Here is a 56470-nt window from a genome sequence, read left to right on the forward strand (position 1 = left end):
GGCAGGAGGTGGACGGCAGGAGGAAGCCAAGATGCGATTTCAACAGATCAAGGACCTGATGCTTTACCTCGAGCAACTGCATCAGCAGCAGGGGCGCAGTTACGGGCGCCTGATCCCCCAGGTGGATGGGGAGCGCAGCCGGATGTTGCTGGCCTATCTGCAAGGGCGGGAGGACGCGGCGGCGGCCCACCTGCACGACTATCGGGAGCAGATGGGGAGCGGGGTCAAGGAGACCTGGCTGGATCAGGGATTTGGCGTGGATCTGCTGGCCGATTGCCAGCGTCTGGCACTGCCCGCCGCTGCCCAGCCCGACGAGATAGTGACCCTGGTGTCGCGGCAGGAGGAGACACTCGTTGGGGAGCTGGGGCGCCTGGCCCGGGAGTGCCCCACGCCGGATACGGCCGCGCTGCTAGCCTCCCTGGCGTCCATGGCGCAATCCCGGTTGACCCGGCTGGTGCACGGGGCCCATCGGCTCGACGACCTCTAGGGCGCCATGGCAGAGGCCCGCTCAGGGCCTCTTGCTCCTTTGCTGGGGTAGACTCAGCCCTCTTGCCGGGCCGCGCCGTAGAGGGCGGCCCCTATGATGCCGGCCTGGTTGAGGTTGGCCGCCGCCACCAGGGGGGCCCGGGTCTCTATCCGGTCGATGAACTTGTCGAGCTTGGCGGCGCTGCCGCCTCCCAGGATGAAGAGATCGGGGGAGAAGAGGAACTCGAGGCGGGCCAGGTACTTGTTGAAGCGCTTGCCCCAGCGGTTCCAGGAGAGATCCTCGCGCTTGCGCACCGCATCCGAGCAGTAGTGCTCGGCGACCATGCCTTCCAAGATGAGATGGCCCAGCTCGGTGTTTGGCAGCAGCTGGCCGTTGACGAACACCGCAGTGCCTATGCCGGTGCCGACGGTGATGAGGATGATGACCCCCTTGCGATCCCGGCCCGTGCCGAAGCGCATCTCGGCCAGCCCGGCCGCATCGGCGTCGTTGAGCACGTGGCAGGGCAGGCCGGTCACGTCGGCGAACAGGTGGGCGGCGTCTGTCTCGATCCAGCTCTTGTCGATGTTGGAGGCATTCTTGGCGATGCCGTTGTGGATGGTGGCGGGGAAGCCGCACCCTATGGGCCCCTTCCACTGGAAATGCTCGACCAGCGCCTTGAGGGTGTGCGCCACGGCGGCCGGGGTGGCCGGTTGCGGCGTGGCAATGCGGTGGCGCTCGCCAATCAGTTCGCCAGTCTCGGTGTCCACCAGGCAGCCCTTGATCCCGGAGCCGCCAATATCTACTCCCAACATCTGCATCCGAATCTTCCTTTTATTGTGCCTATGGTCAATGGTCGGCAGAGCATGAAAAAAGTGCTGTCATCCGGCAAGGGCCAGATCACTTATGCGTGATCCGGCAGGCCTTTTTCGATGCAGCGGATCAGCAAACGGGTCTTCTTGTTCTCTTTCTCCTGGCGCGCTGCCAGGGTCGCCAGCGCCCACTCGATGTGCTCGGCCACCATGGGCTCGGCGCCTGGAAGCGCCTGCAGCAGGGCCGCCATGGCATCGCTGCTGGCCGGGCCGTTGCCCAGCGCCACCGCCAGGTTGCGGCGCCAGCGTTGATAGCCGATGCGGCGAATGGGGCTGCCTTCGGTGTGCTTCAAAAATGCCGCCTCCGACCACTGCCACAGGTCGAGCAGGGGTGGGCGGTGCAGATTGGGGCGGGGGCTGAAGTCGGGCTCTGGGCTCGCATCCGCATAGCGATTCCAGGGGCAGATGAGCTGGCAGTCGTCACAGCCATAGATGCGGTTGCCCATCAGCGGCCTGAACTCTTCCGGGATGGGGCCGTCGTTCTCTATGGTGAGATAGGAGATGCAGCGCCGCCCATCCACTACATAGGGGGCTATGATGGCGCCGGTGGGGCAGATGTTGATGCAGGCCACGCACTTGCCGCACTGCTCTTTTTCCACCGGGGCATCGACGGGCAGCGGCAGGCTGACCAGCAGCTCCCCGAGAAAGAAGAAGGAGCCGGCCGACTCATTGAGCAGCAGCGAGTGCTTGCCCACCCAGCCGAGCCCAGCCTTGGCCGCCAGGGGGCGCTCCAGTATGGGGGCCGAATCGACGAAGGGGCGCCACTCCCCCGGGGTTTCCTGCGTGGATGGCAACAGCGCCTGGCAGCGCTGCTCGATACGCTCCCCCAGCTGCTTGAGCCGGTTGCGCAGCACCTTGTGGTAGTCGCGCCCCAGGGCATAGCGGCTGATGTAGCCCAGGGTGGGGTCCTTCAGCGTGGCGGCAAAGCCCGCCTCGAAGGGGAGATAGTTCATCCGCACCGACAGCACCCGCAGGGTGCCCGGCAGCAGCTCCTGGGGCCGGGCCCGCATCATGCCGTGGCGCGCCATGTAGTCCATGGTGCCGTGATGGCCGGCATCCAGCCAGGCCTGCAATCTGGGCTCCTCGAGGGCGAGATCCGTGTCCGTGATGCCGACCTGGTCAAATCCTAGCTCCCGTGCCCAGAGCTTGATATCGTGGGCCAGTTGCGCGAGTTCGGCGGCCGTCATTGTGTCTCACCTGCCTGCTGGCAGCGGCATGGCGCCCGCGGCACTGAGGGTGACGAGGGCCGTGCGCCGTCATGGCACGCCATATGCCAGGCCAGGAGTCGGGCCAGTGGATGATGAAGGTGGGGAGCCGTCATGGTACAGGTTATCGAGGACGCTATCGGCAAAAAACAAGGCATCAGTCTAGCACAGCCCCTGTGGCGGGCCGAACAGATCCGCAAGATGGAGCAGTGCTGGGCCGAGCGTGAGGGGCAAGCCCTCTACGCCCTGATGGAGCGGGCCGGCGCCGCCCTGTGCAGCTATGCCCGCCATCACTGGCCCCAGAGTCACCACTGGTGGATCTTCGTCGGCCCGGGCAACAACGGGGGGGATGGCTATGTGCTGGCCCGCCTCGCCCGCCGACTCGGTCTAGAGCCCCTGGTGATAGCCGCCCGGGCGCCTGGGCTGCTCAGAGGGGACGCCAGGCGGGCCGCCGACGAGTGGCTGGCGGCGGGAGGAGAGGTGATGATGGCCGATGTGCTCGAGGGGGCGCCGCTCCCTCCACCGGATCTGGTGATAGATGCACTGCTCGGCACCGGTGTCCAGCTCCCCCTCTCCTCGCCAATGACAAAGATCGTCGCAACAATCAATGACTTGAATGCCCCGGTTCTGGCGGTGGATCTCCCCTCCGGGCTCAATGCCGACACCGGCCGCGCCATGGGGGCCCTGGTGCACGCCACCCGCACCCTCAGCTTCATCGGCATCAAGCAGGGCATGCTCACCGCCGACGGGGTGGACGGCGTCGGCCAGCTCGACTGGGATCCCCTCGGGGTGGTGCCTGAGGCCGACCAGGTGCCCGCCGCCGAGCGCCTGGATTATCCCCGTATAAAGAACCTGCTGACTTCCCGTTCCCGCTCGGCCCACAAGGGCAAGCACGGCAAGGTGCTGCTGGTGGGGGGCAACCTGGGGATGCAGGGGGCCATACTGCTGGCGGGGCAGGCCTGCCTGCGGGCGGGGGCGGGTCTGGTGCGACTGTGCCAGCACCCGGACTCTCCCCCCGCCAGCCTGGTGCAGCCCGAGCTGATGGGATGCCCGGCCGGGAGTGACGAGGGGTGGGCCACGGTGCGAGTTCTGGGGCCCGGGCTCGGTCAGGATGAGTGGGGAAGGGCCCAGTTCGAACACTACCTCAGCGCCAGTCTGCCCCTGGTATTGGACGCCGATGGATTGAATTGGCTGGCGCAGGCACCCCGTCATCAGGATAATTGGGTGCTCACGCCCCACCCGGGGGAGGCGGCCCGCCTGCTGGGGTGCGCCGTCGCCGAGATCGAGGCGGATCGTTTCGCCGCCGTTTCCCGGCTGCAGCAGCGATACGGCGGCGTGGTGCTGCTCAAGGGGGCGGGCTCGCTCATCTGCGATGGCCAGTGCATCAGCCTCTGCGATGAAGGCAATCCCGGCATGGCCAGTGGCGGCATGGGGGATCTGTTATCTGGTATAATCGCCGCCCTCCTGGCCCAGGGCTGGTCTGCCGGCATGGCCGCGCGACTGGGGGCCGTGATCCACGCAGAGGCCGCCGATCTGGCCGCCGCCGAGGGTGAGCGGGGCATGTTGGCATCGGATCTGCTGCCCTGGATCCGCCGTCTGGTCAATCCGACACCGTAACAAGTAACAAGAAGAACATGGCAAAAACCTTGATGATGACACTGCCGGACGAGGCAGCAACTGTGGCACTGGGTGGCCGTCTGGCGCAGGCGTGCCAGCAGGCCACTACCGTATTTCTGCACGGCGCCCTCGGGGCCGGCAAGACCACCCTGACCCGCGGCTGGGTGCAAGGGCTTGGCCATCAAGGCAAGGTCAAGAGTCCTACCTATACACTGGTGGAGCCCTATGAACTGGCCGACTGGCAGGTCTATCACTTCGATCTCTATCGACTGGCGGATCCGGAAGAGCTGGAATTCATGGGCATTCGGGACTATTTCGGCGCCGACACCCTCTGTCTGGTGGAGTGGCCGGAGAAAGGGGAGGGCTGGCTGCCATCCCCCGATCTCGAGATTACCCTGACGTATGTGAACGAGCAGCGCGAGGCCCTGATTGCGGCCCGCACTGCTATTGGCGAAGCCATTCTGGAACGGTTGTCATCTCAGTGCGCTTGATCCTTGTTATTGCCCTCTCCCTGATGGCCTTACCCTCCTGGGCGAATCAGCTCAAGAGTGTGCGGGTCTGGCCATCGCCGGATAACACCCGGGTGGTGCTCGACATGAGCAGCGCCCCCAATTTCAACTACTTCACCCTGAGCGGCCCGAGTCGCCTGGTGATCGATCTCAAGGGGGCGAGCAACGCCGCCAACCTGGCTCGCATCGAGAACAAGAGCGAGCTGGTGCGCAAGATCCGCGAGAGCACGCCCCTTGAGAAGGGCAGTATGCGTCTGGTGCTGGATCTCAGCTCAGCCATCAAGCCGGTGGTGTTCCCGCTGGCACCGGCCGGCCCCTATGGCCATCGCCTGGTGATCGATCTGCCCTATGAAGAGAAGGGTGGCGCCACGGCGCAGCCCGCTCCCGTCGGCGGTCAGGGCAAGGCCATCGTCATCGCCATCGACCCTGGTCACGGCGGTGAAGATCCCGGCTCCATAGGCCCGCGCCGCACCTACGAGAAAAGGGTGACCCTGTCGGTGTCCCAGAAGCTGGCGGCGCTGATCGACCGCGAGCCGGGCATGCGTGCCGTGATGACCCGTCGTGGTGACTACTTCGTCGACCTCAACAAGCGCTCCGAAATCGCCCGCAAGGCCAAGGCGGATCTGCTGGTGTCCGTGCATGCGGACAGCTTCCACAACTCCACGCCGCGCGGCGCCTCGGTCTGGGTGCTGTCGACCAATCGCGCCAACCGCGAGATGGGTAGCTGGCTGGAGAAGCAGGAGAAGCAGGGGGAACTGCTGGGCGGTGTGGGCAAGGTATTGGCCGAATCCGACCCCAATCCCTATCTGGCGCAGACCTTCCTCGATCTCTCCATGGACAAGTCCAGGGCCGAGGGCTATGAGGTGAGTCGCCAGATACTGCGCTCCATGGGACGGGTTGCCCGGCTGCACAAGAAGGCACCGGAGCACGCCAGCCTGGCGGTGCTCAAGGCGCCGGACATTCCCTCCGTGCTGGTGGAAACCGGCTTCATCTCCAACCATGCGGAAGAGAAGCTGCTGGCCACTGCCAGCTACCAGGATCAGCTGGCCCGCGCCATCTTCGAGGGGATCCGCAGCTACTATCGCAGCCACCCGACCAAGGGCCCCATGATGACGGGCAAGGGGCAGCGAGTGGCCAGCGCCAGCCAGCCTGTGGCGAAAAAGGCGGCAGTTGCCCCCGCGCCCCGGCAGCAGGTGACCAACCGGATGCCAGCGACAGTGCCGAGCCGCAGCAGTGATGGCGGCGCCCCGGTCAGCAGCGTCGGCAGCGCCTCCGGTGCCGGGGTGATCAAACCCTACAAGGTGGCGGCCAAGGAGCCGAGCGTGCCGGTCGCAAGCGTGCAGAGCGACGACAAGTCCCAGATGATCCGCCACGTGGTCACCCGCGGTCAGAGCCTCTCCCGCCTCGCCGAGAAGCACGGCGTGAGCCAGGCGCGGCTGGTGGAGATCAACAAGCTCAAGTCACGGGATATCCAGATAGGGCAGGTGCTCTATATCCCGAAATAAATGGGCTGTTTTAGTGATTGTCCGGGTTGATAGCCCATCGAAAACACGGTTGTCATTGGGTTAACCCCCTCCCAGCCTCCCCTTCAAAGGGGGGGAGTCTTGTGCTCCCTCCCCTTGCGAAGAGGAGGGCTGGGTGAGGTTGATGTGTTCATCTTTTCCATGTTGGGCTTCGCTCAGCACCAACCTAGATCCCCAAGGTTAAAAAGCAGGAGTCAGCCATGCCGATCCGTATATTGCCTCCTATCCTGGCCAACCAGATTGCTGCCGGCGAGGTGGTGGAGCGGCCCTCCTCGGTGGTGAAGGAGCTGGTGGAAAACAGCCTGGATGCGGGGGCCGACCGGGTCGAGATCGACATCGACAAGGGGGGCTCCAAGCTCATCCGCATCCGTGACAACGGCAGCGGTGTCGCCAGGGACGAGCTGGTGCTGGCGCTGTCACGGCACGCGACCTCGAAGGTGGCGACCCTGGATGACCTGGAAGGGATCAACAGCCTCGGTTTTCGCGGCGAGGCGCTCGCCTCCATCAGCTCTGTCTCCCGTCTTACCTTCACCTCCCGCACCGCGGAGCAGTCCGAAGCCTGGCAGGCGCAGGCCGAAGGGCGCGAGATGAGCGTCACCGTCAAGCCGGCGGCCCATCCGGTGGGCACCACAGTGGAGGTGGTGGATCTCTTCTTCAACACCCCGGCGCGGCGCAAGTTCATGCGCAGCGAGAAGACAGAGTTTGCCCACATCGACGAGCTGGTACGCCGCATCGCGCTCTCCCGCTTCGACATCACCCTGATCCTGCACCACAACGGCAAGGTGGTGCGCCAGTACAAGGCCGCCAATACGGTGCCTGAGCAGGAGCGCCGCCTCGCCGCCGTCTGTGGCACCCCCTTCATGCACCACGCGCTGGCGGTGGAGAGCGAGCACAGCGACGTGCGCCTGTGGGGCTGGCTGGCACTGCCCGCGGGGGCCAGACCGCAAAACGATCTGCAATACACCTATGTGAACGGCCGCATGATGCGCGACAAGCTCATCAACCACGCCATCCGCCAGGCCTATGACGAGCTGCTGCCCGCCGGCAGCTTCGCCGCCTATGTGCTTTACATAGAGCTGGATCCCCGTCAGGTGGATGTGAACGTCCATCCCGCCAAGCACGAGGTGCGTTTCCATCAGGCGCGGCTCATTCACGACTTTATCTTCCAGGCGCTCTTTACCGCCCTGCGCCGGGAAGGGGCGGGGGCCAGCGAGCAGGACGAGCCGCTGGCCGAGAGCCTGGTCGAGCTGCCGACCAGCCCGCAGATAGAGTATCCAGGCCAGGCGCCGCGCCCCGAGTGGTATGGTGCCGAGCACAGCTATAGAGCCCCCGCCCAGACGCGGGATGGCGGCGCCGTGCGCGAAGGTGCAGGCCGCGCGGGTAACTACCAGCCCCCCGAGCCCCCCAGCCGGGAGGCGATGCGCGGCATGGGCGCCCTGCTCACCACACTGCCGGTGGTGGGGGAGGCGTCTCAGGCTGTTCCCGCCACCCCGGCCGGTCCGTCGCCCCAGGGGACTCGCGCCCTGACCCTGGTGGAGCAGGCCTATCTGCTGATCGAGCGGGAGGGACAACTGGCGCTGCTCTCCCTGGTGCGGGCCGAGCGGGTGCTGCTGCGCCACTGGCTGCTGGAGACCTGGGGCCAGGGGCTGGCGGCGCAACCCCTGCTGCTGCCGGTCTCCTTCAAGCTGCCAAAGAACCTGATTGCGCTGGCGGAGGAGCAGGAACGTTTGCTCAAACGCATGGGGCTGGAGTTGAAAAGCGGGGGGCGCGACACCATGATCCTGACTCGGGTGCCCGCCTTGCTGCGCCAGACCGATCTGGTGCGTCTCTTACCCGAATTGCTGCAATTGATCGAGAGCGGATCTGACAGTGATGCCGACCAGCAGGCTGAAGTACTATGCCAGTGGCTGGTGGAGCAGGGGATAAGCACCGAGAAAATATATGATTTTTCAACGGCCAGCCGGCTGCTGACGGAACTTGTGACCGATTTCAGTGACCAACTGGCAGACATTCGCATGGTCCGCCCTCTGTCGTTGGCGGCCGTGCTGGAGGGGTTTGCACGGGGCGATTGAGTCGCCGGGGCTGACCTCTTCAACTAATTGAACACTATTTGCATGGGGCGCCTCCCGACGGGGCGACCGTGCCAGAGGAACATGAAAGTGGCTGACTTGCCGACTGCAATTTTTCTGATGGGGCCGACGGCCTCCGGCAAGACGGATCTCGCCATCGCTCTGTGTCAGGCCCTGCCCTGCGACATCATCAGCGTGGACTCCGCGCTCATCTATCGCGGCATGGACATTGGCACCGCCAAGCCGACTGCCGCCGAGCTGGCCCAGGCCCCTCATCGCCTGATCGACATCCTGGATCCGGCCATGAGCTATTCGGCGGCGGATTTTTGCCGCGATGCCCTGCGCGAGATGAAAGAGATCGCCGACCGCGGTCGCATCCCGCTGCTGGTGGGGGGCACCATGCTCTACTTCAAGGCGCTGCTGGAGGGGCTCTCTCCGCTGCCCTCCGCCGATCCGGCCATTCGCGCCGAGATTGAGGCAGAGGCCGCTCGTCTCGGCTGGCAAGCCCTGCACGATGAGCTGGTGCGCATCGATCCTGTGGCCGGTGCCCGCATCCACCCCAACGACCCTCAGCGGCTCAGCCGGGCGCTCGAGGTTTATCGCATCAGCGGCAAGACCCTCACCGAGCTGACCCAGGTGCAGGGGGAAGGCTTGCCCTACCGGGTGCACCAGTTTGCCATCGCCCCCTCCGATCGCGCCGTGCTGCATCAGCGTATCGAGCTGCGTTTCGACAAGATGCTGCAGGGGGAGTTCGAACAGGAGGTCAGGGCGCTCTATGAGAGGGGTGATCTTCACCCGGATCTGCCAGCTATTCGTTGCGTTGGCTACCGCCAAATGTGGGACTACCTGGCAGGGGAAGTGGGATATGATGAGATGCGTTATCGTGGCATCGTGGCCACCCGTCAGCTGGCCAAGCGCCAGATGACCTGGTTGCGTGGCTGGCCCGACCTGACCTGGTTGGAATCTGGTGAGTCTGGCAATATGGCCAGGGTGGTCGCCCGAGCTGGTGCGGCTTGACACTCCCTGTATAATCAGGTTGTTATATTGATATCCGGTGTTTAAAAACAACAAACTATAAGGAAAAGAAAGATGGCTAAGGGGCAATCTCTCCAAGACCCGTTTTTGAATGCGCTGCGCCGTGAGCGGATTCCTGTTTCTATCTATTTGGTGAACGGCATCAAACTGCAGGGTCAGATCGAATCGTTTGACCAGTTTGTCATTTTGCTGAAGAACACCGTGAGCCAGATGGTCTACAAGCACGCCATTTCCACCGTGGTGCCAGCCCGTGCCGTCAACCATCACCAGCACGCCCCGGGCGCCGCCGGTGAAGAGCAGGGTGAAGCCGAGGCGTGATATCCCGCGGCGAGCCCACTCGCCAACTCAGAATCATCATGATACCTGTCAAGGAGCAAGCGCTTGTTTGACCGTTACGAAGCTGGTGAACAGGCCGTTCTGGTACATGTCAACTTCAGCGATGAGGGTGAGCGGGAGGATCTGGACGAGCTCAAGATGCTGGTGAGCTCGGCCGGGGTCAATGCGCTGGGGGTGATCACCACCAGTCGCAGCGCGCCCAGTGCCAAATATTTTGTCGGCAGCGGCAAGGCGGAAGAGATCGCGTCCCAGGTCCAGATGCTGGGTGCGGATGTGGTCATCTTCAACCATGCCCTGACTCCTGCCCAGGAACGCAATCTGGAGCGTCTGTTCCAGTGCCGTGTGGTGGACAGGACAGGCCTCATCCTCGATATCTTCGCCCAGCGCGCCCGTACCCACGAAGGCAAGTTGCAGGTCGAACTGGCCCAATTGCGCCATCTTTCTACTCGCCTGGTGCGAGGCTGGACCCACCTTGAACGTCAGAAGGGCGGCATAGGTCTGCGCGGCCCGGGTGAAACCCAGCTTGAAACCGACCGACGCCTGCTGCGAGAGCGCATCAAGGCGATTTTGCGCCGGCTCGACAAGGTGGCGAAGCAGCGGGAGCAGGGCCGTCGCGCCCGTAACCGCAACGAGGTGCCGACCGTGTCGCTGGTGGGCTACACCAACGCCGGAAAGTCCACTTTGTTCAACCAACTTACAGATGCCAGCGTGTATGCTGCCGACCAATTGTTCGCAACCCTGGATCCCACCCTGCGTAAATTGGTGATCCAGGATGTGGGTGATGTGATCCTGGCGGATACAGTTGGATTTATTCGGCACTTGCCCCATGATCTGGTCGCGGCCTTCAAGGCGACGCTGCAGGAGACCCGCGAAGCGGACCTGCTGCTGCATGTCGTGGACTGTGCCGATGAGCAGATGCAGGAGAATGTCGATTCGGTGCAGACCGTTTTGGCCGAGATCGAGGCGGACGACCGCCCCCAGCTGATGATCTGCAACAAGATTGACAAGCTGGCGGATCGTCCGGCCGGTCTGGAGCGGGATGACGAAGGGCGCCCGCAGCGGGTCTGGCTGTCGGCCCAGACAGGTGAAGGCAGTGAATACCTGTTCCAGGCCCTGACCGAACTGCTGGCCGGATCCATGGTCCATCACACCCTGCAGTTGCCGCCCTCGGCCGCGAGATTGCGCAGTGCGCTCTATCGGCTGAAAGGCATCGAGCAGGAAGGTTTCAGCGAGGAGGGGGATTTTGTCCTGGAGGTACGCTTGCAGCTTGCCGACTGGAACCGCCTCATGAAACAAGAAGGTGAGAGTTTACAACGCTTTATCAGACACTGATCCGGCGATGAAGACAGACTTCGTCAAGGGTTGATGGTCCGATAGAGATGATATCCATCCGCATGTATTAATGGAGACGCTGATGGCTTGGAATGAGCCTGGTAACAACGGCAAAGACCGTGACCCTTGGGGGAACAACGGCAAGAATCAGGGACCCCCTGATCTGGATGAGATGCTGCGCAAGGTGAGCCGTCGTTTCGGTGGCCTGTTCGGTGGTGGCAAATCGGGTGGTGATGTGGGCAAGTTTGGCCTCTCCATCGCCTTGGTGGTGGCCGTGGTGGTGTGGGTCGTCAGCGGCTTCTACACCATTCGCGAAGCCGAGCGGGGCGTGGTGCTGCGTTTTGGGGAGTACTCCCATAACGTGGATCCGGGTCTGCGCTGGAAGCCGACCTTCATCGATCGGGTGATCCCGGTGGATGTGGAATCGGTGCGCTCCCTGCCTGCCTCCGGCTTCATGCTGACCCAGGACGAGAACGTGGTCCGGGTCGAGATGGACGTGCAGTACCGCGTGGTCGATCCCGAGCAGTATCTGTTCAGCGTCACCAATGCCGACGAGAGTCTGAGCCAGGCCACCGACAGCGCCCTGCGCTATGTGGTGGGTCACACCAAGATGGATGATGTCCTGACCACGGGTCGGGAAAAAGTCCGTCAGGAGACCTGGCAGGTGATCGATGGCATCATAGAGCCCTACCAGATGGGTCTGCAGATCGTCGACGTCAACTTCCTGCCGGCGCGTCCGCCGGAAGAGGTGAAAGACGCCTTCGATGACGCCATCTCCGCCCAGGAAGATGAGCAGCGCTTCATTCGTGAAGCGGAAGCCTATGCCCGTGAAGTCGAGCCCAAGGCCCGTGGTCAGGTCAAGCGTCTGGAACAGGAAGCCGAAGGCTACAAGTCCCAGATCGTGCTGAAGGCCAAGGGTGAAGTCGCGCGCTTCAACGAGCTGCTGCCCCAGTACCAGTCCGCCCCCGAGTTGACTCGTGAGCGTATCTACCTGGAAACCATGGAAGAGCTCTATCAGCAAGCCAACAAGGTGCTGGTCGACATGCCTGCTGGCAACAACAGCATGATCTACCTGCCGCTCGACAAGCTCTCCGGCAAGGCGAATGCCGTGCAACCGGCGCGTCCGGCAGGCACACCTGCGGTGGAGCCGGCCCAGCCGTCCAACGAAGGGGCCAATTCCACTCCGACCCCGCTGCGTGGCGGTGACCGTTTCAGCACAGGGAGAAACTAATAGATGAAGAAAATAGCTATTGGTGTCATCGCTGTGGCCGCCATGGTCTGCTTCTCTTCCGTCTTCATCGTCGATGAAGGTCAGAAGGGCATAGTCGTGCAGTTTGGCAAGGTGAAGCGGGTTGACTCCGGCGAGCCGCGTCTCTATGAGCCGGGCCTGCACTTCAAGGTGCCGCTCATCGATCAGGTGCGCAAGATGGATGCCCGCATCCAGACCCTGGAAGGCCAGGCGGATCGCTTCGTCACCTCAGAGAAGAAAGACCTCATCATCGACTCCTACGTGAAGTGGAAGATCGAGGACTTCTCCAAGTACTATCTGGCGACCGGCGGTGGCAACAAGATCCAGGCCGAAGACCTGCTCAAGCGCAAGATCAACAACGGTCTGCGTTCCGAGATCGGTAACCGTACCATCAAGGACATAGTCTCCGGTGAGCGCAGTACCGTGATGGAAGATGCCCTGATGAAGATGGCTCGCTCCTCCGAGCTCGGCATCAAGGTGGTGGATGTGCGCATCAAGCAGATCAACCTGCCGGTGGAAGTCTCCAGCTCCATCTATCAGCGGATGCGTGCCGAGCGGACTGCAGTAGCCCGTGAGCACCGCTCCCAGGGCCGCGAGCAGGCCGAGATCCTGCGTGCCGACATCGACCGCAAGGTCACCGTCATGATCGCCGACGCCGAGAGTAATGCGCGTCAGCTGCGTGGTGAAGGGGATGCCGAAGCCGCCAAGATCTATGCCGACAGCTACAAGAAGGACCCCGAGTTCTTCAGCTTCGTGCGTAGCATGGAGGCCTATCGCAAGAGCTTCGCCGGCGGCAACGACCTCATGGTCTTGAAGCCTGACAGCGAGTTCTTCCGCTACCTCAAGTCGCCTCACGGTGACAAGCAGTAAGCAGGCATAGCGCCATAACCCAAAGGGCCTGATGATTCAGGCCCTTTTGCTTGATGAGACAAGGGCCCAGAGGGCAGGAGGAGTCATGCTGACAGCCATCTTGATGGGAGTGGGGCTGTTGCTGCTGTTCGAGGGGCTGGGTCCCTTGCTGGCGCCGAGGGCCTGGCAACAGATGCTGAGACTGATGAGCGATCAGCCGCCGGAGCAGCTGCGTCGCATCGGCGGTTGTCTGGTGGTGGCGGGGGCCGTCATCCTCTGGGCGCTGTCCCATTGAGCAGTCAAGAGAGTGCTGACGCCTGAAAGCAAAGCGCAGACCATAAAAAAGAGGCCTATGGCCTCTTTTTTCTTGAATGCTGACACATTGGCTCAGGCGCTGCGCTGTACCGCCATCTGGGCCAGGGTCTCCAGCGCCTGCCTGTGCTGGGAGTCCGGCAGGATGGCGAGGGCGGCAATGGCCTTGTCGGCCTCTTCCCGGGCCCGCTCGCGGGAATACTCCAGGGCACCGGTGCTATCCAGGATGGCCAGGATGCGGTCGAGATGCTCCATGCCGTTGCGGTGCTCGATGGCGTCGCGGATGAGCTGACGCTCTTCCGGCGTGCCCACGGCCATGGCACGCAGCAGCGGCAGGGTGGGTTTGCCTTCGGCCAGGTCGTCGCCGACATTCTTGCCCATCTCATCGCTCTGGGAACAGTAATCCATGACGTCGTCGATGATCTGGAAGGCGGTGCCCAGGTACTTGCCGTAGTCGGTCATGGCCTGTTCGACGGGCTCGGGCTGATGGGTCAGCACGGCGGCGAGGCGGGTGGCGGCTTCAAACAGCTTGGCGGTCTTGCAGTAGATGACCGTCATGTAGCTCTCTTCCGTGGTGTCCGGATCGTTGCAGTTCATCAACTGCAGCACTTCCCCCTCGGCTATGGTGTTGGTGGCATCCGACAGGATTTCCATCACCCGCAAGTTGGAGAGCTCGCTCATCATCTGGAAGGAGCGGCTGTAGAGGTAGTCACCGACCAGCACGCTGGCGGCGTTGCCGAACAGCGCATTGGCGGTCTCCCGGCCGCGGCGCAGGTCGGATTCATCGACCACGTCGTCATGCAGCAGGGTAGAGGTATGAATGAATTCGATGATGGCGGCGAGCTTGAGATGGTCCTGACCTTGGTACCCCAGTGCGCGGGCGGCCATTACCGTCAGCATGGGGCGCATCCGTTTTCCGCCTGCACTGACAATGTAGAAACCCAGCTGGTTGATCAGGCTGACATCGGACTGGAGTCTGGCCAGGATCAGTTCATTGACCGCCGTCATGTCGGCGGCACAGAGCGCACGGATAGTCTGTTGGTCCATAAGTCTCGTAACGTGACGGCAGCAATTACTGCGTTTTTAGCAATGGCGGGGATTCTACACGATTTCACAATGGGTTACAGTTAAGCGTTTATTCACGGCGGCAGATATGCGCACAAAATAAACTTTTTGCTAAATTGGCCTTGCCTAGGCAAATCGTTCTGCGTAGAATGCCCGCCCATTGTTATAGGTTTTTGCGCGTGTCTGGCCTTGAGCAAAAGACACGCCTTTACGGAGTTAATCAAATGTACGCGGTATTCCAAAGCGGCGGAAAACAACACCGTGTGGCCGAAGGTCAAATCGTTCGTCTGGAAAAGCTGAACGTTGAGACTGGCGCTACCATCGACTTCAACGAAGTTCTGATGGTTGCTGCAGGCGACACTTTTAAAGTAGGTGCTCCTTTCGTTGAAGGTGGCAAGGTTGTAGCTGAAGTTGTGGCTCACGGCCGTGGCGAGAAAGTGACTATCGTCAAGTTCCGTCGTCGTAAGCACCATCGTAAGCAAGCGGGCCACCGTCAGTGGTTCACTGAAGTCAAAATCACTGGCATCAGCGCTTAATTAGAGGAGTCCGATAAATGGCACATAAAAAAGCTGGCGGTTCATCCCGCAACGGTCGCGATTCTGAAGCTAAACGCCTTGGCGTTAAGCGTTTCGGCGGCGAAACAGTTCTGGCAGGCAGCATCATCGTTCGTCAACGTGGTACCAAGTTCCACGCTGGCACCAACGTTGGCCTGGGCACGGATCACACCCTGTACGCGAAAGCGACTGGCAAGATCCTGTTCGAAGTTAAAGGTCCGCTGAATCGTAAGTACGTCAGCATCGTTGCTGAGTAATTACGGACCGCAAGGATCCGAAGCCCCGCCAACAGGCGGGGCTTTTGTTTTTCTGATGAGTTTGACGAAAAAACGGCACGCGGATGAGCCGGCGCAGACGGGCCTCATCGGCCAGTTGCGTCTCGCCCCAAGGGGCCTGTACCACTATAATTGCGTATCGGTTTTTCGAATTAAGGTGACGGTTACCTATGAAGTTTGTTGATGAAGTCCAGATTCGAGTCGATGCCGGTGACGGTGGTAACGGTTGTGTGAGCTTTCGCCGTGAAAAGTACATCCCGAACGGTGGTCCGGACGGCGGTGATGGTGGGGACGGCGGTGATGTCTATCTGATCGCCGACGAGAACCTGAACACCCTGATCGACTACCGTTTCGAACGTTTCCATGCCGCCGAGCGTGGCGAGAACGGCCAGAGCGCCAACTGTACCGGTCGTCGCGGCAAGGATCGCACCCTGCGCGTCCCGGTCGGTACCCGCGCCAGCGATGAAGATACCGGTGAACTGCTGGGGGATCTGACCACCCACGGCCAGAAGCTGCTGGTCGCCAAGGGCGGTTTCCACGGCCTTGGCAACACCCGTTTCAAGAGCTCGGTCAACCGCGCCCCCTATCAGAAGAGCAACGGCACCCCGGGGGAAGTACGCACCCTGAAGCTGGAACTGCTGCTGCTGGCGGACGTCGGCATGCTGGGTCTGCCCAACGCGGGCAAGTCCACCTTCATTCGCGCCGTCTCTGCCGCCCGCCCGAAAGTGGCCGACTATCCCTTCACTACCCTGGTGCCGAACCTGGGTGTGGTGCGTGGGGAGAACTCCCGCTCCTTCGTCATCGCCGATATCCCCGGTCTGATCGAGGGTGCTGCCGAAGGCGCTGGCCTCGGTATCCGCTTCCTCAAGCACCTGGAGCGTTGCCGTGTGCTGATCCACCTGGTGGATATCTGCCCGGTTGACGGTTCCGATCCCGCTGAGAATGCCGTGACCATAGTCCGGGAGCTGGAGAAGTACAGCCCCGAGCTGGCAGGCAAACCGCGTTGGCTGGTGTTCAACAAGATGGATCTGATCCTGGAAGAAGAAGCCCAGGAAGTGATGGACAGAGTCAAGGCCGCGCTGGCCTACGAAGGCCCTGTCTACCAGATCACCGCCATCAGCAAGGAAGGCACCAAGAAGGTCTGCTACGACATCCTGGATCTGCTGGACACCATGCCCCGTCAGCTGGAAGCCGATGCCAAGGCCGCCATCGAGAAGGTCGAGTTCAAGTGGGACGACTACCACAAGAACCAGCTGGCCCAGGCCGAGGCGGAAGCCCTGGCAGCTTCCAAGGCCTTCGATGAGGCGCTGGACGAGGACGACGACTGGGATGACGAAGACGACGACGGCGTCGAAGTGATCTACGTACGCGACTGAGACACTCTCTCGTGACAAGACCGGAGCCCCGACAGGCTCCGGTTTTTTTATGGGAGGATCGACGGGATCACCATATAGATATATTTCTCATGCCACTTATTGCCTGCCAACCGCAACTGATTATACTGCGCCCCTGAACGTAACCAATTTGAAACATTATGCTAACCTGTCAAACTGAATTGATATGCATGACTGTTTTGGTTTGTTCTTATGGATGGTTCGCCTGATAAAATATTTATGCTTGAAATAATCCATTAAAAGCTTGTTTGTGCAGTTTTTTGGGTTATTCTTGCGCCCGTTTGCCGGGCGAGGGCATGAATATGCAGGCTGCCTGGCTGAAGGAAAAGTCATATTTAAGGCTGTCTATCATGTTGGAAAAGACCCTGGAAGCACCGGCGATCCGTACTCGCCGCAACGTGCTGATGTTTTTGATCCCGTCGCTCATCGGGATCCTGCTGTTCATGACCCCCGTCATCTATGACGGCAATGTCACCATCCCCGTCGCCGTGCTGGCGAAGCTGGTACAGACGGTGTTTGCCGACTATCTGGTGGCCATGGTCAGCGCCATCATTACCACCACCATGCTGATGACGTTGATCGCCTGGTTGTTCAAGCCGGCGATCCTGGTGAGACGCCCCTTCCTCAACAGCCTGTTCAACGTCTCCCCCTTCTGGGCCTGCGTGCGGGTGCTGGGGGGCCTCTTCGTGCTGCTGACCTTCTTCGAGGCTGGCCCCGAGGTGCTGCGTTCCGGGGCGACCGGTGGCCTGGTGCTGCACGATCTGCTGCCGGTGCTGTTCTCCGTCTTCATCTTCGCCGGCTTGCTGCTGCCGCTGCTGCTGGACTTCGGTCTGCTGGAGTTTGTCGGCACCATGATGACCCGCATCATGCGCCCTGTGTTCCGCCTGCCGGGTCGCTCCGCCGTGGATTGCTTCGCCTCCTGGCTGGGGGATGGCAGCGTCGGCATCCTGCTCACCAGCAAGCAGTACGAGGGCAAGTTCTACACCCAGCGTGAGGCCGCCGTCATCGGCACCACCTTCTCGGCTGTCTCCATCACCTTCTGTCTGGTGGTGATCTCCCAGGTGAAGCTGGAGCACATGTTCGTCCCCTTCTACCTGACCGTCTGCCTGGCCGGCGTGGTGGCCGCCATAGTGGTGCCGCGCCTGCCCCCGCTCTCCTGGAAGAAGGATGTCTACAGCGACGGCACTCCCCTGTGCCGCAAGCAGGAGGCCATTCCCCATCAGCACAGCGTGCTGAGCTATGGCTATCAGCGTGCCCTGGCCAAGGCCGACAGCATGACGGATCTCGGCGCCGTGGCGCGGGAAGGGATTAAGAACGCCCTGGACATGGTGTTTGGCGTGTTGCCGGTGGTGATGGCGATCGGGACCTGCGCCCTGATGCTGGCCGAGCACACCCCCATCTTCAACTGGCTGGGTGCTCCCTTCGTGCCCTTGCTGGAGTTGCTGCAACTGCCAGAGGCCGAGGCGGCGTCCAAGACCATCATGGTCGGCTTCGCCGACATGTTTATCCCGGCTGTGCTGGCCTCGACCATAGAGAGCGACATCACCCGCTTCGTGATCGCCGCCATGTCGGTGACCCAGCTCATCTATATGTCGGAAGTGGGCGCCCTGCTGCTGGGCAGCAAGATCCCGGTCAAGCTGTGGGAGCTGTTCGTCATCTTCCTGCTGCGCACCCTGGTCACCCTGCCGGTCATCGCCGGCGTGGCGCACCTGCTGTTCTAAGGGGCTGCCTGGAGATGAAAAACGGTCAACCTGGGTTGACCGTTTTTTTATGGGCGTTTGGGGGATAGCGGCTAGCGCGGCTCCGCCAGCAGGGCCTGACAGGCTGCCTCGTCCAGCTGCTCGGGGGCGAGGAAGCGCAGGGCATAGTCCCGCCAGACACCGCTGTCGACGAAGAGCTCGAAGAGCGCCCCGTCTATGTGCCGCTCCTGCACCATGCGCAGCATTATGGTCAGCGACTGGGAGACCGTCTTGCCCGACTTGTAGGGGCGATCGCTTGCGGTCAGGGCCTCGAAGATGTCGGCGATGGCCATGATGCGGGCGGGGATGCTCATCTGCTCACCCAGCAGCTGACGCGGGTAGCCGGTGCCGTCCATCCGCTCGTGATGGCCCCCCGCGATCTCCGGCACCTTGCGCAGGTGACGGGGGAAGGGGAGCCGCTCCAGCATGCGGATGGTCTGGATGATGTGATCGTTGATCTTGTAGCGCTCCTCCTCGGTGAGGGTGCCACGAACGATGGCGAGGTTGTAATGCTCCCCCCGGTTGTAGAGATGGGTGGGGACCCTGACCTTGAAGCCCCAGGGATTGTGCCTGGCCAGATTGTCGTGGGCGGGGCGGGGAATGAGGTGGACCGGCTTGTCGGCCAGCAGCGGCTCGCGGCAGGGCAGCGGAGCCGCCTCCCCGGGATGGCGCCTGAGCTCCTCCGGGCTGACGCCGAGGCGATCATCCAGGGTGCGCAGCCAGGTGCGGCTGGCGATGGCATCGAGCCGCGCCAGTTTTTCCGGTGCCATCCACTCGCCTCCCAGGTTGCACTCGGCGACGAAGGCGAACTCCTGATCCAGCATCTGCCAGGTCGGGGCCACGGCCTCGAGGGCTGCCTGTTGCTCGGGGGCAGGTAATCGGGCCGCCAGCGCCTCTATATGGGCGTCGCGCTTGAGCACCTCGAAGCGGGTGCGGATCTCGTGGATCCTGTCGTAGATGGTCTCCAGCTTGGTGGCCTTGTCCACCACGAACTCAGGTGTGGTGACCTTGCCGCAGTCGTGCAGCCAGCTCGCGATATGGATGGCCTCCCACTCCTCGTCGTTGAGGGTGAAATCGCCAAAGGGGCCCTGGCGTTGGGCGCAGGCCGCCTCCGTCAGCATGCGGGTCAGCTCGGGCACCCGCTGGCAGTGGCCTCCGGTGTAGGGGCTCTTGGCGTCGATGGCGCCGGCGATGAGCTCGATAAAGGCCTCCAGCAACTGCTTTTGCTCCTCCAGCAGGCGCTGATTCTCGATGGCGGAGGCGGACATGCCCGCCAGCGCCTCTATGAGGCTGATGCGCGACGCCAGCTCCCGTGGCGCGCAGTCCGGCAGGATCAGCAACAGGCAGCCGATCAACTCCTGGCGGTGGTTGTAGAGGGGCTCGGCCAGCAGCTGGCGGGGGCCGGGGAAGGGGCCCCATTCGACGAGGTAGTGCGACCACTGTTCGGCATCGAGGGGCAGGCTGAGCCGCTCGGAATGATAGAGGCCGCCGAGCAGGGACTCCTGCCAGTGCACCCGCTCACAATCCAGGGGCTGCCGTTGCCAGATGGCCTGAACCGCCTTCATCTGCTTGTCCTGGGCCAGATAGAGGCAGCCGCCCTCCGCCTGGGCCGCCGCCACCGTCTCGTGCAGTATGCGGCTGAGCAGGGAATCGAAGCGGTGCTCCGCCGCCAGCGCCAGACCCATGCTCATGAAGTTGCCGAGGGTCAGTCGCATGCTGGACATGGCGCGGGCGAGATCGTCTATCTCGCGGATCGCCGAGTCTGGCCGCTCGCTCTCGCCGAAGTCGAAGTGCTGGATCCGCTCGGCCTCTTGCGTCAGTGCCAGCAAGGGGGCGGCGGTGCGCCTCGCCACCAGCCAGATGACGGGCAGCAGCAGCAGCAGACCGGCCAGGGCCCAGGCCAGGTTGCGCAGGGCATCGTGGCGGGCCGGTGCGGTGAGTACGTCCGCCGGTACCAGCAGGGCCAGGTAGAAGGGGGAGCCCTCGTCGAGGGAGGAGAGGTTGACCAGCCAGTCGCTGCCATCCTCGGCGGCCAGGGTCAGCTCGGTCGGCGCATGCAGCAGGGTGGGCCTGGATGCCATCTCCTGCTGCAGCTTGGCCAGTATGGGGTGCTTGAGCGCCGACAGCATGGGCAGGCGACTCAGCTGTTCGAAGCTGGGCAGCCGCTTGGGATCCGTCGCCAGCAGGGTACCGAACTCATCGAACAGCACCAGCTGGCAGTGGCTCGGCAGGGGCAGCTCGCCGATGAGGGAGGAGAGCCCCTCCACGCCTGCATCCAGCCCTATCACCGCCCGGCGATCGTCGCTCTCCACCGCCAGCGTCATGCCCGGCTCCTTGGTGGTGAAGAAGAGATAGGGGTGGGTCACTATGATGCCCGTGCCCCAGCGGGCCTCCTTGTACCAGCCGCGATCGCGGGGATCGAACTGGTAGTCCGGCATGGGCCGCCGCTCCAGGAGCCGCAGGCGCTGGTCGAAATAGAGGAACTCTCCCCGGCCCTGACTCAGGCTCTGCACCAGCAGGTGGCTTCCGGGAGGGGGGTTGTCCAGCAATCCTCTGGCCCGATCGGTCAGCTTGCGTACCAGGAAGAAGTCGCCGTTCTCGTAACCGGCATAGATGGCGCCATAACTGGCGCTGTTGGCCAGCACCTCGGCCAGCTGGGGCAGGTAGCCGAGGCGGGACTCCAGGCTGGTCATGGCGGCCAGCTGGCCACTGCGCAGCAGGCTCAGGGACATGCGCGCAGGGCGCTGGTTCAGCTTGATGGCGAGAGACAGCTGTTCCCTGTACTGCTGGAAGTTTTGCCGTTCGTGCTCCAGCCCCTGCTGCATGCCCTGCTGGAACTGCAGCATGATGAGGGCGCCCCCCAGCACGGAGAACAGCAGTATGAAGAGGGTGGCAATGTGCACGTAAAAGGGCTTGCTGCCGAGGCTTGCTTTTGTCATGGACCTATCCTTGTCCTACGGGCGCTCCCCGCGATGATCTGCCAACAGTGTGCTCGCAAGATGACAAAAAGCATAGGAGGTGGGGGCCAGAAGAGGAACCGATATCTTCCGGCGCTCCCCTTGTCGCGAGCTGCATGGCGCGGATCCCGGCAGCCTGGTCAGGTGATTCATTCAGATATCTCGTGCTACATTGCTCCACTGGTGAATCGCCTGTGAATCAATGGAGTGTCCCATGTCTGCCATCCCCTATTCAGTCCTGGATCTGGTGCCCGTCCCCGAAGGAAGCCAGCCAGCCGAGTCGTTTCGTCATTCGCAGGATCTGGCCCGCCATGCCGAGCGCTGGGGCTACCACCGCTACTGGCTGGCGGAGCACCACAACATGCCGGGGATCGCCAGCGCCGCCACCTCGGTCCTGATCGGGCATCTGGCCGGTGCCACCAGCACACTGCGGCTGGGGGCCGGCGGCATCATGCTGCCGAACCACTCCCCTCTGGTTATCGCCGAGCAGTTCGGCACGCTGGCCTCTCTCTACCCGGATCGCATCGATCTCGGTCTCGGTCGCGCGCCTGGCACGGATCAACGCACCATGCAGGCGCTGCGCCGCCAGCGCAGCGGCGAGGTGGATGACTTTCCGGCGGACGTGCGCGAGCTGATGGGCTACTTCGGTGACGAGGTCGGCGCCGTGCAGGCGGTGCCCGGTCAGGGGCTGCATCTGCCCATCTGGCTGCTGGGTTCCAGCCTCTACAGCGCGCAACTGGCGGCGGCAATGGGCTTGCCGTTCGGCTTTGCCTCTCACTTTGCTCCCGGCCTGCTGTTGCAGGCACTCGAGATCTACCGTACCCAGTTCCGCCCTTCCGCGCGCTGGCCAAAGCCTTATGCGGTGGTTTGCATCAATGTGATCGCTGCCGACACAACCCGGGAGGCCCGCTTCCTGTTCACCACGCTCCAGCAGCAGTTCCTGCGCCTCTATCGGGGTGATGCCGGCAAGCTGCCGCTGCCGGTGCAGAGTCTGGGAGAGGAGTGGTCGCCCCGGGAGCTGATGGCGATGGAGCAGACCCTGGCTCGATCCCTGGTGGGGGATCCGGATCAGGTGCGTCACGGCCTCAAGGCCCTGTTGGCCGAAACCGGGGCCGACGAGCTGATGTTCAACGGTCCCATCGTCGATCATCAGGCCAGGTTGCGCTCCTTCGAGATCGCCGCCGAGCTGATGCGGAGCCTGTGAAGGCCTGACCGGGCGCGCTGGTCTGTGCGCCCGGGCATAGGTATCAATCCAACAGCTAGTTACAACTGATTGATTTTAAAGAATAGTCAGGTGGATGTCGGCCCTATGTCGTGTCACCTCTGGCCTCACCGGCCCTATGCTGGCCCTGTCAGTCACCACAAGGAGTTCGAGATGATCGTCAGGAAGTTGAGATTGCAACGGGGTTGGTCCCAGGATCAGTTGGCGACCCTGACTGGCTTGAGTGTCCGCACCATACAGCGGATCGAGCAGGGCCAGCAACCTGGACTGGAATCCCTCAAGGCCCTGGCCTCCGTCTTTGAGCTCGATGTGACTCAACTGCAGGAGAGCGAGATGAAAGGGAACGAGACAGATAGTCAGGGGATAGTGCATGTGGCCAGGGATGAGCGGGAGGCGATGAAGTTCGTCGAGGGGCTCAAAGGCTTCTACGGCCACCTCATCAGCTATGTGCTGGTGATAGGGGGTCTGTTTGTCATCAACTACCTGAGCAACCCGGACTATATCTGGGCCTGGTGGCCCATGCTGGGCTGGGGGCTGGGCCTGATGTCCCACGCCATCAACCTGTTCCAGCCGTTCAAGCTGTTCGGGCCCGACTGGGAGCGACGCCAGGTCGAGAAACGGCTGGGGCGCAAGCTGTAAGCCGCTACCTCACCCCATAAAGCACGGGCCCGGCAATGCCGGGCCCGTTTTATTGTCCGTCTATCGCCTAACTCGGTGCTGGCTGGGCGGCTGCACCGACGGCTTATTTGGCGTAAGCGGGGCAGGGGGTCGCTATCAGGGCGTCGTCTTCATACCGCCACATAGTGAGGCTGTTGCCCCAGACGCAGCCGGTGTCCAGCCCCTTGATGTCCGCCTTGCCGGTGGCGCCCATCAGGGCCGCCCAGTGGCCGAACACCAGTATGGGATCGTCCACGTGGTGCTCCCGCTGCTCGAACCAGGGGCGCAGGCCAGGGGTGGACTCCGTGGGTCCCTTCTTGCACTTGAAGTCGAGTCGGCCGTCGAAGTAGCAGAAGCGCATCCGGGTGAAGCTGTTGATGATGTAGCGGTAGCGCTCTATCCCCAGCAGATTTTCGCCCCAAGTATCGGGCTGATCGCCATACATGTTGTGCAGCAGCCAGCTGTACTGATCGCCGCGCAGCAGCGTCTCCACCTCGCGGGCGCAACTGCGTGCCGTGTGGGCATCCCAGGCCGGAGAGAGACCGGCATGGACCATCATGATGGGCAGCTCCGGGTGCTCCGCCAGCAGGGGACGGTGGCGCAGCCACTCCAGCAGCTCGTCCCGATCCGGGGCCTCCATCAGGGCCTGCAGCTTGTCTTTCTTCTTGAGGGGGGCGACCCCATGAGCCACCGCCAGCAGGTGCAGATCGTGGTTGCCGAGCACGGTCACGGCGCGGCTTCCCAGTGACTTGACGAAGCGCAGGGTGTTGAGAGAGTCCGGTCCGCGGGCGACCAAGTCGCCGCATAGCCAGAGGGTGTCGTTGTCGGGGTCGAATTCGGCAAGATCCAGCAGACGGCGCAGATCGTCGTAGCAGCCCTGGATATCACCGACGAAACAATTCGCCATGAAACCTCAGTTGATAATGTTGGGAACGGCCAGTGTGAAAGGGGCTATGGGGGCCTCAAACTGCTGCCCCGATTCGTCTTGCAGGGTGTAACTGCCTTCCATCACGCCTAAGGGGGTGGCCAGCGGTACGCCACTCTGATAGCTGAAGGTCTCGCCGGGGGCGATGAAGGGCTGCTCGCCCACGACCCCGGGACCTTCCACTTCCAGCATCTTGCCATTGGCATCCGTGATGAGCCAGCGCCGGTGCAGCAGCTGCACCTTGCCCGGCCCCAGATTCTCTATCTCGATGAGATAGAGAAAATGGTAAGGATCCTCGGTGCCCGCCACATAGCTGGGGTGCGGGCGAACCACTATCCGGGGGGATGCCATGGGATCAGGCCTGCTGCTGATCGGCCAGCCAGTTGGCTATCATGACGAACTGCTCGAGGGAGAGGTTCTCCGGACGCAGGTTGCCATCTATGCCAAGCTCGGTCAGCTGAGCGTCTGTGATGAAGTTGGAGAAGCTGTTGCGGATGGTCTTGCGACGCTGGCCGAAGCCCTCGGTGCAGACCCGGCTCAGGCAGCGCAGATCCTTCGCGACTATGGTCGGGTTCTTGTGTGGCACCAGTCGCACCACGGCCGAGTCCACCTTGGGGGCCGGCTTGAAGGCACCCGGGCCCACTTCCAGTACCGGGATCACCTGGCAGTAGTACTGGACCATGACGCTCAGGCGGCCATAGGCCTTGCTGCCCGGGCCTGCGCACATCCGCAATACCACTTCCTTTTGCAGCATGAAGTGCATGTCCTCCACCCGGTCGGCGAACTCGCACAGGTGGAAGATGAGCGGGGTGGAGATGTTGTAGGGCAGGTTGCCGAAGATGCGCAGGGGCGGTTTGCCTTCTCCCATCAGGGTGCCGAAGTCGAAGCGCATGGCGTCGGCCTCGATCACCGTCAGCTTGTCCTTGAGGGTCGGGTGCTCGCGCAGGCGAGCCGCCAGATCCCGGTCAAGCTCGACCACTGTCATCTTGTCCATCTGGGAGGCGACCGGTTCGGTCAGTGCCGCCAGACCCGGGCCTATCTCCACCAGGTTCTGACCCGGCTGCGGGTTGATGGCGGCGACTATCTGATCGATCACATAACGGTCGTGCAAGAAGTTCTGACCGAAACGCTTACGGGCCGTGTGGCCCATGTGCACCTTGTTGCTCTGCACCTTACTGCTCATATCTTTTTTTCTCTACCATCTGGATGGCGTGGTTAATCGCGGTGATCAGGCTGCCCGAGTCTGCCAGGCCCTTGCCTGCCAGATCCAGCGCTGTGCCGTGATCCACCGAAGTACGGATGAAAGGAAGTCCGAGGGTGATGTTGACCGAGTTGCCAAAGCCCTTGTATTTGAGCACCGGCAGCCCCTGGTCGTGGTACATGGCGAGTACCGCATCCGCATCCTTGAGGTATTTCTCCTGGAACAGGGTATCGGCAGGCAAGGGGCCGACCAGGTCTATCCCTTCCTGGCGCAGACTGGCCAGGGCGGGTTCGATCACGTCGATCTCTTCACGGCCGAGATGGCCCCCTTCCCCGGCATGGGGGTTGAGGCCGCAGACATAAATTCTGGGGTGTGCTATGCCGAACTTGCCCTTGAGATCCGCATCCAGGATGCGGATCACCTTGGCAAGGCGATCCTGCGTGATGGCCATGGCCACGTAGGCGAGGGGAATGTGGGTGGTCGCCAGCGCTACCCGCAGCCCTTCGGTGGCCAGCAGCATCACCACGTCGGCGGTGTCTGACTGCTGGGCAAAGAATTCGGTGTGGCCGCTGAACGAGACGCCCGCCTGATTGATGATCCCCTTGTGTACCGGACCTGTCACCACGGCGGCGAATTCGCCGCTCAGGTTGCCGTCGCAGGCGCGCTGCAGGGTGGCCAGCACATAGGCGCCATTGCCCTCGTCGAGCTCGCCCGGCACCACGGGGGCACCGAGGGGAACGGCACACACCGTCAGGGTTCCCGCCCGCTGACCCCTCACGGGGGCAGCGGCATCATAGGGTTCCAGCTCGATGGGCAGCCCCAGCAGGGCGGCGCGCTCGCGCAGCAGCGCCGGGTCGGCGATCACCACCAGCTGGTGCGGCCAGTCCCGCTGGGCTATCTGCAGCACCAGGTCCGGGCCTATGCCGGCGGGCTCACCCGGCGTGATGGCAAGGCGATGGCTGTTCATCTGCTCATCGCCCATTAATTGGGTTCGATCTGGATGTAGGCTTCGTCGCGCAGCTCATCCAGCCAGGCCTGGGACTCTTCGGTGAAGCGGCGGTTGAAGATGAGCTGATAGGCGCGCTGCTCCTGGGCCTTGCCGGTGGCGTCCTGGCTGCGGCGATCTTCCAGCTGCACTATGTGCCAGCCGTGGCTGGTACGGAAGGGCTCGCTGATCTGGCCCGGTTGCAGGCGGTTGACCATGTCGCGGAACTCAGGCACATAGACGTTGGGATCGGACCAGCCCAGCTCGCCACCCTGCACCGCAGAGCCCGGATCTTCGGAGTACTTCTCCGCCATGCTGGCGAAACTGGCCTTGCCGCTCTTGATGTCGTGCAGAATGCCGTCCAGGGTTCCCTTGGCCTTCTCCTCGCTCAGTATGATGGAGGGCTTGATCAGGATGTGGCGGGCCTTCACCTCGGTCTGCATCACTTGCTGCTGACCCTTGGTGTCGAAGACCTTGATGATGTGCAGACCGGCGCCCGAGCGCAGCGGCCCGACTATGTCACCCTTGCCGGCGCCCTGTACCGCCTCGGACATCAGGGTGGGCATCTCCTGCGGGCTCATCCAGCCCCAGTCCCCCCCTTCCAGGGCCTTGGGACCGTTACTCTCTGCGATGGCCAGCTTGCGGAAATCTGCCCCTTCCTTCAGGGCGGCAAGGATGCGCTCTATCTTGGCCTTGGCGGCGTTGAGCTGCTCGGCGCTCGGGTTGTCAGGCAGGGCAACCTGGATGTGGCCGACGTGGTATTCGGTCTGTTGCTGACCCTGCTTGCTCAGCGCCTCGACCACCTGCTTCACCTCCTGCTCGGAGATGTTGATGCGGCGGCGTACCTGGCTGCGACGTACCTCGTTCATCAGGATCTCGCGGCGCACCTCTTCCCGGTACTGGGCATAGGTCAGCCCTTCCCGTTCGAGCTGGGCACGGAGCTGCTCCAGGTTCATCTTGTTGTCGGCGGCTATGCTCTGGATGGCCTGCTCCAGCTGGGTATCACTGATCTTGAGCCCCTGGCGATCCGCCAGTTGCAGCTGCAGGCTCTCCTGGATCAGACGATCCAGCGCCTGCTTGCGCAGGGTGACGTCATCGGGCAGGGATTGGCCACTCTCCTGGGCAGAGGCTTTCACCTTCTGCACCAGGGCCTCCTGCTGACTGGCCAGCACCACGTCCTTGTTGACCACGGCAAGCACCTTGTCCACCAGCTCGGGCGCGGCGAGGGCGCCCTGGCTCATGACTCCAAACAGGCCTGCGGTCAGCAGGGAAATCAACGTCTTCTTCATATCCATCTCTCAAGGCGTTTGCCAGACCCGTTATTGGTCTCGCAGGTTAAACGGACGAATGTAAGGCAGTGCTTCGGTGTCAAGGGAGGTACCCTTGGAGCCGGTACCCACGCTACCCAATCCTTTCATTTCAAATTGAATGCCGAGGCTGCGCTCGGACGTCGGGGCCAGGTTCACGTTGTCCGGCGTATTGACCCACTCCAGGTTGAAGTTGATGCTCCAGCAGCAGGAGTCATATTTCAGACCCACCTTGCGGTCAACTTTGACGTTCTGGTCGAGCTCCTGATAGTAGCCGCCATAGAGGTGCCACTGATCGTTGAGCGGTGTGGTCAACAGCAGGCCGATCTGGTTGAGATCCGTCACCTCGCCCTTGCGATCCAGGTCGTAGTTGGCGTCCCGCACGAAGCGGTGGCTCAACTGGCTGATCAGCTTCTCGTGGCGGTACTCCAGGGCGCTGTTGGAGGAGCTTATCTGACGCTGCTCCAGGTCATATTGCGCCCCGGCATGGGCATACCACTGCTCGTTGATCTTGGCGTCTCCCTCGAACGAGAGCGGGGAGCGGGTATTGGTGCTCAGCGCGTCGCTGGAGTAGAGCTTGACCCTGGGGGCCACGAAGTCGAAGGCTTGGGCAACGGCCAGCCGAATTCGTTCATCGCCGGCCGGATCATAGATGCGGGTGGTGACGCCGACCGAGAGCCGGTTGGAGTCGCTGATGCGATCCAGGCCGGCGAAGCGACGGTCGCTGAACAGGCTGTAGTAGTCCTGGCGCATGGTGGTGGAGTCGTAGACACCTATGTTGTCCTGATCCTTGTAGGGCACATAGAGGTACTGGAACTCAGGCTCCAGGGTCTGGCTGGCCCCTTCGCCGAACCATTGCTGGTTGCGCTCGAAGGTCATGCCGCCCTTGAGGCGAAACGAGGGCAGAACCCGGGTGATGATGCCCTCTTCCAGGGTGACATCCCCCCCACCTTGCGGAGTGAACCTGTTGGTGAAGGTGCTGCTCATGTCATCCGGCACCGTCTGATCGTAACGGGTGTACATCAGCTTGTACTGGCTGTCGAGGAAGTAGCCGGCTTCGTCGATGAGCGGTATGGTCAGGGTGGGCGCCGTGTAGACACGGGTGCCGGTATAGGCCTCTCCCTGGTTCTGCTGGACTGCCTGGTCGTTGTTGTAGCCAAAGTTGGTCAGCTCTGTGCTCCAGGCCAGATCGTACCAGCTGCCCTGCTGGTAGTAGTTGTGGTTGATGCGCGGCATCAGCTCGTGGGGCTGCTGGGCGCTGGCCAGCAGAATTTGGTAGGTGCGCACCTCGGCATTGAGGTTCCAGTTCTGCTGGAAGTAGCCGGCCGTGAGGGACTGCTGCAACTGGTTGTCGACCTGGGTGCCCACGCTGGGGGAGAAGTCGTTGAAGTAGTTGTAGTCCCGATCCCGCACCTTGGTGTAGTCCACCGACACTCGCAGGGCGTTGTCCATGAACATGGAGGTGTGGCGGGCGTTGAGCAGATAGCGATGCCCGTCGGACAGGTAGTCGTTGAGGCTGTCCGTCTCGTCGTACTGCTTGTCGTCCGCCAGATTTTCGAAATAGAGGCTGCCCACGTGGGCCGGATCCGGCATGTAGCGGAACTCGACCTGCTCCATCAGGCCCCGTCTGTCCATGAAGCGGGAGGTGATGGTCGAGTCGTAGTTGGGGGCTATGTTCCAGTAGAACGGCTGGGTGATGTCCATGCCGTTCTTGGAGCTTTGGGTATAGCCGGGGTAGAGCAGGCCGGTCTTGCGCTCATCCTTGATGGGGAAGTTGATATAGGGGAAATAGAAGACCGGATAATCATAGAGCCAGAGGCTGGCGTTCCAGGCTTCCCCGAACACCTCGGACTGATCGATATCTATGCTGCCGGCTTTCAGGGTCCAGGCTTCCTGACCCGGGGGACAGGTAGTGTACTGGGCGCCCTCCAGGGTGATGTTCTGGTTGTTGTTGGTCATGGTGACTTTCTCGGCGAAGCCGCGCACCGGTGAGCCATGCACCTGATACTTGCCCTCTTCCAGCTCGGAGTTCTTGGTGTCCAGGTTGGATTTGAGGGTCTTGTCGCTGGTGACAGTAATCTGGCCATCGTTGTAATAGATGTTGCCGATGGCGATGACATCCCGGCTCTTCTGATCGAGCTGGGCGTAGTCGGAGTCAAATTTGCGCACGCCCTGACGAACCTTGACGTCACCTTCATAGACGGCGGTACCGCCCTGCTTGGCCTCCAGGCGATCGGCATCCACTTCGACGGGCTGGGCATTGGCGTCCTGACTCGCGCTGGGTTTCTCGACCTTGGGGACATAGTCATAGCAGAGGCTGTTGAGGATCCCGGTGGCCGGTGGCGCGTTGAGGGGCGCCGCCTGGACCGTGAGCGGACTCAGGGCAGGAACAAGGCTGATGGTCAGGGCGATGGGATAAGAAGACCCCAGTGTCCATTTTGTCATGTGAAGGGCTCGCGCAATCCGTAGTAAAAACGGTTGATTCAGGGCATGCATTTTATGTCAGGATCCATCGAGTTGACATTGCATGTCATTGCTTTATGTTAGCCGGCAATGATAAAGCATTATTGCGGCCAGGGCTAACAGCCAAGTGCTGCTTTCCAATTTGGTTCCCGACTCATGCACGATCGCACTTCCCTGCTATTGCAATGGGCACGCCGGATTACCGGTGATGCCAACCTCCAGTTGACCCTGATCTCCGGTGACGCCAGTTTCCGCCGCTACTTCCGTGGTGGTGGCCTGGTGTGGGTGGATGCTAATCCGAAAACCGAAAAAAATCATGAATTCGTTCGCAATGCGGCCGCCCTGCACGCCGTGGGGCTGCTGGCTCCCGAGGTCAGGGCGGTGGACTACGAGCAGGGCCTGCTGGCGGTCAGTGACCTTGGCGATACCCAGCTTATCGGCTGCCTGAACGATGGCAACGTGCTGGCCTGGTATGACAAGGCCATAGGGCTGCTGCCCCGGCTGGGAGCGGTCGGGCTGTCGCTCGAGCCCTTCGACGATGCCTTCATGGCGCGCGAGAATGCCATCTTCCCCGAGTGGCTGCTGGGTCATCACCTGAACCTGATTCTCGACGAGACCGAACAGCAACTGCTGGACGAGATGTTCGCCTGCCTAACCGAGAACAACCTGGCTCAGCCCCAGGGGGTGATGCACAGAGACTTCCACAGCCGCAACCTGATGGTGTGCGGCGGCGATACGCCGGACGACAGCCGACTTGCCGTCATCGACTTCCAGGACATGGTTATGGGGCCGCTGAGCTACGACCTGGTCTCCCTGCTGAAAGACTGTTACGTGCGTTGGCCCGATGAAGTGATCGAACAGGGCATGGGCCATGGCTTCGACACCCTGAGCCGGGCGGGCCTGCTCGGCGGGCTCGATTATGCCAGCTTCCGTCGTCACGCCGACCTGACCGGCATGCAGCGCCACCTGAAGGCGGCCGGCCTCTTCACCCGTCTCTACCATCGCGACGGCAAGTCCGGCTACCTCAAGGACATCCCCCGCACCCTGGGCTATGTGGTGGATGTCTGCCACACCCATGGTGCCGAGCATCCGGTGCTGGCCCGCTTCGGCCTGTGGCTGGAGCAGGTGGTGCTGCCCGGTCTGGCACGCACCGGGGTGGCCTCATGAAGGCGATGATCCTGGCCGCGGGTCGTGGGGAGCGGATGCGCCCGCTCACCGACCTGCTGCCCAAGCCGCTGCTGGCGGTGGGGGGCAAGCCCCTCATCGTCCACCACATCGAGAAGCTCAAGGCGGCCGGGGTGACCCGGCTTGTGATCAACCACGCCTGGCTCGGCCACAAGCTGGTGGAGGCGCTCGGCGATGGCCGCCAGTTCGGGGTCGAGATCCTGTGGTCGGCGGAGGAGAGCGCCCTCGAGACCGCGGGCGGCATAGTGCAGGCATTGCCCCTGCTGGGCCCAGAACCCTTTCTGGTGATCAATGGCGATACCTGGATTGACGGGGATTATGGCGCTCTGGTGAATCAGTCGCTGGCGGATGACCTGGCCCATCTCTGGCTGGTGCCCAATCCGCCCCAGCACCCTCAGGGGGATTTCTCCCTGCAAGGCGGCCGGGTGCTGGATGCGCCGGCCCTGACCTTCAGCGGCGTCGGCCTCTATCACCCGGCGGCTTTTGTCTCCCTGCCTTGCGGTGCCCGCAAGCTGGCACCCCTGCTGCGCGACTGGATGGCGCAAGGCCGGGTCGGTGGCAGCCTGCTGACCGGCGAATGGCGTGACATAGGCACCGTCGATCGGTTGCGCGAGCTGGATGACCAGCTGCTTGCCGGCACTCATTAACATCACGAGGTCTTGAACCATGCGTATTTGGGGTAAGGTGCTTGGCGCCTTCTTCGGTTTTCTGCTCGGCAACATCTTCGGCGCCCTGCTTGGCCTCTGGATCGGCCACCGCTTCGATCGGGGCATGGGCATTCGGGGGGCGTTCCAGCGTGCCCCCAGCCAGCAGCAGCAGGCGGTCTTCTTCCACGCCACCTTCGCCGTCATGGGCCACATCGCCAAGGCGAGCGGTCAGGTCACCGAGCACGAGATCCGGGTCGCCTCCAGCCTGATGGACAGGATGCGCCTGTCCGGCGAGCAGCGGGTGCGGGCCCAGGAGTCGTTCCGCCAGGGCAAGGAGAGCGATTTCCCGCTGCGGGAAACCCTGGCGGAATTCCGCCGTGCCAGTCTGGGGCAGCGCGACATCTTGCGTTTCTTCCTCGAAGTGCAGCTGCAGGCCGCCTTTGCCGATGGCAAGGTGGAGGCCAACGAGCGCGCCATATTGCAGACCATAGCGGACGAGCTCGGCTTCAGCCGTATCGAGCTGGGGCGGATCCTGGCGATGGCCGAGGCGCAGATGAACTTCTTCCACCGCCAGCAGCAGGGTGGGCAAGGGCAGCAATACCGGCAGGAGGCCCCCTCCCAGGATCGCCTCAAGGATGCCTACCAGTTGCTGGGGGTGAGCGAGAGCGACAGCGATCAGGAGATCAAGCGCGCCTATCGCAAGGAGATGAGCAAGCATCACCCGGACAAGCTGGCCGCCAAGGGGTTGCCGCCCGAGATGATGGAGATGGCCAAGGAGAAGACCCAGGAGATCCAGCAGGCCTGGGAGTGGATCCGCGAGGCCCGCGGCATCCGTTGAACCTTGCCTTTTGCCAGCCATAAAAAATGCCCGTCGATGACGGGCATTTTTGTGTGCGCAAGCCGGGGTTAGTGGCTGTCGACCCAGACGAACTTGAGCACGAACAGCAGGGCTACTACCAGCACGCAAGGGTTGATCTCGCGCCAGCGGCCGGTGCCCGCCTTCATCACGCAGTAGGAGATGAAGCCCACGGCTATCCCCTCTGTGATGGAGAAGCTGAACGGCATCATCACCGCTGTCATGAAGGCCGGAACCGCTTCGGTCAGGTCTTCCCACTTGACCCGGGTCAGCTCGGAGCACATCAGCACGCCCACGTAGATAAGGGCCCCCGCAGCGGCGTACGCCGGCACCATGGCGGCGACTGGGGAGAAGAAGATCGCCAGCAGGAAGAGGATGCCGACCACTATGGCGGTCAGGCCGGTACGGCCGCCGACGGCCACCCCTGAGCTGCTCTCGATATACGCCGTCACGGAGGAGGTACCCATAAAGGCGCCGCCGACCGAGCTCACGCTGTCCACCAGCAGCGCCTGCTTCATGCGCGGGAAGTGACCTTTGTCATCCGCCAGCTTGGCGCGGTTGGTGACGCCGATCAGGGTGCCGGAAGAGTCGAACAGGTTGACCAGCATGAAGGAGAAGATGATCCCCGCCAGGCTGATGTCCAGCGATCCCATCAGGTCCAGCTGACCGAAGACGGGGGTGATGCTCGGCGGCACAGAGATGAAGCCCTTGAAGGTCACGTCGCCGAACAGCCAGCCCAGGGTGGTGGTGACCACTATGGCGATCAGCACGGCGGAGTGCACGCCGCGGGCGGAGAAGATGCAGATCAGGAAGAAGCCGAGCAGCCCCAGCAGGCAGGGCAGTGAGGTGAGGTCGCCCACCGTCACCATGGTGGCGGGGCTCGCTACCACTATGCCTGCGTTGTGCAGGCCGAGCAGGGCGATGAGCAGGCCTATGCCGGCTGTGATGCCGACCCGCAGGGTGAGCGGGATGTTGGCAATCAGCCAGTAGCGCACCCGCAGCAGGGTGAGAATCAGCAATCCTAAGGCACCCCAGAAGATGGTGCCCATGCCGATCTGCCAGGAGTAGCCCATGCCAGCCACCACCACGAAGGCGAAGAAGGCATTCAGTCCCATGGCGGGGGCCAGGGCGATGGGCAGGTTCGCCAGCAACCCCATGAGAATGCTGCCGATGCCGGCGATGAGGCAGGTAGTGACGAATACCGCCTGGGTGTCCATGCCCGCCGCAGAGAGGATCTGCGGGTTGACGAACACTATGTAGACCATGGTCAGGAAGGTGGTGATGCCGGCGATGACCTCGGTGCGGGCCGTGGTGCCATGGCCTTTCAGGGCAAACAGGCGCTCGAGCAATCCTTGCCCGGCGGCCTGGCTGGCAGCTTGGTGTTGTTGATTCATGTTGGATTCCAATGGGTGACGTGAAATAAGCAGCAGGCGAACGGCCAATCCCATCCATGCGGGGTAAATGGCCCTGTTTCTGGCGACTGAGTGACCAGACTCGTCCTGATACCGTGACAGCGCGCACATTTTTACACAGGCCGCGACGTTTACAAACCCCGGATCTGCGAGGGGGATCAATGAATAGAGTAAAAATTCAAACGTTTGCCCATCGAGAGGTAAAAACAAGGTTCGATAGAGGCTTGTGCTGCGATGGCGACCCTCAGAGGCTCTTGAGGTAGCGCTCCACCAGCTGGGCCAGCACGGCGTCGCTGTGCTCCTGCAAGGTGGCGAGCGTCAGCCCCATGCGCTGCAGCAGCAGGCTGGCCTGCTCTTCGCTCAGCTTGCGCCCCTCAATGAAAAACTCCTGTTCGGGCAACTGCTTGTCATGACGCGGCAGCAGCACCCAGCTCACCCGTTCGGGTTCGATGGCGGCAAAGATACGGCCGGCCGCAGCGCAGAAGGTATCGATGTGGCGCTTGCCATCCGGGCCCAGGCAGCCGGGTTCGATCCGGATCTGGATGGTGAGTCTCTTCGGGGGGGCGCTGGTCTGGGTCATCGGTGAGTGCCGGTAGGGGGAAGCGGGAAGATTGTAAGCGAAAAGGCAAGAGAAAGGGGAGCCCGGGCTCCCCTTGTGACGTTGCAATCACCCCGATGGGGCGATGCGCTTGTCTATCTGGAGCTGTGCGGTTGGTCCGCCTCACTCCATCGCCAGACGCAATTACTTGGTAATGCGTTTGTACTTGGCGCGGTGTGGCTGAACCGCATCGGCGCCATAGGTCTTCTTCTTCCACTCTTCGTATTCGGTGAAGTTGCCCTCGAAGAAGGCAATCTTGCCCTCGTCCTGGTAGTCCAGGATGTGGGTGGCGATACGGTCGAGGAACCAGCGATCGTGGGAGATGACCATGGCACAGCCCGGGAACTCCAGCAGGGCGTTCTCGAGGGCGCGCAGGGTTTCGATGTCCAGATCGTTGGTCGGTTCATCCAGCAGCAGCACGTTGCCGCCGGTCTGCAGCAGCTTGGCCAGGTGCAGACGGCCGCGCTCGCCACCGGAGAGCTCGCCGACCCGCTTCTGCTGATCGGCGCCCTTGAAGTTGAAGCGACCAATGTAGGCACGGCTCGGGAACTCGTAGTTGCCGATGCGCAGGATATCCTGGCCGTCGGCGACCTCTTCGAACACCGTCTTCTTGTCGTTCATGCTGTCGCGGAACTGATCCACGGAGGCCAGCACTACGGTATCGCCCAGGGTGATGGTGCCGGAGTCCGGCTGCTCCTGGCCCGACATCATGCGGAACAGGGTGGATTTACCAGCGCCGTTCGGACCTATGATGCCGACTATGGCCCCCCTCGGAATGGCGAAGGAGAGATCGTCGATCAGCTGCCTGTCACCATAGGACTTGCAGAGGTTCGCAACCTCGACCACCTTGTCGCCGAGACGGGGTCCGGGCGGAATGAACAGCTCGTTGGTCTCGTTGCGTTTCTGGTAGTCGTTGGTGTTGAGCTCCTCGAAGCGAGCCATACGGGCCTTTGACTTGGCCTGACGGCCTTTCGGGTTCTGACGCACCCACTCCAGCTCTTTCTCGATGGACTTGCGACGGGCCGCTTCCGAGCTGGCTTCCTGAGCCAGACGGGCGTCTTTTTGCTCCAGCCAGGAGGAGTAGTTGCCTTCCCAGGGGATACCCTCGCCGCGGTCCAGCTCCAGGATCCAGCCCGCCACGTTGTCGAGGAAGTAGCGATCGTGGGTGATGGCGACGACTGTGCCTTCATAGTCGTGCAGGAAGCGCTCCAGCCAGGCCACGGATTCCGCATCCAGGTGGTTGGTCGGCTCGTCCAGCAGCAGCATGTCCGGCTTTTCCAGCAGCAGGCGGCACAGGGCTACCCGGCGGCGCTCACCACCTGAGAGGTGCTTGATCTGGGCGTCCCAGGCCGGCAGGCGCAGGGCGTCGGCCGCGCGCTCCAGCTGGTTCTCCATGTTGTGACCACCCTGGGCGGCGATGATGGCTTCCAGCTCGCCCTGTTCGCGGGCCAGCTTGTCAAAATCCGCATCCGGGTCGGCATAGGCCGCATAGACCTCATCCAGGCGAGCCATGGCGCGTTTCACCTCGCCGACCGCCTCTTCCACCGCTTCGCGTACTGTCTGCTCCGGATCCAGCTTCGGCTCCTGGGGCAGGTAGCCGATCTTGATGCCGGGCTGCGGACGGGCTTCCCCTTCGATCTCGGTGTCGATCCCCGCCATGATGCGCAGCAGGGTGGATTTACCGGCGCCGTTCAGACCCAGCACACCGATCTTGGCGCCCGGGAAGAAGGAGAGGGAGATGTTCTTGAGGATATGACGCTTGGGCGGCACGACCTTGCCGACCCTGTTCATGGTGTAAATAAATTGAGCCATTGGCTAATTCTCTTCCTTTTCAGCAGTTTAATGTCTTTGCATCAACAAACTGACGTCGTGGTGGGGCCTGGTCGGCAGGGGCCGACCCGGTTCCAAAAAACCCGTCGATTGTAAACCAATGGGAAGAGGGCGGCAAAGTGGACAACCGGGGGGCATTGAGTGTCGGGATCCCCTCCGGCAGAGGGAGGAAAAGAGGCTGGCATCTGGCAGATGGCCGATCAAGGTTCCGGGTCGAGCTGGCTTAAGACTTCCTTAACTCTGGCTCGATAGGATTCATCAGCTGACCTTGAGAAGCCATGGAATCAGCTTATGCCAAGGGTCAGCGGGGCTGCCTGGTGCTCTTGGCAGGGTCCTGCCCCGAGTAGTAGAGCACCCGTTGCACATACTCCTGGGTCTCCTGGTAGGGCGGTACGCCGCCATGGCGGATCACGGCCTGTTCGCCGGCGTTGTAGGCGGCGCTGATCCTGACCCAGTCGGGGCCAAACTGCTTCTCCAGCCACTTCAGGTAGATCATGGCGCCACGGATGTTCTGCTGCGCATCGAAGGGGCGGGTAACGCCGAAGCGCACCTGGGTCTCGGGAATGAGCTGCATGACCCCTTGCGCCTGCTTGGGGGAGACGGCTGTGCTGTTGAGATTGGACTCGGCGATGGCGATGGCGAGCGCCAGCTGGGGGTCGACCTTGTGACGGTGGGCGGCCTGGCGGATCATGACGGCCAGCTTCTGTTTGGTGAGGGATTGCCGGGCCAGATAGCTATCCTGATCGAAGGGGGTGCTGGGGCGTACCCAGGGTGCGCCTCCTCCGCCCCCGCCGATACCGCAGGTGCCCAGGGGGGCATTACCCACCCGCTCGTTGTAGTAACGAGCCGCTTGCTGATTGCCAAGGCGCATGGCCATGGCGAGGTAGGCGTTGGCGTGGCGGGGGCTGCGGATCCCCTGGGGCCCGCGAGCCAGCAGGCGGCCGATGCGATAGTAGGCCTCCGGGTTGCCCATGCTGGCCGCGGTGCAGTAGTGGGCTATGGCTCGCCGCGGGTTGCTCTGCTCCATGGCGGCGCCCTGGCGCAAGGCGCTCATCGCCTTGGGGGCCTGGCGAAAGGCGTCGGCATGGGTGTAAGTGGCAAGCAGTAGCAGGACTCCCCAGCCCCAGGTGCAGAGTCTCTGCATGATGGATACCTCGAATTTCGTATCCGCAAGATATAGGCCCGATATGGGGGGGACGCCAGCCAGGGGATGGAACATCTGGTTATGTGTCAGGCCATCAGAGATGAAAACGGTCTGGAACTTTTGGCAGAGAAAAAAAGGCGCTCTTGGTGAGTGTGAAGGGGAGCCCGGGGGTTGTGCGACCAGGCCCTCTGAACGCGGCACAACTCAAATTGATAGATTTATTACTTTTGGGGCAATAAACTGCCGCGCTTGCTGTCTAACGCCTTGTATTTGCATGATGTTAGTCAGCTTGTCGAGAGAATGTTAATGAGGAAAGCGGTCGAGGCGACTGCGTTCCTCGTCATGGTCGGGAACTTCATATGCTTGATTCAATCGATGTCTCTGTCGTCGTGCCCGCCAAGGATGAGCGGGACAATCTGGCCCCCCTCATCGGCGAGATAGATGCCGCGCTGGCGGGGAAATACAGCTACGAGCTGATCTATGTGGACGATGGCAGCGAGGATGACAGCTATGCCATCCTGTGCGATCTGAAGAGGCGTTATGCCGGGCTGCGCGTGATCCGCCATGCCAGGGCCGTCGGTCAGAGCATGGCGGTGCTCAGTGGCGTGCGTCACGGTCGCGGCGACTGGCTGGTGGTGCTGGATGGTGACGGTCAGAACGATCCGGCCGACATTCCCGCCATGCTGGAGGAGGCCAAGCGCCGCTTCGCGCAGGATCCCGCGCAAGTGGGACTTATCGGTCACCGGGTCAACCGTCGGGATGATTGGGTCAAGCGACTCTCCTCCAGGCTGGCCAACGGTTTTCGCGATCTGCTGCTGCGGGACGGCATCCCGGATACCGGCTGCGGTCTCAAGGTGGTGCGGCGCGACTGGTATCTGCGCCTGCCCAGCTTCAACCACATGCACCGCTACATTCCGGCCCTGATCCAGGCCCAGGGGGGCCGCATGTCCCCCTGGCCGGTCAACCACAGGCCACGTCAGGCGGGTGTCTCCAAATACGGGGTCTGGAACCGGCTCTGGGTCGGGCTGGTGGACGTGGTCGGTGTCTGCTGGCTGCAACGCCGCTCCAAGGTGGTCGAAGTCAGGGAGACACTCGAGTGATCGACTCTCTGCTCTCGATGCCGTTGGAGTGGCTGATATGATCGATGCCCTGCTCTCCATGGAGCTGACCTGGTTCGACTGGACCGGCCTGCATGTCACCGGCTGGAAGCTCATCGGCTACACCGGGGCGCTGATGTTCGGCGGCCGCTGGCTGGTGCAGTTCCTGGCCTCCAAGCGGGCCGGCAAACCCGTCATACCCCGGATGTTCTGGTACATGAGCGTGCTCGGCAGCCTGATGACCCTGAGCTATTTTGTTTTCTCCCCCAAGCAGGACTCCGTCGGCGTGCTGCAGAATCTCTTCCCCACCTTCACCGCCCTCTACAGCCTCTACCTGGATATCCAGCACCGGGGTTGGAAGCGGGACAAGCTCGTCAACGACAACGAGATCCACCATGGCAAATGAGCATGTCCTGATCAGCCGCTTTCCTCTGGTCATCCCGCTCCAAGGCTGGAGACGTGGCAAGCTCGTCGATATCAATGAGGTCCGCCATGAATGACCGCTTCCTGCTCAATCAGCGCTCCCTCGGCTGGTTGCTGCTGATCGCCCTGATGGTGCTGGGTGCCGGCCTAGGGCTGCGGGATCCCTGGCCCGCCGACGAGCCGCGCTTCGCCCTGATCGCCAAGGAGATGGTGGAGAGCGGCCAATGGCTCTTCCCCATGCGTGGCGGCGAGATCTACCCGGACAAGCCCCCCCTGTTTATGTGGGGCATAGCGATAGGGTATTTGCTGACCGGCTCCATCAAGGTGGCGTTTTTGCTGCCCTCCCTGCTGGCGGGTCTGCTGACCATACTGCTGGTGTGGGACCTGGGCCGCCGCCTGTGGAACCCGGCGACAGGCTTCATGGCCGGGCTGCTGCTGCTGTTCACCGTCCAGTTCACCCTGCAGGCCAAGACGGCCCAGATCGATGCGTTGGTGACCTTCTTCATCACGCTAGGGGTCTACGGTTTCATGCGCTTCCTGCTCTGCGGGGGAGGCTGGCGCTGGTACTGGCTCGGCTGGTTTGCCGCCGGGCTCGGCATCATCACCAAGGGGGTGGGGCTGCTGGCCCTGCTGATCCTGATCCCGGCTGTCTGGACCCACAGGGAGCAGATCCGCGCCGCCTCCCGTGCCGACTGGTCGAAGGCGCTGGCGGGGCCGCTCTTCATGCTGCTGGCCATCGGCCTGTGGCTGGTGCCCATGCTGAGCGCCGTGGCCCAGAGCGGGGATCCAGTGCTGCAGGCCTATAGAGACAACATACTGCTGCGCCAGACGGTGACCCGCTATGCGAACGCCTGGCATCACGTCAAACCCTTCTGGTACTACCTCACCTCAGTGATCCCGCCGTTCTGGCTGCCCCTCTCCCTGCTGCTGCCCTGGCTGGTGCTGGAGTGGCGCAAGGCGGTGCTGGGGCAGGACAAGCGCGTCATACTGCTGCTCGGCTACCTGGTGCTGGTGGTGCTGTTCTTCTCCCTGTCGCCGGGCAAACGCGGCGTCTATGTCACGCCGGGCACGCCGGCCCTGGCGCTGCTGACCGCTCCCTACATGGGGACGCTGCTGGCGCGGGTCTGGCCCGGGCGTCTGCTGGGTGGGCTCGGCTGGCTGCTGGGGATCGTTTGCGTGGGCGCCGCCGGGGCCCTGGCCGTCAGCGACAAGCTGGCGAACCGGCTGGGGGATCTGGGACCGGCCCCCTGGCTGCCCCTGCTGGTGCTGGGGGCGGTGCTGCTGCTGGTCAATGTGCTGCTGCGCCGGGCGCCGCTCAGCGCCATCCTCTGTTCGCTGGCGGTGGGTTGGCTGCTCTACTCCTGCTGGATCTGCGTGCGCCTCAACGACATGCGCACGCCGCAGGGGGTGATGGCGCGGGCACAGCAGAAGGTGCCCGCGGGGGAGGAACTGCTGCTTGCCGGTTTCAAGGAGCAGCACCTGCTGTTCGCTCGGCAACCAGTGCAACATTACCCCTACCTGCTGGGGGATGGGGAGCAGGCTCGCGAGGCGGCGGCCTGGGTGGCGGCCGCGCCGAATCGCCATGTGCTGGGCAGCGCGGATCTGATGGTGCTGTGTTTCGAGCCCGAGAAGACGGAAAACCTCGGCAACCGCCATCGCACCGACTGGCTGCTGGCGGGGGCTGAGGCTCTCAAGCCCGCATGCCAGGGGTTGACCCCGAGGCTCGAACCCTTCCGCTATAACACGGGCCCCTGAGGCCGGGACCCAGCAAAAGGGGCTGCCAGTGGCAGCCCCTTTTCATCTCGGGCGATGGGGTCAGACCCCGTAGTAGGCCCTGTACCAGTCGACGAAGCTGGCAACCCCCTCTTCAAGCCCGACTCCGGCTCTGTAGCCGGTGGCATCGAACAGCGCCTGGGTGTCGGCCCAGGTCGCCTGCACGTCCCCGGCCTGCATGGGCAGCAGGTTGCGGATGGCTCGCTTGCCGAGTGCCGCCTCTATGGCCTCCACGAAATCCATGAGTCGCACCGGGCTGCCATGGCCGATGTTGAAGAGGCGGTAGGGGGCCGGGCTGGTGTCGGCCGCTCCCTGCCAGCTCGGGTCTCCTTGCGGGGGCCTGTCCGCGACCCGGATCACCCCCTCCACTATGTCGTCGATATGGGTGAAGTCCCGGCTGAGCTGGCCCTGGTTGTAGATGTCGATGGGCTCGTCGCTCAGGATGGCGCGCACGAACTTGAACAGCGCCATGTCCGGTCGCCCCCAGGGGCCGTAGACGGTGAAGAAGCGCAAGCCCGTGGTGGGCAACCCGTAGAGGTGGGAGTAGGAGTGGGCCATCAATTCGTTGGCCTTCTTGCTCGCGGCATAGAGGGAGACGGGGTGATCCACCCCGTCCGAGGTCTTGAACGGCATCTGCTCGTTGAGGCCATAAACCGAGCTGGAGGAGGCGTAGATCAGGTGCTGCACCCCGTGATGGCGGCACCCCTCCAGCACCGTGAGGGTGCCGTTGAGATTGCTGTCGGCGTAGGCAAAGGGGTTGTCCAGCGAATAGCGCACCCCGGCCTGGGCCCCCAGGTGGATCACCCGATCGAACCGCTCGCGGGCAAAGAGCGCCGCCATGGTTGCGCGATCGGCGAGGTCCATCCGCTCGAAGCGAAAACCGGGCAGTGGCAGCAGCAAGGCCAGCCGCGCCTCCTTCAGGCTGACCTCGTAGTAGTCGTTGAGGTTGTCCAGGCCAACCACCTGATGGCCGTCGCGGCAGAGCCGCTGCGCCACATGGAAGCCGATGAAGCCGGCGGCGCCGGTGACCAGATATTTCATTGTTGTTGCTCCTCGCACAGCCCCGCGGCCAGGCTGTCGCCCCGGCCTATGGCGTAGTAGGTGAAGCCGCGCTGGCGCAGGCGGGCCGGGTCATAGAGGTTGCGGCCATCGATGATGACGGCCTGCTTCAGGGTCTGCCGCACCAGCTCGAAGTCCGGTGCGCGGAACTGCTGCCACTCGGTGCAGATGAGCAGGGCGTCGGCCCCCTTGAGGGCGGCCTCCTGGGTACCGCACAGGGTCAGATCGTCCCGCAGGCCATAGAGGCGCTGGGCCTCGCTCATGGCCTCGGGATCGAACGCCTGCACCTTGCCACCGGCGGCCCAGATCGCCTCCATCAGCACCCGGCTCGGGGCTTCGCGCATGTCGTCGGTATTGGGCTTGAAGGCCAGGCCCCAGAGGGCGAAGGTCCGCCCCGTGAGATCGGCACCGAAATGCTGCTGCAGGCGGGCCATGAGCTTGTGTTTCTGGCCGTCGTTGACCCGTTCCACCGCATGGAGCAAAGGGGCATCACAGCCAATCTGGCTGGCGGTGTGGATCAGCGCCTTGACGTCCTTGGGGAAGCAGGAGCCGCCATAGCCGCAGCCGGGATAGATGAAGTGATGGCCGATGCGCGGGTCGGCGCCTATGCCCTTGCGCACGGCTTCGATGTCGGCACCGAGCTTCTCCGCCAGGGTGGCCATCTCGTTCATGAAGGAGATCTTGGTGGCCAGCATGGCGTTGGCGGCGTACTTGGTCAGCTCGGCGCTGCGGGTATCCATCTGTATGATGCGATCCCGATTGCGGTTGAAGGGGGCATAGAGCTCTTCGAGCAGGGAGAGGGCGTGGGCCGAGTCTGTGCCTATGATGATGCGATCCGGCCGCAGGCAGTCGGCCACCGCGGCCCCCTCCTTGAGAAACTCCGGGTTGGAGACCACCTCGAGGGGCAAGTCGACCCCGCGATCGCGCAGGATGGCTGCGATATGCTGGTGCACCCGGTGTGCGGTGCCGACCGGCACTGTGCTCTTGTTGACCACCACCTTGCCGTCCTGCATCAGCCGCCCTATGGTGCCGGCCACCGCCAGTACGTGCTGCAGATCGGCCGAGCCGTCTTCATCCGGCGGGGTGCCGACCGCGATGAAGATGAGCTCGGCGAACGCCACCCCCTGGGCGACATCTGTGGTGAATTGCAGGCGACCGGCTTGATGGTTGGCCTGCACCAGGGGGGCGAGACCGGGCTCGAAGATGGGGATCATGCCCTCTTCGAGGCGCTCGACCTTGGCGGCGTCCACGTCCACGCAGGTTACCCTGTGGCCCATCTCGGCGAGCACGGCGGCCTGAACCAGCCCCACATAACCTATTCCGAATACGCTGACTCTCATCTGCTGTCGCTCCGCAGCCTGTGGCAAGGGGTTCATTTTAGAACGATTCCCGCCTGCTGGCAGCGAGATAGCCCGGGTTTTTCAGGCGCGCTTCAGGCTGGCTTCAGCTTGAGAGGGGGAGGGCGTGACATATTTTGGTGCAAGGGTTGTAACGCGGCGCTGACGCGCACCATTTCGGCGCATTCGATCCCGTACTTGTGATCCGGGTCACTCAAAATGGACACTGTGACCATAACGAAGTCCCGACTCACGGGGCTCGCGCCCGTCACCGGGCCTCAGACACTCTTTTCACTTCGCTACTGGACATAAGGTTATGGACAACACCCCCCGTTCGGCCCATCCGCTCTATGAGGATGTGCTCGCCCTGCTGACCGCGGCAGGCTTCGTTTCCCTCGGCATCTTCCTGTTTCATCAGGTCGGTCTGCTCACCGGCGGCACCGCCGGGCTGGCGCTGCTGCTGCAGCAGGTCACTGGCCTGAGCTTCGGTCTGCTGTTCTTCGCCATGAACCTGCCCTTCTATGCCCTGGCCTGGCTCAGGATGGGGCCGCGCTTCACCCTCAACACCTTCGCCGCCGTGGCGACCGTCTCCTTCATGACGGATCACCTCAATGCCGTGCTGCAGATAGGCAAGATAGAGCCCGTCTATGCGGCCCTGATCGGCGGTACACTGATCGGCATGGGGCTGCTCATCATGTTCCGCCACAAGGCGAGCCTGGGCGGCTTCAATATCCTGGCGCTGTTTATTCAGGACAAGTTCGGCATCCGTGCTGGAAAGCTGCAAATGGGGCTGGATTGCGCCATCGTCATCGCCTCCTTCTTCGTGGTTTCCCCCTGGCTGCTGGCGCTCTCCGTGGTCGCGGCCATCATCTGTAACCTGGTGTTGACACTCAATCACAAGCCGGGCCGCTACCAGATCGCCTGAGCCCCCCTTCACTTTGAAGACAGAGCGCCCAAGGGCGCTCTTTTGCTATCCAGGATCCCGAACCCTCTCACACCACCATGGGCTGCCCCGTCTCGGGGTGATGGATCACCTGGGCGGGATAATCGTAGAGGCGGGCGATCAGTTCGGGGGTGAGCACCTCTGCCGGGGAGCCGTCCGCCATCAGCCTGCCCTGCTCCAGCATCACCAGCCGGTCGGCGTAGCGCGCCGCCAGGTTGAGGTCGTGCAGCACCACCAGCACGGCGGTGTTGCGGGCGGCCAGGGCGCGGGCCATGGTGAGCAGCTGATGCTGGTACTTGAGATCGAGGGCCGAGGTGGGCTCGTCCAGCAGCAGCAGTCGCGGCTGCTCGGGATCCGACAGCCGTCCCGGTGACGGCTCCTGCCAGATCTGGGCCAGTACCCGGGCAAACTGCACCCGCTGGCGCTCCCCTCCGGAGAGGCCGGGATAGAGGCGGCCGGCCAGGTGCTCGACCCCGGCATGGGTCATGGCGGCCTGCACTATCTGGTCGCGGCGGCTGACGGGCTCGCAGTGGGGCAGCCGCCCCATTGCCACTACCTCCTCGCACAGGAAGGGGAAGCTCAAGGACGAGCTCTGGGGCAGCACCCCGACTCTGTGGGCCAGGGTCTCGCCGGCCCACTCTTGTCGCTTGCGGCCGAACAGGGAGATGGTGCCCTCATAGGTCAGCTCGCCGGTCAGGCACTTGAGCAGCGAGCTCTTGCCCGCCCCGTTCGGGCCGAGCAGGGCGGTCAGGCTGCCCCCATGCAGGTCGAGATCCAGGCTGTCCAGGATGAGGCGATTGCCCCGGGTGAGGCTGACGCTTTGGCAAGTGAGCAGGGGGGAGGGGGATCCGGGCAAGATGACGTTCTCCTGTTACAGCGTCCGGCGACTCTTGACCAAGAGCCAGATGAAGAAGGGGGCACCGAGCAGGGCCGTGATGATGCCCACCGGCAGCTCGGCCGGCGCCAGCAGGGTGCGGGCCAGCATGTCGGCCCCCAGCAACAGGGCGGCGCCGAGCAGGGCGCTGAGCGGCAGCAGCCTGACGTGATTGGGGCCAGCCAGCAGCCGCACCAGGTGGGGCACCACCAGGCCGACGAAGCCGATCATGCCGGCCACTGCCACCGCGACGCCGACGCCGGCGGCGGTGAGCAGAATGAGGCGCCGCTTGAGGCATTGCACATTCACCCCCAGATGCCGGGCCTCACCCTCCCCCAGCAACAGGGCGTTGAGGGGATTGGCATCGCGCATGAAGAGCCACAGCAGGGCGACCAGGGTCGCCAGCGCCAGCCCCACATCCACCGGCTTGCCGGCGGCCAGGGAGCCCATCTGCCACAGGCTCAGGTTGCGCAGCATCTGATCGTCCGCCAGGTAGGTGAGCAGCCCTATCACGGCCCCTGACAGCGCCGTGATGGCGACGCCCGCCAGCAGCATGACGGTGACCGAGGTGCCCCCCTCACGGGTGCCGAGCAAATACACAAGCGTGGTGGTGAGCGCCCCGCCGAGGAAGGCGAGCAGGGGTAGCAGACCGAGGCCGAGCAGGCTCTGCAACTGCTGGCCGAGGGGGGCCAGCAGTACTATGGCCAGGGCGGCACCGAGCGCCGCGCCGCCGGAGACCCCTATGATGCCGGGGTCGGCCAAGGGGTTGCGAAACAGCCCCTGCATCACGGCGCCGCAGAGGCCGAGAATGCCCCCCACGGCGATGCACAGCAGGGTACGTGGCAGGCGGATTTCCTGCACTATCAGCAGCTTGTGTGCCTCTATCCCGCTCTCTGCCCCGGCAAACAGGGCCTGCAGGCTCTCGGCCAAGGAGAGCGACATGGGGCCGGTGGCGAGGGAGCCGACCAGCAGCAGGGCGAGCGTGCAACCGGTGAGCACCAGCAGCCAGGGCAGCGGCAGACGCATCATGAACCCTGCTTGATCCACTGGGCTATCTGGTTGGCCTGCTGCAAGGATCTCAGGCTGAGACCCCCTTGCAGGGCGTGACCGTCGATGGCGTGGATGGCCCTGTTCTTGCCTGCCGGCGTGGCGGCCAGGGCCGGCACCTGGGCCAGCACGCTGTCGACGCTCTGGTATTGTTGCCAGTCACGGCCGCTCACCAGCACCAGATCCGGCTGCAGTTCGATCAGGGATTCGGTGGAGACGGGCTTGTAGTCGTGCAAGCGGGCGACCGGGTTGACGCCGCCGGCCAGGGTCACCAGGGCGCTGGCGGTGGTATTGCCACCGGCTATGCTGGTGGGCTGGCCCTTGTGCAGCAGCAGGAAGGCGACCTTGAGGGGTTTGTTCTGTTTCGCCTGGGCCGCCAGCTGGTCGCTCTGGACGGCGATCTCGGCTTTCAGCCTGGTGCCGGCGGCTTGATTGCCCAGCAAGCCGGCCAGGGCGTCGATCCGCTCGTTGAGGTTGGCCAGGGTGGGGGCCGTCGGCAGCACTGTCACCTCGACGCCAGCTCGGCGCAGCTGTTCCAGGGCCGGTGGCGGCCCCATCTCGTCGCTGCCGACCAGTCGGGTCGGGGCCAGACTCAGTATCCCTTCGGCAGCCAGGGCGCGGTGGTAGCCGACTCTCGGCAGCCCCTTGGGTTCAGGGCTGCTGACGTCGGTGGCAATCAGGCTCTGCTCGCCCCCCAGGGCCATAATGAGTTCTGTGGTGGCCGGGCCTATGCTGACGATACGTTCCTGCGCGACAGCAGGCAGGGAAAGGGCTGAACAGCCGAGCAGGCTGAGTGCGAGGGCAAAACGACGGCCCATGCGAACCTCCGAAGGGTGTATGAGAGTGGGATTGCCGCCGAGAATATCAAGCCGGTGAAAAAAATGCACTGATAATGAAAGCGATTATCAATTGCGTTAAGGGGGCCGCTTTATTACAGTATCCGCCGCGAGACTGAGTACCATCGCCAGATCATCCAGGGAGAACCGATGAGCATTGCACAACGCATTCATGCGCTGCTGGAACAAGATCCCAGCGCCCATCCTTCCAGCATTGCCACCGAGCTGGCCGTCAGCGAATGGGAGGTGGTGCGCCACCTGCCCGCCGAGCTGATGACGCTGGTGCCGAGCGATCAGGCCGAAGCCCTGCTGGCGGATCTGGCCAGCTGGGGTCAGGTGACCACCATTGTGGAGTCCGACGGCTCCATCTTCGAGGTGAAGGCCCCCTTCCCCAAGGGCAAGACGGCCCGCGGCTACTACAACCTGATGGGGCGGGACGGCGAGATGCACGGTCATCTCAAGCTCGACAACGTGGTCGGCATTGCCTTGGTCAGCAAGCTGTTCATGGGCAAGGAGGGGCACTCCTTCCAGTTCTTCGGCCACAGTGGCCGCTGCATTTTCAAGATCTACCTGGGGCGTGACGAGCAGCGTCAGCTGCTGCCTGACCAGGTGGAGCGTTTCAAGGCCCTGCGCCACCAGTATCAAGAGGAAGTGAAAGCATGAGTGAACGTCAGGAGCGTCTGCAGAACCGTCTGCAACCGGAGATCCGCGAATTTCGTGACGGTTGCCGCACCCTGCAGCTCGCGACCGTGGATGGCGAAGGCAACCCCAATGCCAGCTACGCCCCCTTCGTGCTGCAGGAAGATGGCTACTATGTGCTGATCTCCGAGATAGCCCGCCATGCCCGCAACCTGCAACAGGTGCCCAAGGTCTCCCTGATGCTGATCGAGGACGAGACCGGCGCCCGCGAACTGTTCGCCCGCAAGCGGCTCACCTTTGACGCCGTGGCCGAGGTGGTGGCGCGGGATGACGAGCGCTGGGGCAAGGCAATAGCGGCGTTGGAAGGGCGTTTCGGCGACATCGTCAAAGGGCTCTCCAACCTCAAGGACTTCGTGCTGTTTCGCCTCAAGCCCGAGCAGGGGCTGTTCGTCAAGGGCTTCGGCCAGGCGTTCCGGGTCTCCGGTGACGAGCTGGTGGACTTCGTCCATCTGGTGGAGGGGCACAAGCGCGTCGACAACGGCGCCGAGTTGACCAGCGAGACGGACGCACCTGTCTGAGGATCGAGGTCATGAGATGAAAAACGGGCAGCCTGGGCTGCCCGTTTTGTTACCTGTCCCCCAAATCGGGATCACTCCTGCCAGGAGGCCTTGTTGGGGAAGGCGTCGCGATCGGCCTGGGTGGCTGTCTCGTTGCACTCCCCCCGGATCTTCCAGGAGGTCTGGCTGAGGACTATGTAGCCGGTGCGGCAATAGTTGCGTGCCGCCAGCGTCTCGGTCAGTTGCTCGTCCTGCAGGGCCTCGCGGCGCTCTAGCAGGCTCTTGCTGTTGCGGCTCAGCCGACTGTCATCCTCCTGCAACCGACTCGGCAGGACGTCGAGGGGAGCGGCTTCGAAGGTGAAGCGCTTGCTCCCCTCTTCGTTGATGTTGGTATGAAACAGGGGAGCCGGGCCGTCGGGCGTGGTGCCCGGCATTCCGGAGCAGGCCGTGATCGCCGGTAACAACAGCACAAGGGCAACGGCAGAGAATAGACGCACGCAAGACTCCAATCAGGTGATCACTTCAAAGCGGGCAGATTAGCACGCCAGCGCAGGTTGAGCCGCCTCGAGCAGCTGATCCGTGGTGAGCAGGGTTATGCTTCTGCCCTCTGGCAGGCTCAGGTGCTGCCACATCCAGTTGTGGTGCTCGATGATCTTCTCGGCGCTCAGGTGGGGACGATCGGCTGTGGTGTGACCATCCTTCAACACCAGCACCTCAAAGCCATGAGCCGCGGCACTGCGTACCGTGGTATCGACGCAAAAATCGGTGTTGCTGCCACAGAGGATCAGCCGGTCGACGGACTGCTCGGCCAACAGGAAGGCCAACTCGGTCTCGAGGAAGCTGTCGCACGCCGTCTTGCGCACCCGGCTGTCCCCCTTGGCGGGTTGCACCGCCGGGTGAAGTTGCCAGCCCGGGGTACCAGGCTCCAGCTCGTCCCCTGGCAGGTCGTCATGCTGGATGTAGATGACCCGGCCATGATGCTGTCTGACATGGGCCGCGGCCCGGTTGATGTTGGCCAGAACTTGTGGCTGTTGGTGATGGGTCGCTTTCATGACCCCTTGCTGCACATCGATGATCAGTAACACGTCCATATTTTACCCGCCGTATCCTGGAAGATTAGGGTTGCAGCCACTGGCTGCAGTCACGGCTGCGGGATTGATGCAGCGCGCCCATATCTTGCTTCATTTCCTCTGCATTTAGCCAGCGTTCCGGCAGGGGGGCTATGTGCACCCGCACGTCGGCACTCCGTCCGGGGGCGGCCTTGCCATCCTGGGAGCCAGTCTCAGGCACCACAAGAGCGACTTTCAGCGCCGGATTGCGGCTGGCGATACGGCTCGCGATACCCAGCCCCCCCTCCACGTGGAAGTTGCCGGCGATGTGCATGATGCGCCGGCCGGGATGCTGCTTGAGATAATCGACCATGCTCTCGGCCATGGTGTCGTCCCAGCTGGTCTGGGCGGCGAAGCGGCGGGCATTGCCGTCCGCATCCCCATGATGCATGGAGGCCATGAACTTCTGGCGATAGGGATCCTCCCCCAGGGTGAGCTCGCGGGCGAGTTGGCTGCGGCGGCTGGCGGGCAGTTTGTCGAGCCACTCGGGGCCTTCCTGACCGACACAGCTCACCAGCGGCTTGGGGGCATTGGCGGCGATCACTGTCAGCTGCTGCGCCTTGGCAAATTCCACCAGGGGGCGGTAGTCGCTCGGGTAGTTGGGCCAGGCATGACCCTCGCGGATCAGCGTGGATTCGCCGATGCGCCCGGCCAGGTAGGCATCCAGCACGGGTTGATCGGCGCGGGTGAACTGCTCCATGGAGAGCACCAGCCCCCGGCCATCGGCGCGCGACATCCCGGCAAGCTCTGCCAGCAGGTTTGCCTGCAACAGGTGGACGGCCGGGTGGCTGTGGAGCTCGCCCACCAGCACTATGTCGGCATCCCTGACCTTGTCCACCGCCTGGGCGAGGCTGAGGGGCCTGTCGTCCGTCCCCTCGCCAAGCTGGTAGTGATAGAGGGTCTGGGGAGGCTGGCTCTGCGGCGGGGTGGCGCAGGCGGCCAGCAGCAGGGGCAGGGCGAGCAGGGGGAGTCGTCGAGTCATGGCATCTCACTCACAGAGGCAGAGATTGGCAAAGGCACTGCACCATACGATGGCAGCATGGCGAGCAGGAAAAAAGAGGCGCTAGTGTAAAACCGTTCAGAAGCAAAAGAAAATGAGAATGATTCACTTTATTATTGATCTTTGTCGCGGGCTGGGTAAGATGCCGTTCGGTTGATAATGATTCTCAATAAGGACTTTGCAGTGGCGCACAACAACACCCCCTCTCTGATTGCCCTCGCCGTGGCGGCCGGGCTGGTATCCCCTGCTTTCGCCGCAGACAAGAAAACGGATGAAGTCATGGTCGTCAGCGGCTCCCGCATGGAGCAGAAGCTGGAAGACGTCTCCGGCCCCATCGCCGTCATCACCTCGGAGCAGATCGAGGAGCAGGTCGTCAGCAATGTCGCCGATCTGTTCCGTTATGAGCCGGGCGTGAGCGTCCAGGGCGGGGCGGGGGATGCCCAGACCTTCACCATTCGCGGCATGAGCGAGAACCGGGTCAAGGTGGTGCAGGACGGGGTGCGCCAGAACGACGCCTACAAGAACGGCGGTGTGGGCCAGACCTACTTCGACACCGACATGATCAAGCAGGTGGAAGTGGCCAAGGGGCCGGCGTCCGCGGCCTACGGCTCCGATGCCCTGGGGGGCGTCATCGCCATCACCACCAAGGATGCCGGCGACTTCCTCAAGGGGAAGGACAGCTACCTGGACGCGACCACTGGGTATGCCTCCAGCAGCCACCAGAAGATGGCCGGCATCACAGGCGCCCTGCGCACCGGCGAGTTCGAGAACCTGTTGCGCTACACCTGGCGTGACGGCGGGGTGACCCAGAACTACGACAGCGACAAGGACGAGTTTGACATCGTCAGCCAGGCGGTGCTGCTCAAGAGCAAGTGGAACCTCTCCGATGATCAGTTCCTGAAGCTGACGGTCGACTACTTCACCGAGGGGCAGGATCCGGATGCCATCGATCTGACCAAGGCGGGCTCCGTCTTCAATCAGCCGATCACCGACAAGGAGACCGACAACCTCTCCCTGGTGCTGGATCACGGCCTCGCCCTGAATGCCCCCTGGGCGGATCGGGTGGACAGCAAGATTTACTACACCCGCACCAAGCAGACCCTGGATCAGTACGCCTCCTCCAAGTATCCGGTCAATCCGGGCAACCCCTATGTGACCAAGAACTCCCTGGATCACAACGGCTTCGAGCAGGAGAGCCTGGGGGCCCAGGTGAAGTTCAGCAAGGCGCTCGCCCACCAGCGTCTGGCCTGGGGTGTCGAGTATGAGCACACCGACAACGAGCGTACCCGCTTCAAGGGGCCGACCACTCCGGGTGACTTCGTCGGTTACAGCGAGCTGAGCTTCCCCTCCACCACCAGCGAGCGCAGCGCGCTCTGGGCCTTTGACGAGATCAAGTTTGGCGAGCGCTGGGTGCTGACCCCGGGCGCCCGTTACGACTACTACAAGATGACCCCGGACCAGGATCCCGCCTACACCGGCGAGAACATGCAGAAGATCTCCGAAGGGGAGTTCTCGCCCAAGCTGGGGCTGGTGTTCAAGGCACACGAGGCGGCCAACCTGTTCGCCCAGTACAGCCACGGCTTCAAGGCGCCCATGTATGACAATGCCTTCTCCACCCTGAACCATCAGGCCTACGGCTATCGCATCGAGCCGAACCCTAACCTCAAGCCCGAGAGCAGCGACGGCATCGATCTGGGGGTGCGCGGCAGCAGTGGCGGTTTCAGCTATGAAGTGGCGACCTTCTACAACCAGTTTGATGACTTCATCGAGCTGACGGCCGTGGGGACCGAAGGGCGCACCGCCATCTATCAGTACCAGAACCTGGACAAGGCGACCACCAAGGGGGCCGAGGTCAAGGCGGACTACTGGCTGAACGAGCTGGTGAACGTCTGGGGCAACCTGGCCTACATAGAGGGCAAGGACGGCGACGGCAACTACATCAACAGCCTGAGCCCGTTCAACGGCAGCCTGGGTGTGCGTCTGGAGCAGCCGAACTGGAACATCAACACCGCACTGCGCTTCGCCGACGACATGGACAAGGTGGGCAAGGATGCCAGAGGCAACGACAACATCAAGAGCGCCGGCTGGGGCGTGGTGGATATCTACGCCCAGTTCAAGCCGATGCAGGATCTGCAGCTCAACGTCGGCGTCTTCAACCTGTTTGACAAGGAGTACGTCAGCTACGAGAGCATCACGGGCCTCTCCGCCACCACGGACACCAGCAACCAGACCGAGCCGGGCCGCAACCTGAGCGCAAGGGTCAAGTACGTCTTCTGATATGTGCCAATGACGATGATGAAGGGGCCCCAGGGCCCCTTCTCTGTTTCTGGCGGCCCAAACCGGCTCCAAAAAGAAACCCGCCAGGGGCGGGTGTAAGGATTGCAACACTCATCAGGAAGCGGTGTTAACCAATAGACAGGGGTATGTGACAAAGGTTCAACTTTATTGATATTTATCGTTTTTATCTCTTCTTACCCCTGGGGATCCCCGCGCCAAAATCGGTTATCATTTGTGCCCCTTGTCCCGCTGCCGAGCCCCTATGCCCGCCTTCTCCTGGTTAGCCCTGTTCTTTGGCGCCTTCTACTTCGTCTACGGCGCCTATCTGCCGTTCTGGTCCCTGTGGCTCGAGGGCAAAGGGGTGAGCGCCGAGCAGATAGGCTTGCTGCTGGGGGTCGGCATGGCCATCCGCTTTGCCGGCAACCTGATGGTGATGGGACGGGTCAAGGGGGCCGGTCAGTTGCTGCCCGTCACCCGGCTGCTCTGCCTGCTGAGCCTGCTGGCCTTTCTGGGCTTCTACCTCAGCCACAGCCTCTGGTGGCTGGTGCTGCTGACCCTGGTGGCGAACTTCATCTACCCGACTCTGATGCCCATGGGGGAGGCGCTCGCCACTCGCATGGTGGTGCAGACCCACCTCGACTATGGCAAGGTGAGGCTGTGCGGCTCCTTCGCCTTTATCGTCGCCTCCACCCTGGTCGGCGCCCTGGTGAGCAACTTCGGCAGCGACTGGGTGCTGCACACCATGGTTGCGGGACTGCTGGCCATGCTGGCGCTGAGCGTGCTGCCGCTGCGGCCGGTGCCCCAGGAACTCAAGGGGGAGCGGGCCCGGGCCTCCCTGCTCGTCACTCTCAAGTCGGCGCCGGTGCGCCGCTTCCTGCTCATCACCGCCCTGCTGCAGGGCAGTCATGCCGCCTACTACGGCTTCAGCGCCATGTACTGGAAGGGGGCGGGCTACAGCGGCACCCTGATCGGCTACCTGTGGGCCCTGGGGGTGGTGGCGGAGATCGCCGTGTTTGCCGCGGACAAGCGCTTCTTCCACCGCTTCGGGGCCCAGACCCTGTTTCTGGTGGGAGCCGCCGGCTGCGTGGTGCGCTGGGTGTTGCTCGGCGCCTCCACCGAGTTGGCTGTGCTGGTGCTGGGCCAGTTGTTGCACGGGGTCACCTTCTGCATCAGCCACCTCGGCGCCGTGCGCTTCATGACCCGGCAACTGCCTGCCGAGCAGCAGATCCCCACCCAGGCGCTCTATGCGGCGCTGGGCCTTGGCATGACGGTGGCGGCCCTGATGGCGATCTGCGGTGTGCTGTTCGAGCCGCTCGGTGGGGGCATCTTCTTCATCATGGTGCTGGTGGTGCTGCCGGTCTTCGTCCTGCGGCTGCGCGGGGAGCATGAGGGCGCCGCCGCCTGAGCGGGCGCACCCAATGACGGTTGCCCGCCGGCACGCTGAGCCGGCGTGGCGCTCAACACATCTGAACAAGGGAAGAATGTAGATGCACCAAGGATGGCTGCTGATCGGGTTGTCGCTCGCCTATCTGGGCTTGCTGTTCCTCATTGCCTACGTGGCGGACAAGAGCAAGCGCCGCCGGCTCAAGGGCCAGCCCCTGCTCTACAGCCTGTCGCTCGCCGTCTATTGCACCTCCTGGACCTTCTTCGGTACCGTCGGCCAGGCCAGCGAATCCCCCTGGTCGCCGGTGCCCATCTATCTTGGCCCCATGCTGGTGTTCCTGTTCGGCTGGCGCCTGCTGGCCCGCCTCATCCTGGTGGCCAAGCGCGAGCACATCACCTCCATCGCCGACTTCATCGCCGCCCGCTATGGCAAGTCCCAGCGCCTGGCCATGGTGATCAGCCTGATCGCCGTCATGGGGATACTTCCCTACCTGGTGCTGCAGCTCAAGGCCATAGTCACAGGGCTGGATCTGCTGATGGCCAACTCGGTGCCGGCGGGGCCCACGGGCAACACGGCCGAGCTGGCTCTCGGCGTCGCCCTGTTGCTGGCGCTGTTCAGCATACTGTTCGGCACCCGCAACCTGGATGCCACCGAGCACCATCGCGGCATGGTGGTGGCCATCGCCTTTGAATCCGTGGTCAAGCTGCTCGCCTTCATGGCGGTGGGGGGCTTCGCGCTCTGGCTCATCATCGCCAGGCCGAGCGAGGCCCGCACCCTGGTGGCCACCGACTTTCTCGATGCGGTGGTGGCGGTGTCGCCGGGCAGCCTGCTGGAGCTCGCCATCTATACCCTGGTGGCCATGTGCGCCGTCATCTGCCTGCCGCGCCAGTTCCACGTGACTGTGGTGGAGAACAATCAGGGCCAGGATCTGCACTGGGCGCGCTGGCTGTTTCCGCTCTACCTGTTCCTGATGGGGCTCTTCATCTGGCCGCTGGCGCTGGCGGGCAAGCAGTGGGTGGGGGCCGACATGGCCTCGGATACCTATGTGATCAGCCTGCCCATGTCGCTCGGCTTCGACGGCATGGCGATGCTGGCGTTTCTCGGCGGCACCTCGGCGGCCACCGGCATGGTGATCGTCTGCACCATCGCCCTGGCCATCATGGTCAGCAACGATCTGGTGCTGCCCGTGCTGCTGCGCCGTTTCTGGCAGCAGGGGCGGGATGAGCGCCTGATGCGGCTGCTGCTGCAGGTGCGCCGGGGCGCCATTTTGCTGATCCTGCTGGCGGCCTGGGTGCTCTATCTCTGGCTCGGGGACCTCACCAGCCTGTCGCGTATCGGCTACCTGTCGTTCGGCGCCGTGGCCCAGTTCGCGCCTGCCCTGCTGCTCGGCCTCTACTGGCGGCACGGCAATCGCAAGGGGGTCTACCTCGGGCTGGCGCTGGGGGTCAGCCTCTGGTTCCTCACCCTGCTGGCTGAAAGCGGCCTGCTGGCGGGCTCGCCCCTGGAGGCGCTGCTGGCGCCCCCTGACTGGCCCGCATTCCGGGAGCTGAGCCTGGGGGCCTGGTGCATCTTCCTGAGCCTGTTGCTCAATCTGCTCGGCTACGTGGCGGGCTCCTTGCTGTCACGGGCGGCGGTGAGCGAGCGGTTGCAGGCCGCCAACTTCGTCGGCAAGCCGAGCCGGGACACCACGGCGCTCTACCAGGCGCGGGTCTCGGTCAAGGAGCTGGAGATGCTGGCGGCCCGCTTCGTCGGCTCGAGCCGGGTCAAGCGTGCCTTCGGCCGCTTCGCCGGCGAGCACGGCGGCACCCTTGCGCCCCAGATGCAGGCGTCGGCCGATCTGATTGCCCACACTGAGCGGTTGCTGGCCGGGGTGTTTGGCACCTCGTCCGCCCGGCTGGTGCTGGCCTCTGCCCTGCAGGGGCGCAACATGCAGCTCGAGGAGATAGCCACCATAGTGGACGAGGCCTCGGACGTGTTCCGCTTCAACCGCGGCCTGCTGCAGGGGGCCATAGAGCACATGGGGCAGGGGATCTCGGTGGTGGACAGGGAGCTCAAGCTGGTGGCCTGGAACCGGCGCTACATAGAGCTGTTCCACTATCCGCACGGGCTCATCCAGGTGGGGCGCTCCATAGAGGAGATCATCCGCTACAACGCCGAGCAGGGGCTCTGCGGACCGGGAGACATAGAGGCCCAGGTGGCGCGCCGGGTCGCCTTCATGAAGCGGGGCAGCCCCCATGTCTCGGCGCGGGAGCGGCCGGATGGCCGGGTGATCGAGATGCAGGGCAATCCCATGCCGGCGGGGGGCTTCGTGATGACCTTCACCGACAT

General features: G+C 63.2%; 51 protein-coding genes (1 of these 51 cut by a window edge). 29 read left to right on the forward strand and 22 right to left on the reverse strand.

What is annotated here, in order from left to right:
- The first annotated feature begins 31 nt into the window (after positions 1-31).
- Positions 32-487 carry a hypothetical protein gene (locus tag AB5Y91_RS10795; protein WP_368169778.1) on the forward strand — a complete coding sequence of 152 codons (456 nt, stop codon included), beginning with the start codon at positions 32-34 and terminating at the stop codon, positions 485-487.
- Positions 488-540: 53 nt separating this feature from the next.
- On the opposite strand, the gene ppgK is transcribed toward AB5Y91_RS10795, so the two are convergent.
- Both ppgK and queG read right to left on the reverse strand, forming a co-directional pair.
- Entirely contained in the window at positions 541-1284 is a 744-nt protein-coding gene (ppgK, locus tag AB5Y91_RS10800) for a polyphosphate--glucose phosphotransferase (protein ID WP_106885919.1), read from the reverse strand.
- An 83-nt stretch (positions 1285-1367) separates the two neighbouring features.
- Complete coding sequence (queG, locus tag AB5Y91_RS10805) at positions 1368-2522, reverse strand: tRNA epoxyqueuosine(34) reductase QueG (RefSeq protein WP_368169779.1); 1155 nt, start codon at positions 2520-2522, stop codon at positions 1368-1370.
- 132 nt (positions 2523-2654) lie between these two features.
- Here queG and AB5Y91_RS10810 point away from each other — a divergent pair, with 132 nt between their 5' ends.
- The 10 genes from AB5Y91_RS10810 (at position 2655) to AB5Y91_RS10855 (ending at position 13354) form a co-directional block, all read left to right on the forward strand.
- A complete protein-coding gene (locus tag AB5Y91_RS10810) occupies positions 2655-4157 on the forward strand; it encodes an NAD(P)H-hydrate dehydratase (protein ID WP_368169780.1) in 1503 nt (500 codons plus the stop codon).
- Between the two features lie 17 nt (positions 4158-4174).
- A complete protein-coding gene (gene tsaE, locus AB5Y91_RS10815) occupies positions 4175-4648 on the forward strand; it encodes a tRNA (adenosine(37)-N6)-threonylcarbamoyltransferase complex ATPase subunit type 1 TsaE (protein ID WP_041206351.1) in 474 nt (157 codons plus the stop codon).
- Positions 4639-6171 carry an N-acetylmuramoyl-L-alanine amidase gene (locus AB5Y91_RS10820; protein ID WP_368169781.1) on the forward strand — a complete coding sequence of 511 codons (1533 nt, stop codon included), beginning with the start codon at positions 4639-4641 and terminating at the stop codon, positions 6169-6171. Before tsaE ends, AB5Y91_RS10820 begins: the two co-directional genes overlap by 10 nt.
- A 218-nt stretch (positions 6172-6389) precedes the next feature.
- On the forward strand, positions 6390-8261 hold the full coding sequence (mutL, locus tag AB5Y91_RS10825) for a DNA mismatch repair endonuclease MutL (protein WP_368169782.1): 1872 nt from the start codon (positions 6390-6392) through the stop codon (positions 8259-8261).
- An 81-nt stretch (positions 8262-8342) separates the two neighbouring features.
- Positions 8343-9275, forward strand: coding sequence for a tRNA (adenosine(37)-N6)-dimethylallyltransferase MiaA (gene miaA, locus AB5Y91_RS10830; protein ID WP_368169783.1), 933 nt, complete (start codon positions 8343-8345; stop codon positions 9273-9275).
- Between the two features lie 72 nt (positions 9276-9347).
- Positions 9348-9611 (forward strand): RNA chaperone Hfq, encoded by a 264-nt coding sequence (gene hfq / locus AB5Y91_RS10835; RefSeq protein WP_011704864.1) that lies wholly within the window; start codon positions 9348-9350, stop codon positions 9609-9611.
- A 63-nt stretch (positions 9612-9674) separates the two neighbouring features.
- Positions 9675-10961: a ribosome rescue GTPase HflX gene (gene hflX / locus AB5Y91_RS10840; RefSeq protein WP_106885926.1), complete on the forward strand. Its 1287-nt coding sequence runs from the start codon at positions 9675-9677 to the stop codon at positions 10959-10961.
- An 82-nt stretch (positions 10962-11043) separates the two neighbouring features.
- The gene (hflK, locus tag AB5Y91_RS10845) at positions 11044-12192 is read left to right on the forward strand and encodes an FtsH protease activity modulator HflK (RefSeq protein ID WP_025328125.1); all 1149 of its coding nucleotides are present in this window, start codon (positions 11044-11046) and stop codon (positions 12190-12192) included.
- A gap of 3 nt (positions 12193-12195) precedes the next feature.
- On the forward strand, positions 12196-13080 hold the full coding sequence (hflC, locus tag AB5Y91_RS10850; protein ID WP_106885927.1) for a protease modulator HflC: 885 nt from the start codon (positions 12196-12198) through the stop codon (positions 13078-13080).
- An 85-nt stretch (positions 13081-13165) separates the two neighbouring features.
- Positions 13166-13354, forward strand: coding sequence for a DUF2065 domain-containing protein (locus tag AB5Y91_RS10855; protein ID WP_368169784.1), 189 nt, complete (start codon positions 13166-13168; stop codon positions 13352-13354).
- 92 nt (positions 13355-13446) lie between these two features.
- Here the strand turns inward: AB5Y91_RS10855 and ispB are convergent, their stop codons facing one another.
- Positions 13447-14418: an octaprenyl diphosphate synthase gene (gene ispB / locus AB5Y91_RS10860; protein WP_111912299.1), complete on the reverse strand. Its 972-nt coding sequence runs from the start codon at positions 14416-14418 to the stop codon at positions 13447-13449.
- A 242-nt stretch (positions 14419-14660) separates the two neighbouring features.
- Between ispB and rplU the strand changes: the two genes are divergently transcribed.
- From rplU to AB5Y91_RS10880, 4 genes are all read left to right on the forward strand, one after another.
- Positions 14661-14972 (forward strand): 50S ribosomal protein L21, encoded by a 312-nt coding sequence (gene rplU / locus AB5Y91_RS10865; protein WP_005304210.1) that lies wholly within the window; start codon positions 14661-14663, stop codon positions 14970-14972.
- Between the two features lie 17 nt (positions 14973-14989).
- The gene (gene rpmA / locus AB5Y91_RS10870; RefSeq protein ID WP_005311678.1) at positions 14990-15247 is read left to right on the forward strand and encodes a 50S ribosomal protein L27; all 258 of its coding nucleotides are present in this window, start codon (positions 14990-14992) and stop codon (positions 15245-15247) included.
- A 188-nt stretch (positions 15248-15435) separates the two neighbouring features.
- Positions 15436-16641, forward strand: a complete 1206-nt coding sequence (gene cgtA, locus AB5Y91_RS10875; protein WP_005327243.1) for an Obg family GTPase CgtA — start codon at positions 15436-15438, stop codon at positions 16639-16641.
- 368 nt (positions 16642-17009) lie between these two features.
- Complete coding sequence (locus AB5Y91_RS10880; protein WP_368169785.1) at positions 17010-18380, forward strand: YjiH family protein; 1371 nt, start codon at positions 17010-17012, stop codon at positions 18378-18380.
- A gap of 71 nt (positions 18381-18451) precedes the next feature.
- Here the strand turns inward: AB5Y91_RS10880 and AB5Y91_RS10885 are convergent, their stop codons facing one another.
- On the reverse strand, positions 18452-21337 hold the full coding sequence (locus tag AB5Y91_RS10885; RefSeq protein ID WP_368169786.1) for an HD domain-containing phosphohydrolase: 2886 nt from the start codon (positions 21335-21337) through the stop codon (positions 18452-18454).
- A 232-nt stretch (positions 21338-21569) separates the two neighbouring features.
- Between AB5Y91_RS10885 and AB5Y91_RS10890 the strand changes: the two genes are divergently transcribed.
- Together AB5Y91_RS10890 and AB5Y91_RS10895 are read left to right on the forward strand one after the other, a co-directional pair.
- Positions 21570-22559: a luciferase-like monooxygenase gene (locus AB5Y91_RS10890; RefSeq protein ID WP_163155730.1), complete on the forward strand. Its 990-nt coding sequence runs from the start codon at positions 21570-21572 to the stop codon at positions 22557-22559.
- 171 nt (positions 22560-22730) lie between these two features.
- Entirely contained in the window at positions 22731-23216 is a 486-nt protein-coding gene (locus AB5Y91_RS10895) for a 2TM domain-containing protein (protein WP_368169787.1), read from the forward strand.
- Between the two features lie 103 nt (positions 23217-23319).
- Here the strand turns inward: AB5Y91_RS10895 and AB5Y91_RS10900 are convergent, their stop codons facing one another.
- From AB5Y91_RS10900 to lptD, 6 genes are read right to left on the reverse strand one after another with little or no spacing between them, the layout of a single operon-like run.
- Positions 23320-24141, reverse strand: coding sequence for a symmetrical bis(5'-nucleosyl)-tetraphosphatase (locus AB5Y91_RS10900; protein WP_368169788.1), 822 nt, complete (start codon positions 24139-24141; stop codon positions 23320-23322).
- Between the two features lie 6 nt (positions 24142-24147).
- Complete coding sequence (gene apaG, locus AB5Y91_RS10905) at positions 24148-24510, reverse strand: Co2+/Mg2+ efflux protein ApaG (protein WP_171276776.1); 363 nt, start codon at positions 24508-24510, stop codon at positions 24148-24150.
- Positions 24511-24514: 4 nt separating this feature from the next.
- Positions 24515-25342, reverse strand: a complete 828-nt coding sequence (gene rsmA / locus AB5Y91_RS10910; RefSeq protein WP_043130439.1) for a 16S rRNA (adenine(1518)-N(6)/adenine(1519)-N(6))-dimethyltransferase RsmA — start codon at positions 25340-25342, stop codon at positions 24515-24517.
- Positions 25332-26327 (reverse strand): 4-hydroxythreonine-4-phosphate dehydrogenase PdxA, encoded by a 996-nt coding sequence (gene pdxA, locus AB5Y91_RS10915; protein ID WP_368169789.1) that lies wholly within the window; start codon positions 26325-26327, stop codon positions 25332-25334. Before pdxA ends, rsmA begins: the two co-directional genes overlap by 11 nt.
- 14 nt (positions 26328-26341) lie before the next feature.
- Complete coding sequence (surA, locus tag AB5Y91_RS10920) at positions 26342-27634, reverse strand: peptidylprolyl isomerase SurA (RefSeq protein ID WP_368169790.1); 1293 nt, start codon at positions 27632-27634, stop codon at positions 26342-26344.
- A 30-nt stretch (positions 27635-27664) separates the two neighbouring features.
- Positions 27665-30097: an LPS assembly protein LptD gene (gene lptD / locus AB5Y91_RS10925; RefSeq protein ID WP_111913716.1), complete on the reverse strand. Its 2433-nt coding sequence runs from the start codon at positions 30095-30097 to the stop codon at positions 27665-27667.
- A gap of 174 nt (positions 30098-30271) precedes the next feature.
- Between lptD and AB5Y91_RS10930 the strand changes: the two genes are divergently transcribed.
- From AB5Y91_RS10930 to djlA, 3 genes are read left to right on the forward strand one after another with little or no spacing between them, the layout of a single operon-like run.
- Positions 30272-31282 carry an aminoglycoside phosphotransferase family protein gene (locus AB5Y91_RS10930; protein ID WP_368169791.1) on the forward strand — a complete coding sequence of 337 codons (1011 nt, stop codon included), beginning with the start codon at positions 30272-30274 and terminating at the stop codon, positions 31280-31282.
- Positions 31279-31947, forward strand: a complete 669-nt coding sequence (murU, locus tag AB5Y91_RS10935) for an N-acetylmuramate alpha-1-phosphate uridylyltransferase MurU (RefSeq protein ID WP_289983483.1) — start codon at positions 31279-31281, stop codon at positions 31945-31947. Before AB5Y91_RS10930 ends, murU begins: the two co-directional genes overlap by 4 nt.
- A 19-nt stretch (positions 31948-31966) precedes the next feature.
- Positions 31967-32785: a co-chaperone DjlA gene (gene djlA / locus AB5Y91_RS10940; RefSeq protein ID WP_234677109.1), complete on the forward strand. Its 819-nt coding sequence runs from the start codon at positions 31967-31969 to the stop codon at positions 32783-32785.
- Between the two features lie 68 nt (positions 32786-32853).
- On the opposite strand, the gene AB5Y91_RS10945 is transcribed toward djlA, so the two are convergent.
- The 4 genes from AB5Y91_RS10945 to AB5Y91_RS10960 form a co-directional block, all read right to left on the reverse strand.
- The gene (locus AB5Y91_RS10945; protein ID WP_368169792.1) at positions 32854-34197 is read right to left on the reverse strand and encodes an NCS2 family permease; all 1344 of its coding nucleotides are present in this window, start codon (positions 34195-34197) and stop codon (positions 32854-32856) included.
- Between the two features lie 262 nt (positions 34198-34459).
- Positions 34460-34795: a hypothetical protein gene (locus AB5Y91_RS10950; protein ID WP_106885938.1), complete on the reverse strand. Its 336-nt coding sequence runs from the start codon at positions 34793-34795 to the stop codon at positions 34460-34462.
- A 162-nt stretch (positions 34796-34957) separates the two neighbouring features.
- Positions 34958-36625, reverse strand: coding sequence for an energy-dependent translational throttle protein EttA (ettA, locus tag AB5Y91_RS10955; RefSeq protein ID WP_368169793.1), 1668 nt, complete (start codon positions 36623-36625; stop codon positions 34958-34960).
- A 319-nt stretch (positions 36626-36944) separates the two neighbouring features.
- Positions 36945-37790: a lytic transglycosylase domain-containing protein gene (locus AB5Y91_RS10960; protein ID WP_234568415.1), complete on the reverse strand. Its 846-nt coding sequence runs from the start codon at positions 37788-37790 to the stop codon at positions 36945-36947.
- Between the two features lie 356 nt (positions 37791-38146).
- On the opposite strand from AB5Y91_RS10960, the gene AB5Y91_RS10965 reads away from it, so the two are divergent.
- The 3 genes from AB5Y91_RS10965 (at position 38147) to AB5Y91_RS10975 (ending at position 41062) form a co-directional block, all read left to right on the forward strand.
- The gene (locus tag AB5Y91_RS10965) at positions 38147-38887 is read left to right on the forward strand and encodes a glycosyltransferase family 2 protein (RefSeq protein ID WP_262111572.1); all 741 of its coding nucleotides are present in this window, start codon (positions 38147-38149) and stop codon (positions 38885-38887) included.
- 37 nt (positions 38888-38924) lie between these two features.
- Complete coding sequence (locus AB5Y91_RS10970) at positions 38925-39290, forward strand: lipid-A-disaccharide synthase N-terminal domain-containing protein (protein WP_111913339.1); 366 nt, start codon at positions 38925-38927, stop codon at positions 39288-39290.
- Positions 39291-39376: 86 nt separating this feature from the next.
- The gene (locus AB5Y91_RS10975; RefSeq protein WP_368169794.1) at positions 39377-41062 is read left to right on the forward strand and encodes an ArnT family glycosyltransferase; all 1686 of its coding nucleotides are present in this window, start codon (positions 39377-39379) and stop codon (positions 41060-41062) included.
- Positions 41063-41122: 60 nt separating this feature from the next.
- On the opposite strand, the gene AB5Y91_RS10980 is transcribed toward AB5Y91_RS10975, so the two are convergent.
- Together AB5Y91_RS10980 and AB5Y91_RS10985 are read right to left on the reverse strand one after the other, a co-directional pair.
- Positions 41123-42121 (reverse strand): NAD-dependent epimerase, encoded by a 999-nt coding sequence (locus AB5Y91_RS10980; RefSeq protein WP_368169795.1) that lies wholly within the window; start codon positions 42119-42121, stop codon positions 41123-41125.
- Positions 42118-43479: a UDP-glucose/GDP-mannose dehydrogenase family protein gene (locus tag AB5Y91_RS10985; RefSeq protein ID WP_368169796.1), complete on the reverse strand. Its 1362-nt coding sequence runs from the start codon at positions 43477-43479 to the stop codon at positions 42118-42120. Before AB5Y91_RS10985 ends, AB5Y91_RS10980 begins: the two co-directional genes overlap by 4 nt.
- Before the next feature lie 313 nt (positions 43480-43792).
- On the opposite strand from AB5Y91_RS10985, the gene AB5Y91_RS10990 reads away from it, so the two are divergent.
- Positions 43793-44401: a YitT family protein gene (locus tag AB5Y91_RS10990; protein WP_106885945.1), complete on the forward strand. Its 609-nt coding sequence runs from the start codon at positions 43793-43795 to the stop codon at positions 44399-44401.
- Positions 44402-44468: 67 nt separating this feature from the next.
- Here AB5Y91_RS10990 and AB5Y91_RS10995 read toward each other — a convergent pair whose 3' ends face one another.
- Genes AB5Y91_RS10995 through AB5Y91_RS11005 form a run of 3 tightly spaced genes read right to left on the reverse strand, consistent with a single transcriptional unit; the run spans position 44469 to position 47158 of the window.
- The gene (locus tag AB5Y91_RS10995) at positions 44469-45275 is read right to left on the reverse strand and encodes a heme ABC transporter ATP-binding protein (protein ID WP_368169797.1); all 807 of its coding nucleotides are present in this window, start codon (positions 45273-45275) and stop codon (positions 44469-44471) included.
- Between the two features lie 15 nt (positions 45276-45290).
- The gene (locus tag AB5Y91_RS11000; RefSeq protein WP_234691670.1) at positions 45291-46322 is read right to left on the reverse strand and encodes an iron ABC transporter permease; all 1032 of its coding nucleotides are present in this window, start codon (positions 46320-46322) and stop codon (positions 45291-45293) included.
- The gene (locus AB5Y91_RS11005) at positions 46319-47158 is read right to left on the reverse strand and encodes a hemin ABC transporter substrate-binding protein (RefSeq protein WP_290071350.1); all 840 of its coding nucleotides are present in this window, start codon (positions 47156-47158) and stop codon (positions 46319-46321) included. The genes AB5Y91_RS11000 and AB5Y91_RS11005 overlap by 4 nt, the downstream gene beginning before the upstream one ends.
- A 168-nt stretch (positions 47159-47326) precedes the next feature.
- Here AB5Y91_RS11005 and hutX point away from each other — a divergent pair, with 168 nt between their 5' ends.
- On the forward strand, positions 47327-47839 hold the full coding sequence (hutX, locus tag AB5Y91_RS11010) for a heme utilization cystosolic carrier protein HutX (protein WP_005329147.1): 513 nt from the start codon (positions 47327-47329) through the stop codon (positions 47837-47839).
- On the forward strand, positions 47836-48393 hold the full coding sequence (hutZ, locus tag AB5Y91_RS11015; RefSeq protein ID WP_005329149.1) for a heme utilization protein HutZ: 558 nt from the start codon (positions 47836-47838) through the stop codon (positions 48391-48393). The genes hutX and hutZ overlap by 4 nt, the downstream gene beginning before the upstream one ends.
- A gap of 71 nt (positions 48394-48464) precedes the next feature.
- Here the strand turns inward: hutZ and AB5Y91_RS11020 are convergent, their stop codons facing one another.
- The 3 genes from AB5Y91_RS11020 to AB5Y91_RS11030 are packed head-to-tail and all read right to left on the reverse strand — an operon-like array spanning position 48465 to position 50463.
- A complete protein-coding gene (locus tag AB5Y91_RS11020; RefSeq protein ID WP_025328092.1) occupies positions 48465-48869 on the reverse strand; it encodes a hypothetical protein in 405 nt (134 codons plus the stop codon).
- A gap of 39 nt (positions 48870-48908) precedes the next feature.
- On the reverse strand, positions 48909-49463 hold the full coding sequence (locus tag AB5Y91_RS11025; protein WP_368169798.1) for a cysteine hydrolase family protein: 555 nt from the start codon (positions 49461-49463) through the stop codon (positions 48909-48911).
- A gap of 25 nt (positions 49464-49488) precedes the next feature.
- A complete protein-coding gene (locus tag AB5Y91_RS11030) occupies positions 49489-50463 on the reverse strand; it encodes a ChaN family lipoprotein (RefSeq protein WP_111913323.1) in 975 nt (324 codons plus the stop codon).
- 201 nt (positions 50464-50664) lie between these two features.
- On the opposite strand from AB5Y91_RS11030, the gene AB5Y91_RS11035 reads away from it, so the two are divergent.
- The 3 genes from AB5Y91_RS11035 to AB5Y91_RS11045 form a co-directional block, all read left to right on the forward strand.
- Positions 50665-52758, forward strand: a complete 2094-nt coding sequence (locus AB5Y91_RS11035; RefSeq protein WP_368169799.1) for a TonB-dependent hemoglobin/transferrin/lactoferrin family receptor — start codon at positions 50665-50667, stop codon at positions 52756-52758.
- A 262-nt stretch (positions 52759-53020) separates the two neighbouring features.
- Positions 53021-54163 carry a 3-phenylpropionate MFS transporter gene (locus AB5Y91_RS11040; protein ID WP_368169800.1) on the forward strand — a complete coding sequence of 381 codons (1143 nt, stop codon included), beginning with the start codon at positions 53021-53023 and terminating at the stop codon, positions 54161-54163.
- 82 nt (positions 54164-54245) lie between these two features.
- Positions 54246-56470, forward strand: the 5' portion of a protein-coding gene (locus tag AB5Y91_RS11045; RefSeq protein ID WP_368169801.1) for a NahK/ErcS family hybrid sensor histidine kinase/response regulator. 1261 nt of this gene lie beyond the right edge of the window; 2225 of the gene's 3486 nt are visible here — the first part of the coding sequence; it begins with the start codon at positions 54246-54248; the stop codon falls past the right edge of the window.

The sequence above is a fragment of the Aeromonas sp. R4-3 genome (genome assembly GCF_040908275.1).
Taxonomy (GTDB): domain Bacteria; phylum Pseudomonadota; class Gammaproteobacteria; order Enterobacterales; family Aeromonadaceae; genus Aeromonas; species Aeromonas rivipollensis.

Bases quoted from the DNA above. Each gene is read 5' to 3' on its own strand.
- AB5Y91_RS10795 (WP_368169778.1), top strand. From the start codon at position 32: ATGCGATTTCAACAGATCAAGGACCTGATGCTTTACCTCGAGCAACTG.
- ppgK (WP_106885919.1), bottom strand. From the start codon at position 1,284: ATGCAGATGTTGGGAGTAGATATTGGCGGCTCCGGGATCAAGGGCTGC.
- queG (WP_368169779.1), bottom strand. From the start codon at position 2,522: ATGACGGCCGCCGAACTCGCGCAACTGGCCCACGATATCAAGCTCTGG.
- AB5Y91_RS10810 (WP_368169780.1), top strand. From the start codon at position 2,655: ATGGTACAGGTTATCGAGGACGCTATCGGCAAAAAACAAGGCATCAGT.
- tsaE (WP_041206351.1), top strand. From the start codon at position 4,175: ATGGCAAAAACCTTGATGATGACACTGCCGGACGAGGCAGCAACTGTG.
- mutL (WP_368169782.1), top strand. From the start codon at position 6,390: ATGCCGATCCGTATATTGCCTCCTATCCTGGCCAACCAGATTGCTGCC.
- miaA (WP_368169783.1), top strand. From the start codon at position 8,343: ATGAAAGTGGCTGACTTGCCGACTGCAATTTTTCTGATGGGGCCGACG.
- hfq (WP_011704864.1), top strand. From the start codon at position 9,348: ATGGCTAAGGGGCAATCTCTCCAAGACCCGTTTTTGAATGCGCTGCGC.
- hflK (WP_025328125.1), top strand. From the start codon at position 11,044: ATGGCTTGGAATGAGCCTGGTAACAACGGCAAAGACCGTGACCCTTGG.
- hflC (WP_106885927.1), top strand. From the start codon at position 12,196: ATGAAGAAAATAGCTATTGGTGTCATCGCTGTGGCCGCCATGGTCTGC.
- AB5Y91_RS10855 (WP_368169784.1), top strand. From the start codon at position 13,166: ATGCTGACAGCCATCTTGATGGGAGTGGGGCTGTTGCTGCTGTTCGAG.
- ispB (WP_111912299.1), bottom strand. From the start codon at position 14,418: ATGGACCAACAGACTATCCGTGCGCTCTGTGCCGCCGACATGACGGCG.
- rplU (WP_005304210.1), top strand. From the start codon at position 14,661: ATGTACGCGGTATTCCAAAGCGGCGGAAAACAACACCGTGTGGCCGAA.
- rpmA (WP_005311678.1), top strand. From the start codon at position 14,990: ATGGCACATAAAAAAGCTGGCGGTTCATCCCGCAACGGTCGCGATTCT.
- cgtA (WP_005327243.1), top strand. From the start codon at position 15,436: ATGAAGTTTGTTGATGAAGTCCAGATTCGAGTCGATGCCGGTGACGGT.
- AB5Y91_RS10880 (WP_368169785.1), top strand. From the start codon at position 17,010: ATGTTGGAAAAGACCCTGGAAGCACCGGCGATCCGTACTCGCCGCAAC.
- AB5Y91_RS10885 (WP_368169786.1), bottom strand. From the start codon at position 21,337: ATGACAAAAGCAAGCCTCGGCAGCAAGCCCTTTTACGTGCACATTGCC.
- AB5Y91_RS10890 (WP_163155730.1), top strand. From the start codon at position 21,570: ATGTCTGCCATCCCCTATTCAGTCCTGGATCTGGTGCCCGTCCCCGAA.
- AB5Y91_RS10895 (WP_368169787.1), top strand. From the start codon at position 22,731: ATGATCGTCAGGAAGTTGAGATTGCAACGGGGTTGGTCCCAGGATCAG.
- AB5Y91_RS10900 (WP_368169788.1), bottom strand. From the start codon at position 24,141: ATGGCGAATTGTTTCGTCGGTGATATCCAGGGCTGCTACGACGATCTG.
- apaG (WP_171276776.1), bottom strand. From the start codon at position 24,510: ATGGCATCCCCCCGGATAGTGGTTCGCCCGCACCCCAGCTATGTGGCG.
- rsmA (WP_043130439.1), bottom strand. From the start codon at position 25,342: ATGAGCAGTAAGGTGCAGAGCAACAAGGTGCACATGGGCCACACGGCC.
- pdxA (WP_368169789.1), bottom strand. From the start codon at position 26,327: ATGAACAGCCATCGCCTTGCCATCACGCCGGGTGAGCCCGCCGGCATA.
- surA (WP_368169790.1), bottom strand. From the start codon at position 27,634: ATGAAGAAGACGTTGATTTCCCTGCTGACCGCAGGCCTGTTTGGAGTC.
- lptD (WP_111913716.1), bottom strand. From the start codon at position 30,097: ATGACAAAATGGACACTGGGGTCTTCTTATCCCATCGCCCTGACCATC.
- AB5Y91_RS10930 (WP_368169791.1), top strand. From the start codon at position 30,272: ATGCACGATCGCACTTCCCTGCTATTGCAATGGGCACGCCGGATTACC.
- murU (WP_289983483.1), top strand. From the start codon at position 31,279: ATGAAGGCGATGATCCTGGCCGCGGGTCGTGGGGAGCGGATGCGCCCG.
- djlA (WP_234677109.1), top strand. From the start codon at position 31,967: ATGCGTATTTGGGGTAAGGTGCTTGGCGCCTTCTTCGGTTTTCTGCTC.
- AB5Y91_RS10945 (WP_368169792.1), bottom strand. From the start codon at position 34,197: ATGAATCAACAACACCAAGCTGCCAGCCAGGCCGCCGGGCAAGGATTG.
- AB5Y91_RS10950 (WP_106885938.1), bottom strand. From the start codon at position 34,795: ATGACCCAGACCAGCGCCCCCCCGAAGAGACTCACCATCCAGATCCGG.
- ettA (WP_368169793.1), bottom strand. From the start codon at position 36,625: ATGGCTCAATTTATTTACACCATGAACAGGGTCGGCAAGGTCGTGCCG.
- AB5Y91_RS10965 (WP_262111572.1), top strand. From the start codon at position 38,147: ATGCTTGATTCAATCGATGTCTCTGTCGTCGTGCCCGCCAAGGATGAG.
- AB5Y91_RS10970 (WP_111913339.1), top strand. From the start codon at position 38,925: ATGATCGATGCCCTGCTCTCCATGGAGCTGACCTGGTTCGACTGGACC.
- AB5Y91_RS10975 (WP_368169794.1), top strand. From the start codon at position 39,377: ATGAATGACCGCTTCCTGCTCAATCAGCGCTCCCTCGGCTGGTTGCTG.
- AB5Y91_RS10980 (WP_368169795.1), bottom strand. From the start codon at position 42,121: ATGAAATATCTGGTCACCGGCGCCGCCGGCTTCATCGGCTTCCATGTG.
- AB5Y91_RS10985 (WP_368169796.1), bottom strand. From the start codon at position 43,479: ATGAGAGTCAGCGTATTCGGAATAGGTTATGTGGGGCTGGTTCAGGCC.
- AB5Y91_RS10990 (WP_106885945.1), top strand. From the start codon at position 43,793: ATGGACAACACCCCCCGTTCGGCCCATCCGCTCTATGAGGATGTGCTC.
- AB5Y91_RS11000 (WP_234691670.1), bottom strand. From the start codon at position 46,322: ATGATGCGTCTGCCGCTGCCCTGGCTGCTGGTGCTCACCGGTTGCACG.
- AB5Y91_RS11005 (WP_290071350.1), bottom strand. From the start codon at position 47,158: ATGGGCCGTCGTTTTGCCCTCGCACTCAGCCTGCTCGGCTGTTCAGCC.
- hutX (WP_005329147.1), top strand. From the start codon at position 47,327: ATGAGCATTGCACAACGCATTCATGCGCTGCTGGAACAAGATCCCAGC.
- hutZ (WP_005329149.1), top strand. From the start codon at position 47,836: ATGAGTGAACGTCAGGAGCGTCTGCAGAACCGTCTGCAACCGGAGATC.
- AB5Y91_RS11025 (WP_368169798.1), bottom strand. From the start codon at position 49,463: ATGGACGTGTTACTGATCATCGATGTGCAGCAAGGGGTCATGAAAGCG.
- AB5Y91_RS11030 (WP_111913323.1), bottom strand. From the start codon at position 50,463: ATGACTCGACGACTCCCCCTGCTCGCCCTGCCCCTGCTGCTGGCCGCC.
- AB5Y91_RS11040 (WP_368169800.1), top strand. From the start codon at position 53,021: ATGCCCGCCTTCTCCTGGTTAGCCCTGTTCTTTGGCGCCTTCTACTTC.